50 protein-coding genes, 1 tRNA gene, 2 pseudogenes and 1 riboswitch (2 of these 54 running past the window's edge) are annotated in these 57000 nt (G+C 64.2%); of the genes and pseudogenes, 16 read left to right on the forward strand and 37 right to left on the reverse strand.

The genetic code is table 11. The annotated features are described in order from the left end of the window. The 4 genes in view from hmgA to E9536_RS31720 are tightly spaced (at most 28 nt apart) and all read right to left on the reverse strand, a layout consistent with a single transcriptional unit that may run on beyond the window. Positions 1–302: the 5' end (the start) of a homogentisate 1,2-dioxygenase gene (hmgA, locus tag E9536_RS31705; protein ID WP_059698909.1), read on the reverse strand. It extends 1033 nt beyond the left edge of the window; 302 of the gene's 1335 nt are visible here — the first part of the coding sequence; its start codon is at positions 300–302; the stop codon falls past the left edge of the window. Positions 303–317: 15 nt separating this feature from the next. After that, positions 318–1679, reverse strand: a complete 1362-nt coding sequence (locus E9536_RS31710) for an MFS transporter (protein WP_136472052.1) — start codon at positions 1677–1679, stop codon at positions 318–320. Further along, positions 1676–1906 carry a DUF2783 domain-containing protein gene (locus tag E9536_RS31715; RefSeq protein WP_021157152.1) on the reverse strand — a complete coding sequence of 77 codons (231 nt, stop codon included), beginning with the start codon at positions 1904–1906 and terminating at the stop codon, positions 1676–1678. Before E9536_RS31715 ends, E9536_RS31710 begins: the two co-directional genes overlap by 4 nt. A gap of 28 nt (positions 1907–1934) precedes the next feature. Beyond that, a complete protein-coding gene (locus E9536_RS31720) occupies positions 1935–3587 on the reverse strand; it encodes an FAD-dependent oxidoreductase (protein ID WP_136472054.1) in 1653 nt (550 codons plus the stop codon). A 373-nt stretch (positions 3588–3960) separates the two neighbouring features. On the opposite strand from E9536_RS31720, the gene E9536_RS31730 reads away from it, so the two are divergent. Beyond that, entirely contained in the window at positions 3961–4764 is an 804-nt protein-coding gene (locus tag E9536_RS31730; RefSeq protein ID WP_060084028.1) for an EAL domain-containing protein, read from the forward strand. 145 nt (positions 4765–4909) lie between these two features. On the opposite strand, the gene E9536_RS31735 is transcribed toward E9536_RS31730, so the two are convergent. Both E9536_RS31735 and E9536_RS31740 read right to left on the reverse strand, forming a co-directional pair. Continuing rightward, positions 4910–5320 carry a GFA family protein gene (locus tag E9536_RS31735; RefSeq protein WP_027788255.1) on the reverse strand — a complete coding sequence of 137 codons (411 nt, stop codon included), beginning with the start codon at positions 5318–5320 and terminating at the stop codon, positions 4910–4912. A gap of 155 nt (positions 5321–5475) precedes the next feature. Next, a complete protein-coding gene (locus E9536_RS31740; RefSeq protein WP_027788256.1) occupies positions 5476–6267 on the reverse strand; it encodes an IclR family transcriptional regulator in 792 nt (263 codons plus the stop codon). Between the two features lie 164 nt (positions 6268–6431). Here E9536_RS31740 and E9536_RS31745 point away from each other — a divergent pair, with 164 nt between their 5' ends. After that, entirely contained in the window at positions 6432–7619 is a 1188-nt protein-coding gene (locus tag E9536_RS31745; RefSeq protein ID WP_021157157.1) for an acyl-CoA dehydrogenase, read from the forward strand. Between the two features lie 159 nt (positions 7620–7778). On the opposite strand, the gene E9536_RS31750 is transcribed toward E9536_RS31745, so the two are convergent. Beyond that, positions 7779–8417 (reverse strand): peroxiredoxin, encoded by a 639-nt coding sequence (locus tag E9536_RS31750; RefSeq protein ID WP_021157158.1) that lies wholly within the window; start codon positions 8415–8417, stop codon positions 7779–7781. 318 nt (positions 8418–8735) lie between these two features. On the opposite strand from E9536_RS31750, the gene E9536_RS31755 reads away from it, so the two are divergent. From E9536_RS31755 to E9536_RS31765, 3 genes are all read left to right on the forward strand, one after another. Then, positions 8736–9038 (forward strand): YqjD family protein, encoded by a 303-nt coding sequence (locus E9536_RS31755; protein ID WP_006494044.1) that lies wholly within the window; start codon positions 8736–8738, stop codon positions 9036–9038. 123 nt (positions 9039–9161) lie between these two features. After that, positions 9162–9551, forward strand: a complete 390-nt coding sequence (locus E9536_RS31760; RefSeq protein ID WP_060084030.1) for a phage holin family protein — start codon at positions 9162–9164, stop codon at positions 9549–9551. A 43-nt stretch (positions 9552–9594) separates the two neighbouring features. Continuing rightward, positions 9595–10038, forward strand: a complete 444-nt coding sequence (locus E9536_RS31765) for a DUF3318 domain-containing protein (RefSeq protein WP_059698903.1) — start codon at positions 9595–9597, stop codon at positions 10036–10038. A gap of 54 nt (positions 10039–10092) precedes the next feature. Here the strand turns inward: E9536_RS31765 and E9536_RS31770 are convergent, their stop codons facing one another. The 7 genes from E9536_RS31770 to glyA form a co-directional block, all read right to left on the reverse strand. Then, positions 10093–10539: a type IV pilin protein gene (locus E9536_RS31770; RefSeq protein ID WP_136472056.1), complete on the reverse strand. Its 447-nt coding sequence runs from the start codon at positions 10537–10539 to the stop codon at positions 10093–10095. Further along, positions 10536–11060, reverse strand: a complete 525-nt coding sequence (locus E9536_RS31775; RefSeq protein ID WP_211097513.1) for a hypothetical protein — start codon at positions 11058–11060, stop codon at positions 10536–10538. The genes E9536_RS31770 and E9536_RS31775 overlap by 4 nt, the downstream gene beginning before the upstream one ends. A gap of 140 nt (positions 11061–11200) precedes the next feature. Continuing rightward, positions 11201–12034 carry a PilW family protein gene (locus E9536_RS31780; protein WP_136472058.1) on the reverse strand — a complete coding sequence of 278 codons (834 nt, stop codon included), beginning with the start codon at positions 12032–12034 and terminating at the stop codon, positions 11201–11203. Continuing rightward, on the reverse strand, positions 12024–12413 hold the full coding sequence (locus E9536_RS31785; protein WP_211097514.1) for a hypothetical protein: 390 nt from the start codon (positions 12411–12413) through the stop codon (positions 12024–12026). Before E9536_RS31785 ends, E9536_RS31780 begins: the two co-directional genes overlap by 11 nt. A gap of 20 nt (positions 12414–12433) precedes the next feature. Beyond that, positions 12434–12997 (reverse strand): GspH/FimT family pseudopilin, encoded by a 564-nt coding sequence (locus tag E9536_RS31790; protein ID WP_136472062.1) that lies wholly within the window; start codon positions 12995–12997, stop codon positions 12434–12436. 153 nt (positions 12998–13150) lie between these two features. Then, positions 13151–13630: a transcriptional regulator NrdR gene (gene nrdR / locus E9536_RS31795; protein ID WP_006476792.1), complete on the reverse strand. Its 480-nt coding sequence runs from the start codon at positions 13628–13630 to the stop codon at positions 13151–13153. A gap of 6 nt (positions 13631–13636) precedes the next feature. Then, complete coding sequence (gene glyA, locus E9536_RS31800; protein WP_027788263.1) at positions 13637–14884, reverse strand: serine hydroxymethyltransferase; 1248 nt, start codon at positions 14882–14884, stop codon at positions 13637–13639. A 137-nt stretch (positions 14885–15021) separates the two neighbouring features. Beyond that, a riboswitch (ZMP/ZTP riboswitch) is annotated at positions 15022–15122 on the reverse strand. A gap of 180 nt (positions 15123–15302) precedes the next feature. On the opposite strand from glyA, the gene E9536_RS31810 reads away from it, so the two are divergent. The 9 genes from E9536_RS31810 to E9536_RS31850 all read left to right on the forward strand — a co-directional run bounded on the left by E9536_RS31810 (position 15303) and on the right by E9536_RS31850 (position 21860). Beyond that, entirely contained in the window at positions 15303–16049 is a 747-nt protein-coding gene (locus E9536_RS31810; protein WP_027788264.1) for an SDR family NAD(P)-dependent oxidoreductase, read from the forward strand. A gap of 101 nt (positions 16050–16150) precedes the next feature. Beyond that, on the forward strand, positions 16151–16636 hold the full coding sequence (gene ybgC, locus E9536_RS31815; RefSeq protein ID WP_027788265.1) for a tol-pal system-associated acyl-CoA thioesterase: 486 nt from the start codon (positions 16151–16153) through the stop codon (positions 16634–16636). A 130-nt stretch (positions 16637–16766) separates the two neighbouring features. Next, positions 16767–17444 carry a protein TolQ gene (gene tolQ / locus E9536_RS31820; protein ID WP_021157170.1) on the forward strand — a complete coding sequence of 226 codons (678 nt, stop codon included), beginning with the start codon at positions 16767–16769 and terminating at the stop codon, positions 17442–17444. A gap of 10 nt (positions 17445–17454) precedes the next feature. Next, on the forward strand, positions 17455–17904 hold the full coding sequence (tolR, locus tag E9536_RS31825) for a protein TolR (protein WP_011351075.1): 450 nt from the start codon (positions 17455–17457) through the stop codon (positions 17902–17904). Beyond that, positions 17901–18971, forward strand: coding sequence for a cell envelope integrity protein TolA (gene tolA / locus E9536_RS31830; protein ID WP_134255594.1), 1071 nt, complete (start codon positions 17901–17903; stop codon positions 18969–18971). The genes tolR and tolA overlap by 4 nt, the downstream gene beginning before the upstream one ends. 109 nt (positions 18972–19080) lie before the next feature. Then, positions 19081–20376, forward strand: a complete 1296-nt coding sequence (gene tolB / locus E9536_RS31835) for a Tol-Pal system beta propeller repeat protein TolB (RefSeq protein ID WP_027788267.1) — start codon at positions 19081–19083, stop codon at positions 20374–20376. Positions 20377–20393: 17 nt separating this feature from the next. After that, positions 20394–20906, forward strand: a complete 513-nt coding sequence (gene pal, locus E9536_RS31840) for a peptidoglycan-associated lipoprotein Pal (protein ID WP_021157174.1) — start codon at positions 20394–20396, stop codon at positions 20904–20906. Between the two features lie 19 nt (positions 20907–20925). Next, positions 20926–21675 carry a tol-pal system protein YbgF gene (ybgF, locus tag E9536_RS31845; protein WP_021157175.1) on the forward strand — a complete coding sequence of 250 codons (750 nt, stop codon included), beginning with the start codon at positions 20926–20928 and terminating at the stop codon, positions 21673–21675. A 108-nt stretch (positions 21676–21783) separates the two neighbouring features. After that, positions 21784–21860, forward strand: a tRNA-Lys gene (locus E9536_RS31850). Positions 21861–22051: 191 nt separating this feature from the next. Here the strand turns inward: E9536_RS31850 and E9536_RS42695 are convergent. The 10 genes and pseudogenes from E9536_RS42695 to E9536_RS31890 all read right to left on the reverse strand — a co-directional run. Further along, positions 22052–22237, reverse strand: a pseudogene (locus tag E9536_RS42695) (DUF3592 domain-containing protein); the annotation flags it as partial. Beyond that, complete coding sequence (locus E9536_RS41660; protein WP_155687416.1) at positions 22213–22359, reverse strand: hypothetical protein; 147 nt, start codon at positions 22357–22359, stop codon at positions 22213–22215. The gene E9536_RS41660 and the pseudogene E9536_RS42695, both read right to left, overlap by 25 nt. A gap of 44 nt (positions 22360–22403) precedes the next feature. Then, positions 22404–23348, reverse strand: coding sequence for a fatty acid desaturase family protein (locus E9536_RS31855; RefSeq protein WP_168799603.1), 945 nt, complete (start codon positions 23346–23348; stop codon positions 22404–22406). Further along, complete coding sequence (locus tag E9536_RS31860) at positions 23348–23965, reverse strand: phosphatase PAP2 family protein (protein WP_136472066.1); 618 nt, start codon at positions 23963–23965, stop codon at positions 23348–23350. Before E9536_RS31860 ends, E9536_RS31855 begins: the two co-directional genes overlap by 1 nt. Continuing rightward, positions 23962–25119, reverse strand: a complete 1158-nt coding sequence (locus E9536_RS31865) for a glycosyltransferase family 1 protein (RefSeq protein WP_136472068.1) — start codon at positions 25117–25119, stop codon at positions 23962–23964. The genes E9536_RS31860 and E9536_RS31865 overlap by 4 nt, the downstream gene beginning before the upstream one ends. Further along, positions 25116–25865 carry a hypothetical protein gene (locus E9536_RS31870; protein WP_124919056.1) on the reverse strand — a complete coding sequence of 250 codons (750 nt, stop codon included), beginning with the start codon at positions 25863–25865 and terminating at the stop codon, positions 25116–25118. Before E9536_RS31870 ends, E9536_RS31865 begins: the two co-directional genes overlap by 4 nt. Further along, the gene (locus tag E9536_RS31875) at positions 25862–26878 is read right to left on the reverse strand and encodes a hypothetical protein (protein ID WP_136472070.1); all 1017 of its coding nucleotides are present in this window, start codon (positions 26876–26878) and stop codon (positions 25862–25864) included. Before E9536_RS31875 ends, E9536_RS31870 begins: the two co-directional genes overlap by 4 nt. A 64-nt stretch (positions 26879–26942) precedes the next feature. Further along, positions 26943–28007, reverse strand: coding sequence for a glycosyltransferase family 2 protein (locus E9536_RS31880; protein WP_136472072.1), 1065 nt, complete (start codon positions 28005–28007; stop codon positions 26943–26945). Between the two features lie 138 nt (positions 28008–28145). Next, entirely contained in the window at positions 28146–28589 is a 444-nt protein-coding gene (gene yiaA / locus E9536_RS31885) for an inner membrane protein YiaA (protein ID WP_027788274.1), read from the reverse strand. Between the two features lie 102 nt (positions 28590–28691). Continuing rightward, positions 28692–29639, reverse strand: coding sequence for an AraC family transcriptional regulator (locus E9536_RS31890; RefSeq protein ID WP_136472074.1), 948 nt, complete (start codon positions 29637–29639; stop codon positions 28692–28694). A gap of 130 nt (positions 29640–29769) precedes the next feature. Here E9536_RS31890 and E9536_RS31895 point away from each other — a divergent pair, with 130 nt between their 5' ends. Both E9536_RS31895 and E9536_RS31900 read left to right on the forward strand, forming a co-directional pair. Beyond that, the gene (locus tag E9536_RS31895; protein WP_059698881.1) at positions 29770–30099 is read left to right on the forward strand and encodes a carboxymuconolactone decarboxylase family protein; all 330 of its coding nucleotides are present in this window, start codon (positions 29770–29772) and stop codon (positions 30097–30099) included. A 206-nt stretch (positions 30100–30305) separates the two neighbouring features. Continuing rightward, entirely contained in the window at positions 30306–31139 is an 834-nt protein-coding gene (locus E9536_RS31900; protein ID WP_059698879.1) for a class II glutamine amidotransferase, read from the forward strand. A gap of 24 nt (positions 31140–31163) precedes the next feature. Here the strand turns inward: E9536_RS31900 and E9536_RS31905 are convergent, their stop codons facing one another. From E9536_RS31905 to E9536_RS31965, 13 genes and pseudogenes are all read right to left on the reverse strand, one after another. After that, positions 31164–31838, reverse strand: coding sequence for a GNAT family N-acetyltransferase (locus E9536_RS31905; protein ID WP_136472076.1), 675 nt, complete (start codon positions 31836–31838; stop codon positions 31164–31166). Further along, positions 31835–33163 carry an aminotransferase class I/II-fold pyridoxal phosphate-dependent enzyme gene (locus tag E9536_RS31910; protein WP_027788280.1) on the reverse strand — a complete coding sequence of 443 codons (1329 nt, stop codon included), beginning with the start codon at positions 33161–33163 and terminating at the stop codon, positions 31835–31837. Before E9536_RS31910 ends, E9536_RS31905 begins: the two co-directional genes overlap by 4 nt. Before the next feature lie 64 nt (positions 33164–33227). Beyond that, on the reverse strand, positions 33228–34145 hold the full coding sequence (locus tag E9536_RS31915) for a UDP-3-O-acyl N-acetylglycosamine deacetylase (RefSeq protein ID WP_136472078.1): 918 nt from the start codon (positions 34143–34145) through the stop codon (positions 33228–33230). Beyond that, on the reverse strand, positions 34142–41776 hold the full coding sequence (locus E9536_RS31920; RefSeq protein ID WP_136472080.1) for a type I polyketide synthase: 7635 nt from the start codon (positions 41774–41776) through the stop codon (positions 34142–34144). Before E9536_RS31920 ends, E9536_RS31915 begins: the two co-directional genes overlap by 4 nt. A gap of 3 nt (positions 41777–41779) precedes the next feature. Further along, positions 41780–43309 carry an LTA synthase family protein gene (locus E9536_RS31925; protein WP_136472082.1) on the reverse strand — a complete coding sequence of 510 codons (1530 nt, stop codon included), beginning with the start codon at positions 43307–43309 and terminating at the stop codon, positions 41780–41782. Next, complete coding sequence (locus E9536_RS31930) at positions 43306–44097, reverse strand: SDR family NAD(P)-dependent oxidoreductase (protein ID WP_134255603.1); 792 nt, start codon at positions 44095–44097, stop codon at positions 43306–43308. The genes E9536_RS31925 and E9536_RS31930 overlap by 4 nt, the downstream gene beginning before the upstream one ends. Next, positions 44090–45295: a capsular biosynthesis protein gene (locus tag E9536_RS31935; protein WP_134255604.1), complete on the reverse strand. Its 1206-nt coding sequence runs from the start codon at positions 45293–45295 to the stop codon at positions 44090–44092. Before E9536_RS31935 ends, E9536_RS31930 begins: the two co-directional genes overlap by 8 nt. 649 nt (positions 45296–45944) lie before the next feature. Continuing rightward, positions 45945–47594 (reverse strand): hypothetical protein, encoded by a 1650-nt coding sequence (locus tag E9536_RS31940; RefSeq protein ID WP_240690337.1) that lies wholly within the window; start codon positions 47592–47594, stop codon positions 45945–45947. A 1093-nt stretch (positions 47595–48687) separates the two neighbouring features. Beyond that, the gene (locus E9536_RS31945; protein ID WP_136472084.1) at positions 48688–50523 is read right to left on the reverse strand and encodes an HAD-IIIC family phosphatase; all 1836 of its coding nucleotides are present in this window, start codon (positions 50521–50523) and stop codon (positions 48688–48690) included. Positions 50524–50715: 192 nt separating this feature from the next. Continuing rightward, positions 50716–51610 (reverse strand): annotated as a pseudogene (locus E9536_RS31950) (hypothetical protein). A 753-nt stretch (positions 51611–52363) separates the two neighbouring features. Beyond that, positions 52364–53335 (reverse strand): phytanoyl-CoA dioxygenase family protein, encoded by a 972-nt coding sequence (locus tag E9536_RS31955; RefSeq protein ID WP_205710473.1) that lies wholly within the window; start codon positions 53333–53335, stop codon positions 52364–52366. A 125-nt stretch (positions 53336–53460) separates the two neighbouring features. Next, complete coding sequence (locus tag E9536_RS31960) at positions 53461–55752, reverse strand: glycosyltransferase family 2 protein (protein WP_134255607.1); 2292 nt, start codon at positions 55750–55752, stop codon at positions 53461–53463. A gap of 307 nt (positions 55753–56059) precedes the next feature. Further along, a protein-coding gene (locus tag E9536_RS31965) for a glycosyltransferase family 2 protein (RefSeq protein ID WP_134255608.1) crosses the window boundary here: on the reverse strand, positions 56060–57000 show its 3' end. 1321 nt of this gene lie beyond the right edge of the window; only the last 941 of its 2262 coding nucleotides appear in the window; its start codon lies beyond the right edge, outside the window; the stop codon is at positions 56060–56062.

Genomic DNA, 57000 nt, shown 5'->3' on the forward strand with positions numbered 1-57000 from the left:
GGCGTCGGCGGCACGTCGGCCGAGTCGCCGAATTCCGACACGAGCCGCTGCGGGCCCGCGTACGGCTCGAACGGCCGATGCACGGCCGCCGGGCGAATGCGGTACAGCCACGAGCGGCGGTTGTGGCCACGCGGCGCGGTAAACGCGGTGCCCGACAACTGCTCCGCATACAGCCCGTACGGCGCGCGCTGCGGCGAGTTGCGGCCGTGCGGCAGCGCGCCGGGCAGTGCCTCGGTCGCGAATTCGTTCGCGAAACCGCTCAGGTAGCCGGCGTTTGCCGGTTTCGACAGGTCAAGCGTCATCGTTTCCTTTCTCCCTCAATTCGTGGCGGCGGTCGGCGCCTGCACGCCGTTGCGCCGCGTTACGCCCGCAAGCCCGAGGACGAACAGCGCCGAGCACAGCACGGGCACCGCGGCCGCGTGGAACAGCGCGCCGTTCGACCAGTTGAGCGCAATCAGTTGCCCGCCGACGAGCGGCCCGAGTACCGAGCCGATCCGGCCGATGCCGAGGCTCCAGCCGATGCCCGTCGAGCGCAGCGACGTCGGGTAATACTGGCCCGCGAGCGCGTTCACGGCCGGCTGCCCGCCGACCACGCAGAACCCGCCCGCGAACACGACCGCCAGCAGCCACGGCAGCGCATGCGCGACCGAGCCGATCAGCCCGACCGACACCGCGGCGCACGCAAAGCAGGCGAACAGCACGCGTACGAAGCCGTAGCGTTCGATGAACCAGCCGAGCGACAGCGTGCCGATCACGCCGCCGGTCTGCAGCACCGTGCCGACGATCACGGCCGTACCCGGCGAATAACCGGCATCGCGCATCACCGTCGGCAGCCAGTTCGACAGGAAATACAGGTCGATCAGGTTCATGAAGCTGATCGCCCACAGCAGCAGCGTGACCGGCAGGCGGCCATGGCTGAACAGCTCGGCGACCGGCGCGCCGGTCGCGGCCCGCTCGCGCACGACGAGCCGCGTGTTCGCATCGATGCCGGCCTGCGGCGCGAAACCCGCGAGCCAGTCGCGCGCCTGCGCGACGCGCCCTTTCAGCACCAGGAACTGCAGCGATTCGGGCAGCCGCGCGACCATCGCGATCGTGAGCACGAGCGGCACCACGCCGCCGACGAAGAACACCGAGCGCCAGCCGAGCGCCGGAATCAGCGCGGCGCTGATGAAGCCGCCGAGCGCCGCGCCGAGCGTGAAGCCGCACGATACGATCATCATCCGCTTCACGCGATGCGCGGCCGGGCTGAACTCGCCGACCAGCGCCATCGCGTTCGGCATGATGCAACCGAGGCCGAGGCCCGTGACGAAGCGCAGCGCCATCAGCACCGGGATCGAACCCGCGAACGGCGTCGCGAGCATCGTCACCGCGAAGAACAGCGTCGAGCCGATCAGCACCGGGCGCCGCCCGATCCGGTCGGCCAGCACCGACAGCCCGAGCGCGCCGAGCAGCATCCCGAACAGGCTCGCGCTGAACACCGGCCCGAGCGCCTGTTTCGGCACGCCCCATTCGGCAATCACGCTCGGGGCGACGTAGCCCATCGCCTGCGCATCGAACCCGTCGATCACGAGGCACAGCCCACACAGCACGAGCAGCATCCAGTGAAAGCCGGGGCGATGGGTTTCGTCGATCACGTGCTCGACTTCGAGCACGCGTGCGTCGGCCGGCGCCGCGCTCATTGCGCGACCTCGGCGGCCGGATGCACGGGCGGCGTCACGCCCTGGCGCGCGAGCGCCATCGCTTCGCGCAGCACGTCGGCGTCGCCGATCTGGTTCGCGAGCAGCAGGATCAGCTTCGCGTTGACGAGCTGGCTGTCGGCGTCGGACAGGTCGCGATGCATGTCGATCAGCGCTTCGTAGAACGCGTCCGGGTCGGCCAGGCGCGGGCGGGTGTCGAGTGAGGGCATGACGGAGTCTCCGGTGTCTTTATCGTATTCAGCGTGCGCAGGTCGCGCGCGCCAGTGCGTCGGCAAGCGCCTGACGCTCGAGCGTGCGCATGCGGGCGCAGACATGCTGGTCGGGGCGCAGCAGGTAGAACGTGCCGGGCTTCGCGTCGTAGCGTTGCGCGGCGAAACCGTCGACGTCCTCCACGACGTCGACACCCGCGACCGGCTGCGCGTGTCCGGCCGGCACGACGAGCACGGGCCGCACCGGCAGCGCGAGGCCATCGAGCGCCTGCGCGAGCGCGCCCGCATCGCCCGGCAGCCCGAACAGCACACCGGTGAAGCCGCTGCCCAGATGCTGCAGCAGCCAGCCCGACGTGCCCTGCACACGCACCGGCGCATCGGCTGCCGCCGCGCCCGGGCGCATCGCGCCCGCGAATGCGTCGCCATTGCGGTCCGGCGTGTTCAGCGGCGAATCGGCCAGCACCGACGGCACCGACAGGCGGCCGCTGTTCACGAGCTTGCGCGCGAACTCGCAGTCGCGCGCGAGCTTCAGCGTCGCGTCGCGGAATACGCGCGACACCGGGCTTTTCGGCGTGATGAAGTCCGTCGAGCGCGTCGAGTTGCGGATGTTCTCGTCGGCCGCGAACTCGCGCTCGCTCGCATACGTATCGAGCAGGCTGTCGGCCGAACGGCCGTCGAGCACGAGTTTCAGCTTCCAGGCGAGGTTGTCGGCGTCCTGCACGCCGCTGTTCGCGCCGCGCGCGCCGAACGGCGACACGCCGTGCGCGGAGTCGCCCGCGAACAGCACGCGGCCGTGACGGAACGTATCCATCCGCTGGCAGCGGAACGTATAGACGCTCACCCATTCGAGCTCGAACTCGACGTCCGGCCCGAGCAGCGCGCGCACGCGCGGGATCACGCGCTCCGGCTGCTTCTCGGCGACCGGATCGGCATCCCAGCCGAGCTGGAAGTCGATGCGCCACACGTTGTCGGGCTGGCGATGCAGCAGCACCGACTGATTGGGGTGGAACGGCGGGTCGAACCAGAACCAGCGCTCGGTCGGAAACTCCGCCTTCATCTTCACGTCGGCGATCAGGAAGCGGTCCTTGAACGTGCGGCCGTGGCTTTCAAGGCCCATCATCGTGCGCATCGGGCTGCGCGAGCCGTCGGCCGCGATCACGTACTGCGCGCGCAGCGTCGCGGTGCCTTCCGGCGTCTCGATCGTCAGCACCGCGTGTTCGGCCGCCTGCTCGATGCCCGTCACCTTGTGCTTCCAGCGGATATCGATGTTCGGCAGCTCGAACGCGCGATCGGCCAGATAACCTTCGACGTAGTACTGCTGCAGATTGATGAACGCGGGGCGCGCGTGCCCTTCCTCGGGCAGCAGGTCGAATGCGTACAGCTGCTCGTCCTGCAGGAACACCTTGCCGACGTGCCAGCTGACGCCCTTGTCGACGAAGCGCTCGCCGCAGCCGAGCCGGTCGAAGATCTCGAGCGTGCGCTTCGCGAAGCAGATCGCGCGCGAGCCGGTGGACAGCGTGTCGTCGTCGTCGAGCAGCACGACGGGCACGCCATGCTGCGCGAGGTCGATCGCCGCCGCGAGACCCACCGGGCCCGCGCCGACGACGATCACCGGGTGAACGGTCGCGTCCTGCGCACGCGGACGGTATTCGAACTTCAGCGTCTGGTAATCGATGCTCATGGTCGCCGTCCGCCCCTCAACCCTGCCGGGCGGGCGCCGACTCGCCCGTCATCCCGCCCGTCGCCTGCCGGCGCGCCGCGCCGCCGTCCCGCATGCCACTCCTGTCAACCGCCACGTCTCGCTCCTTGCTTCCTGTTGATTCGCGAACGGCGCCGTTTCGCGGCGCCCGCCTGCCGCATTTCTTGATCGGCGACAAATTCTGGATTTACGAATAGTAAAACCAATTACGAATAGTGAAATCAACGTAAACCCTAGGCGAAGGCTCGGAGACGGGATAACCATATAAGTGAAACGCCGAGCCGACCTTGGCCGGCACTGCTAATATCAAGCTACGAGGCGGCCCGTTCGGCCGCCGTTTTTCCTTCTTACGCCGATGATTCCGCCCACCATTCCCGAGCTGGTCGCCCGTGCCGGGCAACTGCCGTATCTGCGGGATCACCTCGCGCTCGCCGATGGCGGCACCGCAAGCGCGAACCTGCCCGAGCGCACGCTCGGCAGCGCCTACGAACCGATCTACGACGTGACGATGCCGGGCGCGCCGCAATCGACGTCGTTCGCCGACGCCATCGAGCGCTATGGCGACGAGCTCGGCTTCCAGGCCGTGACGGTCGTCACGGGCGCGCCGCACGATCCGGTCGACTCAGCCGTCGACGACCAGACGCTCGTGGCGATCGACCGCCTGTCGCGCGCGCTGCACGCGATCAATTTCTTCGGCGCCCAGCGCCACGGGCTGTTGTTCCTGCGCGTGCACGAACGCCTGCTGAAAAGCGTGAAGTACGACCACGGCAAGCATTTCTCGTCGGTGCTGCAGCGCTTCGGGCTGCCGGCCGAGCGGATCGTGATCGAGCTGCCGGCGGTCGCGGTCGCGCACAAGACCTTCCTCGGCTACCTGACACGCAGCTACCAGCATCACGGCTTCAAGGTGGCGGACAAGCTGCCCGACCCGGGCCGCATCCTCGCGGTCGAATCGGACATGGCGCGCCCCGACTACATCAAGATGGATGCGGGCATCGCGTTGCGCGACGGGATGGTCAAGGCGCTCGTCGCGTATGCGCAGCGCGTCCGGATTCCGCTGATCTTCGACGGCGTCGTCGACGAAACGCAGTGCGAGCTGCTGCGCCAGCACGACGTGCGGTTCATGCAGGGGCCGGTGTTCGCGAAGGTCGTGACGGCCTGAACGGATGAGGTAGCCGGCGCACGCGGGGAGCGGCGCGCCGGATGCGCGGCGAGGGTGTGGCGCCGCTTGAAGAAGGATGAAGCGATCGGGTGGCCGGGCGCGACCCGCGGCTCGACGCCTGCCCGTCGGTGCAGACGGTTACCGCCTACGCGCTTCCGCCATCGTCGTACTTGGGCAGATCGTCGTCGATCTCGATGCCCGGGAAACGATCCCCATACCAGACGTGCCAGGCCGGCCGTAGCCGCGACGGCTCATCGAGCGTGGCGTAATTGATCTCGACCGTTTTCGGTGCGTCGATCAGCCGGTATTCGAGCTGCGCGCCGCAACGGCCGCAGAAGCGGCGCTCGCCCCACGCGCTCGACGCGTAGACGGTCGGTTCGCCCTGCAGGTATTCGAACGCGTCGATCGGCACCGATGCCGATGCGACGACCGCCGCACCGGTCGTGCGCTGGCAGAGCCGGCAGTGGCAGAAGCCGGCGTCGGTCGGGACTTGGGCAATACGGTAGCGGATCGCGCCGCACGCGCATCCGCCTTCCATGGATTCCGGGTGAGACATCGCAGACCTCGTCGTCGGGAAGCTGGCGATCGATGATGAGCGCGGTTCGAGCGCGGCACAAGAGACGGCGGCAGCCGCCGCCCGCCGTCACCATCCCCCTCACCTTCACCGGCGGCGACGCGGTTGCGGTGCGAGGGCAACGCGCACCGCGTTTCTCAGGCCGTCTGCCCGAGCCGTTGCGCGAGCGCCTTCAGCTTCGGCCCGACCTGCGTACGAAACACCTCCTCGTCCATCGACGATGCGGGGCCGCTGCAGCTCAGGATCAGCCAGCGCCCCTCGCGCGGCTCGCGAAACGGCACGGCCGCCGCATTGACGTCCATGTGCCACGCCCGGAACGAATAACAGCAACCGCCCGCCGAGAACTCGGCCACCGCGTGCTGCGCGGCGGCGACGAGCGCATCGGCGTCGGCCGCACCGCCGGCCGCGCGGTGCAGCTCCGCATAGAGCGCGCGGCGCACGTCCTCCGGCTGCACGGCCAGGTACGCGCGCCCCATCGAGCTCGTCAGCATCGACAGCCGCGAACCGGGTGCGAGCCCGAGCGTCAGCGCGGTCTCGCTGCGGATCGTCTCCAGATAGATCATGTCGAGCCCGTCGCGGCAGCCGAGCGACACGGCCGCGCCGATGTCGCGCGCGAGCGCCTGCATGTGCGGCCGCGCGAGGTCGAGCGTCCCCGAGCCGGACAGCAGCGCGTAGCCGAGCGACAGCACGCCGGCGTCGAGCGCATACTTTCCGAGCGTCTCGTCGTAGCGCAGGTAGCCGAGCACGGTCAGCGTATAGGCAAGCCGGTTCACGGTCGCCTTCGGCAGCCCGGTGCGCTCCGCGAAGTCGCGGTTGCCGAGCATCGTCTCGCCGGGCCGGAATGCGCGCAGCAGGTCGAGCCCGCGCGCGAGCGCGACGACGAACTTGCGCTCGTCAATCGTGGTTTCGTCGATGGTTGAAAGTGTCATCTGGTGCTACACTGGGTTCGATTTGCAAAACATTGTTCCGCACAGCGGAACATCAGTCAAGCGAACTTTTGGCATGGGGCCCGGCTGGAAGACCGGACCGACCGCTAAGCATGGGGCCAGAGTAAGCGCTGAAGCGCCAACTCTGCCCGACAGGAGATGAGACGATGAGTGCTGCAACTTTTCATTGGGACGATCCGCTGCTGCTCGACCAGCAACTGACCGAAGAAGAGCGGATGGTGCGCGACGCGGCGCAGGCGTATGCGCAGGACAAGCTCGCCCCGCGCGTCACCGAAGCGTTCCGCCACGAGCGCACCGACGCCGAAATCTTCCGCGAGATGGGCGAAGTCGGCCTGCTCGGCCCGACGATTCCCGAGGAATACGGCGGCCCCGGCCTCAATTACGTGAGCTACGGACTGATCGCGCGCGAAGTCGAACGCGTCGACTCGGGCTACCGGTCGATGATGTCCGTCCAGTCGTCGCTCGTGATGGTGCCGATTTACGAATTCGGCTCCGACGCACAGAAGCAGAAATACCTGCCGAAACTCGCGACCGGTGAATGGATCGGCTGTTTCGGGCTGACCGAGCCGAACCATGGCTCCGACCCGGGCAGCATGGTCACCCGCGCGAAGAAGGTGCCCGGCGGCTATTCGCTGTCCGGCGCGAAGATGTGGATCACGAACTCGCCGATCGCCGACGTGTTCGTCGTGTGGGCGAAGCTCGAGGAGAACGGCAAGGACGCGATTCGCGGCTTCATCCTCGAGAAGGGCTGGAAGGGCCTGTCGGCGCCCGCGATCCACGGCAAGGTCGGGCTGCGCGCATCGATCACCGGCGAGATCGTCCTCGACGAGGTGTTCGTGCCGGAAGAGAACCTGATGCCGAACGTGAGCGGCCTGCGCGGCCCGTTCACGTGCCTGAACTCGGCCCGCTACGGGATCGCGTGGGGCGCGCTGGGCGCCGCCGAATCGTGCTGGCACACCGCGCGCCAGTACGTGCTCGACCGCCAGCAGTTCGGCCGGCCGCTCGCCGCGAACCAGCTGATCCAGAAGAAGCTCGCGGACATGCAGACCGAAATCACGCTCGGCCTGCAAGGCGTGCTGCGCCTCGGCCGGATGAAGGACGAAGGCACGGCGGCCGTCGAGATCACGTCGATCATGAAGCGCAACTCGTGCGGCAAGGCGCTCGACATCGCCCGGCTCGCGCGCGACATGCTCGGCGGCAACGGCATCTCCGACGAATTCGGCGTCGCGCGCCACCTCGTGAACCTCGAAGTGGTCAACACGTACGAAGGCACGCACGACATCCACGCGCTGATCCTCGGCCGTGCACAGACGGGCATCCAGGCGTTCTTCTGATCGTCCGGCTGCGGCGCGCCCGGCAGCCATGCCATGCCATGCCGCGCCGCGCACGCATAAAAGACACGGCCCGCCCGGCATCACTGCCGGGCGGGCCGTTTTTCATCGGATCCGCGCTCCGGGCCGGCGGCCCGGTACGCGTTCACGTGCCGCAGATGCTTACTTGTTCGGCTGCGGCGTGAGGCGCAGATACGGACGCACTGCTTTGAAGCCCTTCGGGAAGCGCTTCTTCAGCTCTTCCGGATCCTGCAGCGACGGCACGATCACGACATCGTCGCCATCCTTCCAGTTGCCGGGCGTCGCGACCTTGTAGTTGTCGGTCAGTTGCAGCGAGTCGATCACGCGCAGCACTTCGTCGAAGTTGCGCCCCGTGCTGGCCGGATACGTGATGATGAGCCGCACCTTCTTGTTCGGGTCGATCACGAACAGCGAACGCACCGTCAGCGTTTCGTTCGCGTTCGGGTGGATCATGTCGTACAACTGCGAAACCTTGCGGTCCGCATCGGCGATGATCGGGAAGCCGACGACCGTCGACTGCGTTTCGTTGATGTCGTTGATCCAGCCCTTGTGCGATTCGACACCGTCGACCGACAGCGCGATCACCTTCACGTTGCGCTTCTCGAATTCGCCCTTCAGCTTCGAGGTCAGCCCGAGTTCGGTCGTGCATACCGGCGTGTAGTCGGCCGGATGGGAGAACAGGACACCCCAGCCGTCACCCAGCCACTCGTGAAACTTGATCGGGCCCAGGCTCGATTCCTGCTCGAAATCCGGTGCGATGTCGCCAAGACGCAGACTCATGATGTTCCCTCCTCGAACGATGCTGGTTGAAACCGCGCCCGGGTCGGCGCGGGAAAGTGTGTCAGCTTACGGGAAGCAATGGGGCATGCGAACGATTATTCCGTTTGATATTCATACTTTTTTGTCATTTTTGCCCGGTGTCGGTGCAGCTCGGGCAGCCCTGCGGGAAACTTTTCACCCCGTTTGCCGCTCTGTTGATCATTACAAGTCGTTTACCATGCGGTCTTGCGCTGCCGTCGTGTGTCTTCCCGGCTCGCCAGCAGGCAGGCGTTTCGCTACGATGTGAACCTGCAGCATGACAGCATGAAGGGAGTTGCAATGTCGGAAATCAACAAGGAGAAACTGATGTCGGATATCAAAACCGTTCTCTCGGACGCCGAAGACCTGCTCAAGCAAGCTGCGAGCAGCACGGGCGACCGTGCGGCCGAGCTGCGCGAGAAAGCCATGTCGCGCCTGAAGCAGGCCAAGGAAAAGGCAGCCGACGTCCAGGTCGTCGTGGTCGAGAAAGGCAAGAAGGCCGCACGCGCGACCGACGATTACGTGCACGAGCATCCGTGGACGTCGATCGGCGTCGCCGCCGGCGTTGGCGTGCTGATCGGCCTGCTGATCAACCGCAAGTAACGCGCCCTGCGTCGTTCCGTCCCGCGGGCCGCTTCACGCGGCCTGCGGGCGTCGAAGCCAGCCGGCGGTTTCCGCCGGCCGGCTTTGTCCTAGCTGCACACTGCACGCGCACGCACCTCACCCATGACGACAGACACCACCTCGCAGCCGTCCGGCCAAGGACCGCTGCGCCGCCTCGTCGGCTCCGCGATCGGGCTTTTGCAAACGCGCCTCGAACTGGTGGGCATCGAGCTTGCCGAGGAGAAGGAGCGCCTGATGGGCGTGCTGTTCCTCGGGCTCGCCGCGATGATGCTCGCGACGATGGCACTCATCAGCCTGACCGTACTCGTCGCGATCGCGTTCTGGGATACCTACCGCTGGCAGTCGCTCGCGGCGATCACCGCGCTCTATGCCGCAGGCGGGATCACGTGCGCACTGAAAGCCCGTTCGGGCCTGCGCGACGCGCCGACCGTATTCGAGGCGACGCTCGCCGAACTCGAGAAAGACCGCGAACTGTTCCGCGGCAAGCCGTGAACGCAGTCGCGCTCACCCCTCCCACCTACTTCGCCGACGCGCCATGAGCCAGAACGTCACGGGCAATTCCCCCCGCTCCCATTCGTCGCGATCGAACTGGAGCGCGTCGCAGCATCGCGCGCTCCGCAAGGAACTGCTGATCCTGCGATCCGAAGTCGAGCGGCTCGAACTCGCGGAAGCCGCCGGCGAAATGCGCCAGGCCGTCACGCGCTTCAGCTGGCTCAAGGTGTTCATCCCCGGCCTGTCCAGCAACAAGTTCAGTCAGTCCGCCAAGAACCTGAACGCGAGCCTCGGCCAGCTCGTCAACCAGTATCCGATGCTGAGTTCGCTCGCATCGCTCGTGCTCGCCAAACCCGTTCGCTCGCTGCTGCGCGCGAGCGCGGGGCCCGCGCTGAAGTGGGGCACCCTCGGTTTTGCTGCATGGGAGGTCTACCGGATCTGGAAGGCGTCCCGCAACGAGCGCGGGCTCGATGCGCACGACGACTGATCGTCGCCATCCTGCGCGCCCGGCCATCCGCCGTGGCGCGCCTTTCATTCGAACTCAACGCACACCCCAGCACGCGGCGACCTGTTCGTCGACGGCATCACTTCGGACATTGCCCTTCGTCCCGTCCGAGCGCAGCGTGAATGCGCCGCATGCATCGCCGTGCATCGGGCCGGTGTCGAGCGGGATGGCTTCCAGCTCATAGCTCACGGGCGAATCGTCGCTGTCCGGCCGCCGGAGCGCCAGACGATAGACCGCGCGCCCGTCCGGCGGCGCTTGCGCGAGCGCCGCGGGCAACGCCGAAGGCGGCACCCCCTCGAGTGTTTCGAGATATTGGGCCGCCCGGTACAGCGCGGCGACTGCCGATGCGCGATGAGCGCGCGCCACATGCTCGCGATACGACGGGATGCCCCATCCGGCCAGCACCGCGACGATCGCGAGCACGATCATCAGCTCGATCAGCGTGAATCCCGCCGAGCGTTGCATGGATGGGCGACCGCTCATCGAAGCACCGTCGCGACGTGACGCCAGCGCAAGGCGACGATGTATCCGTCGCGGATCGCGACCTGATGCTGCAGCCAGACGGCGCTCGATGCATGCGCACCGACACCGCGCGCGGTGACCACGTACGCACGGGCATCGGCCGGCCCGGCCCCACGCCACGCTTCGATCAGGCATCGTGGCGGTTGCACGACCGTCGGCCATCCTGCGAACGGCGCGAACGCTTCGGCCGCCGCCAGCGCCGGCGTGCGCCGCCACGCGTCGGGCTCCGCGTGCGACTCGCCTTCGCTTACGTAGGGCGCCGAGCCCCGGCGCAATCGCGCGGTGCACGCGGCAAGCGCGGCATCGGCCGCGTGAAATGCGACCAGCCGATCGGACAACGCGCGCGTGCGGCGCGATTCCGTCAGTGCAGCTTCGAACCACGTGCCGGTCAGCGCCGCAACCGCCGCGCCGACCGCGATCACCGCAGGCAATGCAAGGCCCGCTTCGCGACGCCGATCGCAGATGGTTGACCGCAAGCGCATGTGCAACACTCGCCGTCTCGACGCCAGGGCCTCCGCACCCGCAGCCCGCCGCGGGTCTTCGCCACTTGTCGCGACACGCTCGTGCGGGTTGCCTGCCGCGACGCATGCCGACCGCTGCGGCACGTGCCGCCCCGCTCCGTTCATCGCAGCACCTCGCGGTCATCCGTTGCATCGCGCGGCGTATCGTCGAATGCGCCCGCGACATTCCTCAATGCGACGATGCGATCGAGCGTCATGCGCGCGCGGCCGTCTTGTGCAACGACGGTGCGGCCATCGCAGTCGACGTGCCGCGCCGGCTCGCCCGACGGGTCACCGCGCGCCCGCACGCAGACATGCACGGCCACGACCTCGTGCCAGTCGTCGACGCGCATGGCATCGGCATCGACGAACTGCGTGCCGTCGCGACGAAGATAGCGCACCCGCAACTGATCGATTCCCGACACGACCGGCTGTGGCGTGCCCGGACGGCCGTTTCCTTCGCAATACAGTTCGGGCTCGCCCGTCGACGGACTAACGTGCACATCGAAGCGGTTCTCCACCGGCGCACGTTCGCCGGCCCCGCCGATACCCTGCCCGAGGCAATCCGGCACCTGGCCGCTAACGGTGGGCCACGTCGACACGGCGTCGCCGACATACCGGATCAGCAGCGCATCCGATGCAGCGCGCACGGGCTCGCACCGTACTTGCGCGCCACTTCCCCTCACACGCGCCATCGAACAGCCGAACACCGGCGGCAACGACGACACGCCCCCTGCATCGAGCGGCCGGAATCCTGCCATCTGGATCTGCTGGCCGATCAGCATCAGTGCGGTGCCGGCCGCATCGCGCATCCGGAACCCGTCGTCCGCACGCCGCTGGGCGATGCGCTGCGCGTGGAGCAGCGCAACGGCCGCCGCGAGCACGAGCAGACCGACCGTCATCGCAATCAATACTTCAAGCAGCGTATGCGCACGCATGCGGCGATCAGCGTTCATCGGCGTCAGTCTCCCGATACGGAATCCGGACGCAAGAAGGCGGCTGCGCCGGCCTGCCCGTCGCATCGCATCGCGGCCCGGTAGCCGAATGACCGCCGCGCCAGCCGACAACCGCGTAGCTGACGCCACCCGGCTCATCGCCACGCATCATCGCGCCGCCGGGCAGCGACGCCGCTGCCCGCGCCGCGAGGCCATCGTCAGCCTGCGCGGCTACGTGCAAGCGCTCGATACGCGCATCAGCCAGCCACAGCGCGCGTTCACGCCAGATCGTCGCGCGCTGCGCACGCGCCATCGCAAGCTGGCTGCCCGCCACGGCCAGCATTACGGCCGCGAGGAGCGCGACGGCCAGCATCGCTTCGAGCAGCGACGTGCCGCGCATTGCGTTGCGCATCATGACACTCACGCCGCGTCGCAGCGGCCGGCGACAACCCGCGCCCGGCCACCTGCCGCAATCCGCACGCAACGCGACGCACGTGTGGCGTCAGCCTCCGATATGTCGCGTCGTGGACTCAATTCGAACCGCCGGATACCACCGATTGCCTGACCGACCGGTGGCGCAAACGCGAGATCGTGGGCCGCACCCGCGACGGCCACTTCGGCATCGCGCGGATAGCGCCTCAGCACGCGTGACTGCCCGTCGACCTGCCCGCTGACGATCCAGTCGCACGACCATTCGGCCGGATCGCACCGCTCACCCGCACGCAAACAGGCGCCGCCGCTCCCGGCCCTGCACAGCGTGACACGCACGCCGAGGCGCATCGCCTCGGTACGTGCAAACGACAGCGCGCCGAGCAGCGCGCGCGAGCGTGCATCCACACGTTCACGCATGTGCCACTGATCGAACGCGGGCGCCGCATGGAGCGCGAGCCCGGCCGCCAGCGAGAGCGCGACCATCAGCTCGACGAGCGTGAACCCGCCCGAGCGGCGCAACACATTTTTCAGGGGTAAAGCGTGCAGTCCCATCGCAGCCGTCCTTCGCCAAGGTGATGCGACGACTGTAGCGACGCGTGCGGACGCGCGCCATTTGCCGAACGGCCGACTGGCGGCATGCGATCGCGACCGACACAATCGGCGCGAACTGATCCAACGGAGAAGACGATGAACGGACGCAGCGCGTCAGCGCTTACGCGGAGTCTTGGCGGGAGAGGCGCGACGGAACTCTTCGATCACGTCGGCAAATTCGGAAACGTCCTCGAACCGGCGATACACCGATGCGAAGCGGACATAAGCGATCGTATCGAGGCCGCGCAACTCGTTCATCACGAGTTCGCCGAGCTTCTCGCTACGCACTTCGCGCTCGCCTGTCGCGAGCAGTTGATACTCGATGCGGGCGACCGCCGCGTCGATCGCGTCGGCAGCAACCGGCCGCTTGCGCAGCGCGAGTTGCATGCTGGCGACGATCTTGCGACGGTCGAATTCCGTGCGGCTGCCGTCCTTCTTCACGACGAACGGCAGGGACAGCTCGACCCGCTCGTACGTCGTGAAGCGCTTGTCGCAAGCCGAGCAGCGACGGCGCCGCCGGATCGCGGCGCCATCTTCGGACACGCGCGAGTCCACGACCTGCGTGTCGTCATGCCGGCAGAACGGGCAGCGCATCGTCGATCAGCGATAGACCGGGAAACGCTTGGTCAGCTCGGCGACCTGCGCGCGCACGCGCTCGATCGTCGCTGCATCTTCCGGGTTTTCCAGCACGTCAGCGATCAGGTTGCCCACCTGTTCCGCTTCCGCCGGACCGAACCCGCGCGTCGTCATCGCCGGCGAGCCCAGGCGCACGCCGCTCGTCACGAACGGCTTTTCCGGATCGTTCGGGATCGCGTTCTTGTTGACCGTGATGTGCGCGGCGCCGAGCGCGGCTTCCGCTGCCTTGCCCGTGATGTTCTTCGCGCGCAAGTCGACCAGCATCACGTGGCTTTCCGTGCGGCCCGACACGATGCGAAGGCCGCGCTTCACCAGCGTTTCAGCCAGCACGCGTGCGTTCTCGACCACCTTCTCCTGGTACGCCTTGAATTCCGGCGACAGGGCTTCCTTGAACGCCACCGCCTTGCCCGCGATCACGTGCATCAGCGGGCCGCCCTGGATCCCCGGGAAGATCGCCGAATTGATCGGCTTCTCGTACTCCGCCTTCATCAGGATCACGCCGCCGCGCGGGCCGCGCAGGCTCTTGTGCGTCGTCGTCGTCACGAAGTCCGCGTGCGGCACCGGGTTCGGGTACACGCCTGCCGCGATCAGGCCGGCGTAGTGCGCCATGTCGACCATCAGGTACGCACCGACCGACTTCGCGATCTTCGCCAGACGCTCGAAATCGATCTTCAGCGAGAACGCCGACGCGCCCGCGACGATCAGCTTCGGCTTGTGTTCCTGCGCAAGCTTCTCGGCCGCTTCGTAGTCGATGTCTTCGTTCTCGTTCAGGCCGTAGCTCACCACGTTGAACCACTTGCCCGACATGTTCACCGGCGAACCGTGCGTCAGGTGGCCGCCGTGCGCGAGGCTCATGCCCATGATCGTGTCGCCCGGCTTGAGCATCGCGAAGAACACGCCCTGGTTCGCCTGCGAACCCGAGTTCGGCTGCACGTTCGCCGCTTCCGCGCCGAACAGCTGCTTCACGCGATCGATCGCCAGCTGCTCGACCACGTCCACGTATTCGCAGCCGCCGTAGTAGCGCTTGCCCGGATAGCCTTCCGCGTACTTGTTCGTGAGCTGCGAACCCTGCGCGGCCATCACCGCCGGGCTCGTGTAGTTTTCCGACGCGATCAGCTCGATGTGATCTTCCTGGCGGCGGTTTTCCTGCTCGATCGCAGCAAAGATTTCGGGATCGACGTTCGCGATGGTGCTTTGGGCTCTGTCAAACATACGGTTTCCGTTAAGTGTGTACAGGTTGACCGAAGTGGCCGAGTACGGTGCGCTGCTGGCGGGACCAGCTCGACGTGGCGGAGGAATCCGTATGACGCGAGGCAGGACAGCCACCGGCGATGCACGCGACGGCGCACAACGGCTGCCCAGGCGAACGGCAAAAACGGCGCCCCGCGCTTCACGGTGGGATGCTCCACCTTGAACCCGAAGGGTTCTATCGCCAGTCACGCAGGGGTGATGAGCGCGTTAGTGTATTGGATGCGTCATGAATAGGCAACCGCACGGCGGTGCGCCCGGAGCAATTGGGGCCAGACTCTACGCGCCCGTGCCGGAACGCTTTGCCGCCTTGCCGCGGTGCGGCATTCTCAGTAGGCTTGCGGGATATCACCCGCTATTTTGTCTTCGACCAGGAGCAGCAATGATCGTGTTCGTCACAGGCGCGTCCGCCGGCTTCGGCGCCGCCATCGCCCGTGCCTTTGTCAACGGAGGCCACCGCGTCGTCGCGACCGCGCGTCGCAAGGATCGTCTCGATGCGCTCGCCGCCGAACTCGGCGATTCCCTTCTGCCGCTCGAGCTCGACGTACGCGATCGCGCGGCCGTCGAGGCCGTGCCGGCCGCCCTTCCCGCCGAATTCGCGGCGATCGACGTGCTCGTCAACAACGCCGGCCTCGCGCTCGGCGTCGAGCCGGCCCAAAAGGCCAGCCTCGACGAATGGCACACGATGATCGACACGAACTGCACGGGCCTCGTCACGGTCACGCACGCGCTGCTGCCCGGCATGATCGAGCGCGGCCGCGGCCATATCTTCAATCTTGGCTCGGTCGCGGGTTCGTACCCTTATGCCGGCGGAAACGTCTACGGGGCGACCAAGGCTTTCGTCAGACAATTCAGCCTGAACCTGCGCGCCGACCTGCTCGGCACGCCGTTGCGCGTCACCGACGTCGAGCCCGGCCTGTGCGGCGGCACCGAATTCTCGAACGTTCGTTATCGCGGCGACAACGAAAAAGCGGCGAACGTCTACAACAACGTCCAGCCGCTCATGCCCGAGGACATCGCCGACACGATCTACTGGATCGCGACGCGCCCGGCGCATGTCAACGTCAACACGATCGAGCTGATGCCGATCGCGCAAGCACCCGGCGGCCCGACCGTCCACCGCGGCTGAAGCCCCGCTGGCCGGCCCCTTCGGGCCGGCCCGCAGTGTGCTACCGCATACTACATTCCGTTACGAATCGGTTACGAATCAGGCTCCTGCCTTCCGGTAGAATGCGCGCCATGACCCAGCCTACCCGCTCCCCGGAAGCGCCCTCCGGCTTCATCTGGCCGGTGCGCGTGTACTACGAGGATACCGACGCAGGCGGCATCGTCTTCTATGCCAACTACCTGAAGTTCTTCGAACGCGCTCGCACCGAGTGGCTGCGCGCCTGCGGCATCGACCAGCGTCGGCTCGCCGACGAGACCGGTGCGATCTTCGTCGTCCGCAGCACGTCGCTCGACTACCGCGCACCGGCGCGACTCGACGACACCCTGGCGATCACGAGCCGGCCCGGACGCATCGGCCGCGCATCGGTGGAGTTCACGCAGGAAGCCTGGTGTGGAGACACGCTGCTCGTGGCCGGGCACATCCGCCTCGGTTGCGTCGACCGTACCGGCATCCGGCCCGCGGCGATCCCGCCGGCCGTGCTCGACGCGCTAGAACGCGGGCCCGTCATCGACGACGGACAGACTGCACTGTCAACGAAGCTCGCATGAGCGCCGTTTAGACACAGCCTATGAACTTGCCTTTCTGATTCGATACTAAGCAAGGTTCGGCGCCAGGCATGGCCGGCGCGCCGCGCCGCACGCATACCGGGCGCCCCGAAGGGACGTTACTCAAACCTCTATGAACACTTCTCAAGACCTGTCGATCATTTCCCTCGTCCTCAATGCGAGCGTGCTGGCCCAGGCCGTGATGGGGCTGCTGCTGCTGCTGTCGCTGATGTCGTGGACCTTCATCTTCCGCAAGTGGTTCGCGATCCGCCGCGCACGCGCGCAGACCGAACGCTTCGAGAAGGACTTCTGGTCGGGCGGCGACCTGCAGGCGCTGTACCAGAGCGCAGCCAACAACCGCCACACGATCGGCGCGCTCGAGCGGATCTTCGAATCGGGCATGCGCGAGTTCCTGAAGGCGAAGGAAAAGCGCATCAGCGATCCGGGCCTCGTGCTCGACGGCGCACGCCGCGCGATGCGCGCGTCGTTCCAGCGTGAAATGGACGTGCTCGAAGCGAACCTCGCGTTCCTCGCGTCGGTCGGCTCGGTCAGCCCGTACATCGGCCTGTTCGGCACGGTCTGGGGGATCATGAATTCGTTCCGCGGCCTCGCGAACGTGCAGCAGGCCACGCTCGCGAACGTCGCGCCAGGCATCGCCGAGGCGCTCGTCGCCACCGCGATCGGCCTGTTCGCCGCGATTCCGGCCGTGGTCGCGTACAACCGCTACGCGCACGATATCGACCGCCTCGCGATCCGCTTCGAGACCTTCATCGAAGAGTTCTCGAACATCCTGCAGCGTCAGGCCCAGTAAGGAGCGCGCCATGGCAGGAAGCCCCATCCGATCCAGCATGCGCGGCGGCCGCTCGCGCCGCGCAATGGCCGACATCAACGTCGTGCCGTACATCGACGTGATGCTGGTGCTGCTCGTGATCTTCATGGTCACCGCACCGCTCGTCGCCCCGTCGATCATCAACCTGCCGACCGTCGGCAACGCCGCGCCGCAGGAGCAGACGCCGCCCGTCGTCGTCAACATCAAGGCCGATCGCACGATGAGCGTCAAGTACAAGGGCGACTCGGGCGCGACCCAGGAAGACACGATGACGAAGGCCGAGCTCGACAGCTTCATCGTGGCCCGGCAGGCCGATCATCCCGACCAGCCGGTCGTGATCGCGGCCGACAAGACCGTGCAGTACGATGCAGTCATGACCGTGATGTCCGATCTGAAGGCGCGCGGCGTCAAGCGCGTCGGCCTCCTCGTCAAATCGCAATGAACCGGCAGCAATCCACGCGCAGCTCCGCCTACCCGCCTCAGCCTCCCCGCGAGCGCGGTACCTGGCGCGCATTCGCGCTCGCCGCGCTGATGCACGTGCTGCTCGCGCTGTTCCTCTATCACGGCGTGCAGTGGCAGAACAGCACGCCGGCCGGCGCCGAAGCCGAGCTGTGGACCGAGGTACCCGACGTGCCCGCGCCGCGGCCCGTCGTCACGCCCGCGCCGCCCGTGAAGGTCGCGCCGCCCGCTCCCCCCGTGCGCGACGAGCAGGCCGACATCGCGCTGCAGCAGAAGAAGCGGCAGCAGGAAGCGGCCGCGCGTGAAGCGCTGCTCGAGCAGCAGCGCCGCGCACAGCAGTTGAAGGCGCAACAGGAAGAGGAAGCCCGGCGCGCGCAGCTTGCCGCGCAGCAGGCAGCCGCACTCGCCGCGCAAAAGGCCGCGGAACGCGACCGGCAGAAACAGGCCGACAAGCTCAAGCAACAGCAGCTCGCCGAGCAGCAGAAGCTCGAGCAGCAGAAGCTCGAACAGCAGAAACTCCAGCAGCAGAAGCAGGCGCAGCTCGAAGCGCAGCAGGCGGCGAAGGCGAAGGCCGACGCGGCCGCGAAGGCAAAGGCGGAAGCCCAGGCCAAGGCGAAGGCCGAAGCCACGGCACGCGCGAAGGCCAATGCGGCGGCGAACGCGAAACTCGACCGCGAGCGCAGCGCGCGCCTCGCGCAGATGCAGGGCCTGTCCGGCGCCGGTGAAGGCGGCGGCGAAGGCCTCGCGAAAAGCGGCACCGGCACGGGCTCCGGCGGCAATGCCGCGACGCCCGGCTATGCCGACAAGGTGCGCCGCCGCGTCAAGCCGAACATCGTTTGGGGCGGCGAGCGGGCAGGCCTGACCACCGTCGTCAAGATTCGGTGCACGCCGTCCGGTGACGTATTGAGCGCATCGGTCTCCCGCTCCAGCGGGAATTCGGGGTGGGATCAAGCCGTGGTCAATGCGATCCACGCATCGGTCCCGTTGCCGCCCGATTCTAACGGTCGTACCCCGTCGGACATTACGATTACCTTCAAGGCGGCGGAGTGAAACGAAATGCGCTTACACTCCGGGCGTCGCTGTCGGACGGGAACGAATCGGGTATTTTTACTGTCTCTGCCGTTGCGCAGCGATCCAAGCCATACGGGAAGCAAGAAGCATGAGTTTGATGACAAAGCTAGGTTTCAGGGCACTCGTGGCCTCGTGTCTGATTACGGCGGGCAGCGCCGCTAACGCCCAGGTCAACGTGCTGATCACCGGTGTCGGGTCGACCCAGTTCCCCATCGCCACCGCGAATTTCGCGAACGAGGCGAACCTGCCGCAGCAGGTCACGTCGATCGTCCGCGCCGACCTCGCCCGCAGCGGCAAATTCACCAACATCGACGCAGGCAGCACGCCCGTGCCGGAGACCGCATCGGTCGATCTCGGCGCATGGAAGGCGAAGGGCGCCAATGCGTTCGTCGCCGGCAGCGTGAACCGCGAAGCGAACGGCCAGTACAAGGTCAACTTCATCCTGTACGACACCGTGAAGCAGCAAAGCCTCGGCGGCCTGTCGCTGACGGCCACCGACACCACGCTGCGCACGGCCGGCCACAAGATCGCCGACTACATCTACCAGAAGCTGCTCGGCGTGCGCGGCGTGTTCGCCACGCGCCTGTCGTACGTGATCAAGACCGGTAACCGCTACCAGTTGCAGATCTCGGATTCGGACGGCCAGAACGCGCGCATCGCGCTGTCGAGCACTGAGCCGATCATCTCGCCGTCGTGGTCGCCGAGCGGCACGAAGGTCGCGTACGTGTCGTTCGAGCGCAAGAAGCCGATCGTCTACATCCACGACCTGCCGACCGGCCGCCGCTACATCGTCTCCGACCAGAAGGGCAACAACAGCGCACCGGCATGGTCGCCGGACAGCAACACGCTGGCCGTCGCGCTGTCGCTGACGGGCAATACGCAAATCTATTCGGTCAATTCGACGGGCGGCGGCCTGCGCCGCCTCACGCAGAGCAGCTCGATCGACACCGAGCCGTTCTACTCGCCGGACGGCCGCTGGATCTACTTCACGAGCGATCGCGGCGGTGCGCCGCAGATCTACCGGATGCCCGCACAGGGCGAAAGCGCCGGCGCCGCGCAGCGCGTGACCTTCACCGGCAGCTACAACACGAGTCCGCGTATCAGCCCGGACGGCAAGCTGCTCGCTTACATCTCCCGCACGGGCGGGGGCTTCAAGCTGTACGTTCAGGATCTGCAATCGGGCGCGGCGAACGCCATCACGAATACGAATCGCGACGAATCGCCGAGCTTCGCGGCAAACGGCCAGTACCTTCTGTACGCTACCCAGTCGGGTGGTCGCAATGTTCTGGCAGCAGTGCCCTCCGACGGCAGCGCGCCGCCGCAAATCCTGTCCGTCCAGGGCGGCTCCGTACGTGAGCCGTCGTGGGGGCCCTTCATGCAATGACCACAAGGAGAGTAACCATGATGTCGAATAAAGCTCGTCTGGCCCTGGCCGTGATGATGATCAGCGCGCTCGCAGCGTGCAAGTCGGGCGTGAAGCTCGACGACAAGGCCAACAACGCGGGTGCGGTCAGCACGCAGCCGAGCGCCGACAACGTCGCGCAAGTGAACGTTGATCCGCTGAACGACCCGAACAGCCCGCTCGCGAAGCGCAGCATCTACTTCGACTTCGACAGCTATTCGGTGAAGGACGACTACCAGTCGCTGATGCAGCAGCACGCCCAGTACCTGAAGAGCCACCCGCAGCGCCACGTGCTGATCCAGGGCAACACCGACGAACGCGGCACGAGCGAGTACAACCTCGCGCTGGGCCAGAAGCGTGCGGAAGCCGTCCGCCGTGCGATGGCACTGCTCGGCGTGAACGATTCGCAGATGGAAGCCGTGAGCCTCGGCAAGGAAAAGCCGCAGGCAACGGGTCACGACGAAGCATCGTGGGCGCAGAACCGTCGCGCCGACCTCGTCTACCAACAGTAAGTAACGGAAGAATCGCCGTATGACGCACCGTGTATCCCTGCTGCGCGTCGCCGCAGCATTCTGCGTCGCGGGCGCGGCGTGGTCGGTCGCGCCGGCGCACGCCGGCGTGTTCGACGACAACGAAGCGCGCCGCGCCGTGCTCGATCTGCGCACCAAGACCGACAACCTGGCCAGCCAGTTGTCGGCCGCCCAGCGTACGATCCTCGATCAATCCGGCCGTCTCGACCAGCTGAACCAGCAGGTCGCGACGCTGCGCGGCGAGAACGAGGATCTGACGAACCGGCTGACGACGCTCGAACGGCAGCAGAAGGAGTACTACCAGGATCTCGACACGCGGCTCAAGAAGTTCGAGCCGCAGCAGGCGACGATCGATGGTGTCGAAGGCACCGTGCAGCCGGGTGAAACGGATGCGCTCAATGCGGCGCAACAGCAGTTCCGCAACGGCAACTTCAAGGCGGCCGCGGCTTCGTTCCGCGCGTTCATCGCGAAGTATCCGCAAAGCCCCTACCAGCCGACCGCGCAGTACTGGTACGGCAATGCGCAATACGCACTGCGCGACTACCGCGGTTCGACTGCGACGTGGCAAGGGATCGTCAGCAAGTTCCCGCAGCACCCGCGCGCGGCCGATGCCCTCGTGGCGATCGGCACGAACCAGCTCGAGCAAGGCCAGAAGGCGGCCGCGAAGAAGACGTTCGAGCAGGTCGTTTCGCAGTACGCCGGGTCGAATGCTGCACAGACGGCGCAAGGCAAGCTTGAAACGATCAAATAATTATCGCGGCGGGTTGTTGACAGCCTGACACTCCGTCGCTATAATCTTTTGCTCTTTGGGTCGTTGCCCAAGTTGTTCAAGCAACGAACCAACAGGTTTCAAGAACGTGGGGTGGTAACTCAGTTGGTTAGAGTATCTGACTTTTAATCAGAGAGTCGAGGGTTCGAGTCCCTCCCACCCTACCAACTATCTTTGATAGTGCAAATAAAGCCTCCCAAGCGGAGGCTTTTTTGCGTCTGTCGCATCCGTGTCGATAGCGGGCATCCCCGCGATGCCTGCTATCGACACGGCGCTTCGGCAGAAGCGACTTTCCCTTCAAGCCGGCGCAAAGAAACGCCATCGTGAACGCGATCGAGATGATCGACTCGAGCCACATGTTCGTGAACGTGTCGACTGTTGCGCTGGCTTGCGGCCTGGCCGGGTCGTAGCGCACCGGCATCGTGTCGCTGAACTCCACCGTCACGAAGCTCCCCGGAAACGATACGCGTTCGCCGCGTTTCGTCACGAACTCGATCAACGGGTGATGCGCGCCGTGCGTCAACCGGACGACCGTCCCCTGCACGGCAACGGACGATCCGATAAACGCGAGCCCCGTTCGTCGATCGTTTCCGCACCCCACACCGCCAGGATCGTGCCGATCGCCAGCGCCACGCAATTGAACCTCGCAGGCTTGTCGACCATCATGTTCCCGGTATCGATCCACTCATGATTCCCGCCCCGTCCACGCGTCAACGCACGCTGACGTCGCGCAGCACCTCGCCATATCCCGCGTACAGATTGCCGTCAGGCAGCAACTGCCGCTGCACGAGTTGCCGATGCACGGCCGGCAGGTGATGGAACGGCATCCGCGTGAACAGGTGATGCTCGATGTGAAAATGAATCGCGTGCGGGCCGAACAGGAACGTCTGCCACGAACGCCGGGCGATCGTGCGCGCGTTGCGGCTCTGGTCGGCACCTGCCGGCAGCCCCGCGTGCTCGAAGATCGCGCGCACCTGCCCGGCGAGCGGCAGCAGCGTGACGGACGGCACGATCCACAACGTGACGTACAGCAGCGGATGTCCGGCCCACGCGAGCGCACCGAACAGCACACCGTTGGCTGCGAGCATCGACACGACCTCCCACGCGGCATACGCGCGCGACTTCCCGACCTTCGGCAACGCATGGGCGAACTCGCCGCGGGCGAGCTTCACGACACTCGTCACGTAGCCCATCCCGCACGCGTACGCGAACAGGCGGCCGATCAGGCGCCTGCGCGTCACCGGATAGTCGTGCACGCCGAACAGCAGCGCGACGGGATCGTCCGGCTGCATCGGCGCGCGATGGTGCTTCAGATGGCCTGCACGATACGTACGCAGCGACAGCCACAGCGGGCCGGCCGCGAACAGCTGGCCCAGCGCGTCGTTGACGCGCCGGTTCCGCGCCAGCAACCCGTGCGCGCCTTCGTGCATCATGACCGCGAGCGCCAGCTGGCTGCGCGCGATCACGACCGCGGCCAACGCGTACACGAGCGGACGCGCAAACGCGATCGCAACGGCGAACGCCGCGGCAATCATCAGCCAGTCGCCCGCCAGCGCCGCACCGACACGCGCCGCGCTCACGCGAAACAACGCGGGGTCGGGCACGAACCGCGCAAGCTCGGCATTCGGCCCGGCCGGGTGAACGCGGGTATCCATCAAGCGAGCCTCCTGCGCAGCGAACGCCGCTCGACCCACAGCGCACTGGCCATCGCGAGCGCCACGCCGCCCAGTACATCGGCGACCGTATGCTGCTTGAGCGTCAGCGTCGACGTGCAGATCAGCAGGCCGACCGTCACGGTCGCGAGCCGCCGCCGGTCCGCCAGCATCCGGCAGGCCAGACACGTCACCGCGACGTGCAGGCTCGGAAAGCCGTTGGCCGCGAGATCGAGCTGCCACATGCGCGCGAGGCGGTGGCGTACGAACGCGTTGCCGATCTCCGCGACGTCGGGTCTCGGCACGGCTTCCGGAAACAGCAGAAAACACACGACACCGAGCACGAACGCGATCAGCACCGCTTCCTTGAACGCGGCGAACGCGAGCGGCCGGGCATACCCGGCAAGCGCAATCACGAACGGAAAGAAGCCGACATAGACGAACCACGACCACGCGATGAACGGAATCCGCGCATCGATTGCCGTGGCGAACACATGGCGCGGCGTGACGCCGCGCTCCAGCAGGAAGAAGATCGCGAGACCGGCCGCCATGCCGAACGTCGCGGCCAGCATCTGCCGGATATCGGGCCGGCGATCGTCACGAAACGACAGCGAATTCATCGTGGCGCCGGCGCCTCGCATCGCGTATCGGAATCGGCCACCTGCGCACACGGACGCAGCGCCAGGAGGCGCGACGTCCATGCGTCCACGCGCGCACGCGCATGTTCGCGGCCGGCGATCGTTCCTGCCTGCGTACCGGGATCGCACATCAGCTCGGCCGCGGCCTGCCCGACTTCCCGCCGGAACGCGGCCGCATCGCCGCGCCATGTGACAACGCGGTGCACGAGCTGCAGCTGTGCAGCGCGCGCAGCGTTGCTCGCCTGCTCGGGCTGGTCGGACTGCACGAGCAGGATCGGGCGGCGATACACGCGTGCGATCGACAGCGCGGCCATGCCGGGTGCCGACACGATCAGCGGTGCGTGGGCGGCCCGCGTCACCCAGTCGGCATCGACGCCGGTCCAGCCGTCGCGCCCCGCATAGCCCTCGCCCACACGGTGTGTAGCGAGTCCCGCGTCCCGCATGCCGGCCGACAACGCATCGGCGAGCGCGATATCGCGGAAGTGCGGATTCAGATAGACGGCTGCGGCAGCCGGCTCCGAGGCCGGCCGTTCGGCGACGATCGGCACCGGAGTCGGCAGCCGGCAATGCGCGTGGGCCCGCCGGACTTCGTCGACGGCATCGTATGCAAAATCGTGTTCGATGCAGCACCGCGCCGAATCGATCTGCCAGTCGACGATCCGTGCGAAAGCGCGCGCCAGCACACGCGGCAGCCGCGCATCGAAATTCGCGGTCAACGCGCGGCGCAGGCTGCCGCCGTACACGTGAACGACGCGGCGCCGCCAACCCGGCATCGCGCCCATGAACAGCAGCGCCGGATGAAACGAGTCGTTGATCACGAGATCGGCATCGCGGCCGATCGCACGCAGCCGCGCGATGTCGCGCAGCATGCGCGTCGGCCGGAACACGTAATGCGCGACATTACGATCGGTCGCATCGCGCAGCATGTTCTGCCGCTCGTCGAACTGCACCGCGTAGTGACGGGACAGCACGGCTGCGTCGATGTCGAACGCGGCCAGGAACGCCTGCCCCGCATCGGACGTCGTCAGCACGTCGACCTGTGCGCCGGCCGCGCGCAACGCATGCACGAGCAGTTGTGCGCGCATCAGGTGGCCGCGCGCGTCGGCCGTCGCGAGATAGACGATCCGCGGCATCATGCGCGCGGACGAAGCGACTGGAGCCAGCCGGCCGCATACATCGCCAGCGCACCCGTCACGCCGAAACCGGCTTCGATCGCGCGGATCTCGTCCAGCAACGCGGCGAGCCGCGCAACCTCGGACGGCGCGACGAGACGGCGCAGCGTGTCCGCGCAGAGCCGGACGTGCCGCGTCTCGTCCGCGAGCACGCGCGAGAGCAGCGGATACAGCGGATGGGCAACGCCGATCGTCGCGCAGTGGCGCGCGAGCACGCGCATCGCCATCTGTTCCGCGCACAGCCCCGTCGCATAGGCCGGCACGAGCACGCCTTGCGCGAAATGCGGCGCATGGCGCTGCGCGAGCCGGCGCCACCGCATGATCTTGTGCCGGCTCAGCCAGTCCGGCTCGTGCGGGGCGGTCGACGGCGCGAGGCCGCGTGCGCGCAGCGCATCGGCGAACGCGGCCGCGTGGCGACGCTCGTCCGCGAGATGCTGCTCGATCCGCGGCGCGAGCCAGTCCGGCGGCTGGCCGGTCCAGTCCTCGTGCAACGCGCACTCGGTCGCTTCCTCGCCGATCAGGTACATGCGCAGCACCCAGCGCTCGCCATGCGTGCTGCGATGAAGCTGCCGGATCGCCGCCCGCTTGATGCGATCGACGAGGTATGCGCGCACCCGCGCCGCACCGCGCGGCGCGGGCGCATCGAGACAGTCGAAGCGCCCATCGGGCGACGCCGGCGACGACGCGGGCAGCTCGCCTGCTGCGGTCATGCCGGCACGCCCCGTGCGGACGCGGATTTCGTCGCGGATGCCGCGGCGGCAGCCGGATCGCGACGCCATCCGAGGATCAGGCCGATGAAGCTTTCCTGCATGAACGCATGCGCGGACGCGGTCGCCCCCGCGAATGCCTCCTCGCGGCCGTTCACGCGCAGATAACCGTTGCCGTCGCGCGCGCCGAATTCGATCCGGTCGCTCTTGCGGAAACCGCGCTCGCGCACGTCTTTCAGCAGCGCACTGCCGTCGAGACCGAACAAGAAAAGCTCGCGCTGCGCGACCCACACCGGAATGTGATTGCTCAGTGCGTCGAAACGGATCGACCACGTGCCCGATGCCAGTGCGCGATCGACGTCCGCATCGTGCGGCGCGCTCGACGTGAAGCTCGCGCGCGCGACCGACTTCGTCAGGCCGCCGACGCCGAGTGCGATCGTGATGTCGTCCGCGGACGGCTGCTTCGGATCGGTCGCGCTCACCTTCACGAGATGCCGCGCGAGCCGCGACGCCAGCGACGGATGCGCGAACAGCGCCAGCATTTCATCCGGCGTGAGCACGTCGTGCTCGCCATCGCCCTCCTTCACGCGCACGCGATACGGATCGATCCGGACATCGGTGAACGTGCCGTGCACGGGAGCATGAACGTACACGTCACGGTCCCATTTCGCGCCGTCGCGACGCAGCAGCAGGTGCACGCTCAACGGCACGCGCCGGCCGTCGCGGTCGACGCCCGTGCCCTGAAGCAGCACGTCGCCGAGCACATCCTTCGTGCGGCGCGTCGCATCGCTCGAGAAGACGATCGCGTGCGCATCGGTATCGATGCTCGCGTGAACGTCGGGCGCATCGAGCGCGACGCGATTGCAGTCGGCGGCGGCCGCGTTCGCGAACGGGCAACCGCTTTGCGACGCGAAGTGGTAGATCCCGCGCCCCACGTGATCGACCGGCGCGGCATGGGCGCCGGCGCTGGCGGCAAACAGGGCGACGCAGGCAACACGGGTGGCAAGAGAAGGCATGGTCGTGGTCGGAATGAAGGCAGGGTGCGGCGTGTCGTGGCCGCGCGCGATGCGCGGCGCCGGTTCAATGACGGTGATAGGACAGCGCGTCGAGATCGCGCCGGGCCGATGCGCGCCCGACGAGACCGAAACCGCGCGCGAGCGCACCGAGCGTATCGACGGCGGACGCCGCGATCGTGACGCCGACGGCCGCGAGATAACGAAGGGCGCCGAGCCGCGGCAACTGCTGGCGATCAAGCGCGCGCAGGCTGTAGCCGAGCCGCATCGCCATCACACAGAACGGGCCGAGCGGGCCGCTGCGTCCGAGCCACTGCCATCCGCGCGGCAGGTACGCGTTCACGAGATACGGCGTCAGCCCGACGCTGTCCTCGCCGCGCATCCAGCGCAGCTTCAGCGATTCGCGATGCGTGTCCGGCAGCCGATGCTCGGTATGCGCGGCCGGCGCGAATTCGACGGCCACGCCGGCCGCCTGCATCCGCAGCCCCATCACCTGGCAATGCGCGCGATAGACGCCGTCGAGCGGCTCGTAGCGAAATTGCGCGAACACGTCGCGCCGGAACGCGACGTTGTTCGCGTAGAAGTTGCGCGTCGCGCCGGCGCGCAGCGGGCTCGGGAAATACATGAAATCGATCGACGTCAGCGCGATGCCAAGCACGTTCGGCGCATAGCTGGTGCGCCCCGCCACCGCGACGGGTGCATCCCCGGCTTCGCGTGCAAACGGCGCGAGCAGGTGCTCGAGCCAGTCGTCGGCCGGGCGGCAATCGGCGTCGCCGAACACGACGATGTCGCAGCGATCCGCGTCGACGCGATCGAACCCGTCGTTCTTCGCATCGTAGTAGCCGGTGCTCGCACCGATCTCGACGAAGTCGATCGGGCAGCCGGCCAGCGCGACGATCTCCGCGCACGCATCGGCCGGCAGCCCGTCGTGCGTGATGATCCATTGCGCGAGTGCCGCGGGCGGCACGGTCTGCTTCGACAGCGCCGAAACGAGGCGCTTCAGGCTATCGACGGCCTGCGCGAGGCCGGCACCGCCGCGCAGGTTGTTCGTTTCCAGCACGAGCGCGGCCCTCGCCGCCACGGCGTGAGCCGCCGTGCGCGTGCGCGGCGAGGTTTCCGTGATGTCCGGCATCCTGAATGTCTCCATCGTCATGCGCGACGGCATGGATGAAACGAATGGGCGGCGAGCCCGCGCGCATTGGCGGATGCGGGTCGCCCGCGACCGTCGTCGCAAAACGGGCGGCCCGGAAGGCGCCCGCTTCGCGTGTGGTCACTCCTGGACGGACGGCGCCGATTCGGCGTCGGTATAGCGCGGCTTCGCGTTCTGCAGGTCGCGCGTGTTCTTCTGCACGGCCACCGAGCCGAACAGCGCGAGCACGAACGACATCGCGTAGAAGCCTTTCTCGCTCAGTTGCAGCGTCGCATTGAAGAGGCCGACGATCAGCAGCGCGATCGACAGCAGCAGCGCGATCCAGCTGAGGCCGTAGTAGATGCCGGTGACGGGAATGCCTTCCGCGCGGTCGCGCACGCTCTTCTGCAGCGAGATCGCCGCGTAGAGGCCGAACACCAGCACGGTGAAGTAGTAGCCCTTCTCGTTGAGCTGCATGCCGGCGTTCCAGAGACCGATCAGGAATGCCGCGAAACCGGCGAGCAGCGCGGCCCACGACGCGGCCACGAACGCGAACGACGGTTGCTGGATGGTGGTCTGGTTCATTGCTTTGCCCTCTCTTTCTTCTTGTTCGAAATCGTTTTCGTTGAACTGCGTTTCGCGCATGGTAGCAGCTTTGGCACGCGGCAAGACGGCTTGCTTGCAGTCTTACGATTCGCGCCGCGCGCGTCGCCAGCGCCCCGGCGTCGTGCCGAGCACCGCGCGAAACGCCTTGCCGAACGCGGCTTCCGACTGGTAACCGACCGCCTGCCCGATCTCCGCCTGCCCGCGCTGCGTGTCCTGCAGCAGCGCGCACGCATGCATCATCCGGATCTGCGCGACGAACGCGCCGACACTCATTCCGGCCCGCTCGCGGAAATGCCGGGCGTACGTCGCACGCGACATCGCGGATGTGTCGCCGAGCGACTCGACCGTCCACGGCTTCTCCGGCGCCTGCAGGACGGCCTGTACCGACGGGCCGAGCCGCGCATCGGCAGCGAGCACAAGCCAGCCGGACGGCACGCGCGCGCCACGACCGTATGCGCGCAACGCATACGCGAGCAGCGCCTGCCCGAGCGCGTTCACGATCGCGCCGGCGCCCGGCTGCCCATTCGACGCCTCGGTGCGCAGCACGCTCGTCAGCAGTTGCAGCGGTGCGAACCCCGATGCCTCGCGCAGCCCGACATGCAGCACGTGCGGCAGCGTACGCATCAGCAGTTCGCCCGCGCCGCGCGCATAGACGAACCGTCCGCAGAGCAGATCCACGCTTGCGCCGCCCGGTTCGGCCGGATCGAGATTCGTCTTGACCGGCAGCACCGCGCCGCCGCCGGCACCGTGTTCGCGCAGCGCCGCAACCGGCCTCGACCGGCCCGCACCAGCGTCGAGCAGCTCGTGCGCGCCGCCCGCGGGCAGCAGCACGAAATCGCCGTCGGCGAGCTGCAGCGTGCGCCCTTCCGCGGTACGCAGCCGGCACGTTCCCGCCAGCACCAGGTGAAACGCCGCCTCGCCCGACGGCAGCGGGTCGTGCGGCATCGCGAACGGCCCGCCGAGCAGGCAGCGCACGTCGAGCTCGACATGGCTGCGGCCCAGCGACAGCAGTTGACTCAGGGCATCCATGAGACGATTGCGCTAAAAATTGACACTCTAGCGTATCGAAACCCTCAGCGCGAACGATCAGAATAACCCTGCATCGCCCGAGATCGCGGCGGCCGCCGCCTTCCTCACCTCTTCTCGAAAAGGACGCATCATGCTGAACTGGAACGAATACCGGAAGGAACTCTCGACGCGCATCGGCGACATCGCCAAGCTGTCGCCGGACACGCTGGCCGGCTACCAGGCGCTGGCCGGCGCCGGCGCCAAGACAGGCCATCTCGACGCAAAAACGCGCGAGCTGATCGCGCTCGCGGTGGCGGTCACGACACGCTGCGACGGTTGTATCGCCGTGCACACCGCCGAAGCGACCAAGCATGGCGCGACGAAGGAGGAAGTGGCGGAAGCGCTCGGCGTCGCGATTGCGCTGAACGCGGGTGCGGCGCTCGTCTATTCGGCGCGCGTGATGGACGCGCTCGGCGACTGAACCTGACGGCCGCGGCGCTGCCGTCGCGTGACGGCGCCCGGCTGCATGTCTGCATGTCTGCCCGGTTGCGCACCGCGCATCCGGGCAAATGATGTATGACGATTGGCCAGCGTACCCGCCCGAATGGCGGGCCGGGCGCCCGCGGGCGAGGATGCGCCGCGAAGTCGGCTACCATGCGCGAACGATCCATCGTGAAGGAGCGCTTCATGTGCCGCTGGCTCGCCTATACGGGTAATCCGATCCATCTGGAAACCGTGCTGTTCCGCGCGAAGCATTCGCTGATCGACCAGAGCCTGCATTCGGAGCTGGGGGCGACGACCACCAACGGCGACGGCTTCGGCATCGGCTGGTACGGGCGCCCCGACGAACTCCCGTTCCGCTACCGCTCCGTGCATCCCGCTTGGAACGACCGCAACCTGCGCGAAGCCGCACGCGCGATCCGCTCGCGGATGTTCATCGCGCATATCCGCGCGGCTACGGACACGCCGGTACAGGAAACCAATTGCCACCCGTTCCGCCACGGCCGCTGGCTGTTCGCGCACAACGGGCTGATCCGCGACTTCCACAAGCTGCGCCGCGACCTGACGATGAAGGTCGATCCCGCGCTGTTCCCGACGCTCGAAGGCTCGACCGACTCCGAACTGATGTTCCGCCTCGCGCTGACCTACGGCCTCGAGCAGATGCCGCTGCCCGCGCTCGAGCGGATGGTCGGCATGGTCGAGGAAACGGCCGCGCGGCACCGCGTGGCCGAACCGCTCAACATGACGATCTGCGCGACCGACGGCGAGCGGATCATCGCGGTGCGTTATTCGAGCGAACGGCAGTCGCGTTCGCTGTTCCACAGCACGTCGTTCAAGCACCTTCATGAGCTGTATCCGCACAACCCGCGCATCGCCGAAGCCGGCGACGACGCGTTCATGGTCGTGTCCGAGCCGCTCGTCGACCTGCGCGGCGCGTGGGAGGAAGTGCCGGAGAGCATGGCGATCGTCGCGCAGGGTGCTGATGTGCAGCAGCGGCCGTTCAGTCCGCGGCGGAAATAGCGCGGCAGGCTGCCATACGCGCCGTCAGGCGCGGCGCGAAAACCGCATCCGAACCGAATCAAGTCCGGCGGGCAGCCGGCGCGAACGGTCGCGCGGCCGCGGCAGTGCGGTGAACCCGAGCCGTTCGTACAGCGCGCGGGCCCGCACGTTGCGGGACAGCACGTCGAGGACGACATCGCCGCTGCCGTCGGCCGGCAATGCCCCCGCGTCCAGCGCGTCGCGGAACAACGCACTGAAGATCCCCGTGCCGCGCTGTCGCTCGTCGGTTGCGCAATGCGCGACGAGAATCTGCGACCGCTTCGGCGCCGGAATTTCCGTTTCGAGAATCAGCCCGCGCAACAACTGCCCCATCGTGCGGCGCACGCCGAAGAAGCGCGCCAGTGCCCACACGACATGCACGTCGTCGAACATCGTCCGTTGCCCGTCGTGAATCGCCATCACGGCGAGCACGGTGCCGTCTTCAGCGACCGCGACGCGATGCCGGCGCCACGAGAAGCGCCCATGGCGCGACCGGAATGCCTGCTGCAGGAAAGCGATGCAGCGCGCATCACTTTCGCCGAGAAAAAACCCGAATTCCGCCACGCCGGACGCAAACACGAGCGGCCCGCACGACGCCGCGTCGTTCGCCTCGGCCGCACGAAACCGCACGCGCTCGCCGGCACGCGGAGCCGCTTGCGCGAACGCACCGGCCAGCGTCATCCGCTGCGCCCCGCGAGTCGCGACAACACGGCGACCGTCCGGCTGATCTGTTCCGGCTCGTGCGTCGAGCAGATGAAGAAGCGCAGGCGCGCAGCCTTTTCCTCGACGGCCGGATAGAAGATCGGCTGCACGTTGATCCCTTCGTCGAACATCGCATTGGCCCATTGCGCGGCCTTCAGCGAGCTCCCCGTGATCACCGGCACGACCGCGAACCCGGCACTCGTGCCGGTATTCAGCCCGGCGGCGCGCGCTTCGTTCAGGAACTGCCGCCCGCGCGCCTGCAGTCGCGCGACGCGCTCCGGCTCGGCCTGCAGGCGCTCGAGCGCGGCCAGCGACGCTTCGGCGAGCGTCGGCGCCAGCCCGACGCTGTACAGGAAGCCCGGCGCCAGATGGCGCAGCATGTCGACGAGCGGCTGGCAGCCGGCGATGAAGCCGCCGCAGCCGGCCAGCGTCTTGCTCATCGTGCCCATCCACATGTCGACCTGGTCGGGCGCGACGCCGCAATGCTCGCGGATGCCCTTGCCGGTCGCACCGAGCACGCCGAGCGAATGCGCCTCGTCGACCAGCAGGAATGCACCGTGGCGCGTTTTCACGTCGACGAAGCGCTGCAGGTCGGGGAAATCGCCGTCCATGCTGTACAGCCCTTCGATCGCGATCAGCACGTGCCGGTATTCGCGGCGTACGCGCGCGAGCAGTTCGTCGAGCGCCTGCCAGTCGTTGTGCGCGAAACTCAGCCGCTTCGCGCCGCTCAGCTGCGCGCCCTGCACGATGCTGTTGTGCGCGAGCGCATCGTGGACGATCAGGTCGCCCGGGCCGAACAGTGCGCCGATCACGGTCACGTTCGTCGCGTGGCCGCTCACGAACGCGACGCAGTCGTCGGTTTCGTAGAACGTGGCCAACGCACGTTCGAGATCGCGCTGCACCGGGCGTTCGCCCGCGACCATCCGGCTCGCCGATGCCGACGTGCCGTACCGGTCGATCGCGGCCTTCGCGCGCGCGGACACGTCCGGATCGCCAGCCAGGCCGAGGTAGTTGTAGTTCGCGAAGTTCAGGTATTCGCGCCCGCCGATCTGCGTCGTCGCACCGGCGACGCCGTCGTGCACGCGGAAAAACGGCGAGTCGACGCGCAGCTTCTCGCCCATCTCGCGCATGATCCGGACCTGCTGATACTGCGGCATCGATTCGAAGCGGCTGCGCGCCGATGCGGTCTGCGCTGCCTGCGTGCCGGGCACGCCCGGTGCCGCGGCAGCATCCGTCGCGCGCTCCAGCTGCCGTTTCAGCGCTTTCGCCGCCAGTTGCTGGCGAAGATGCTCTCCCAGTGCCATTGCTTCCTTCGCTTAATCTCGAAAAGACGCTATGTTACGCCGCGCGTCATGAAAAGACGTGGTGTCACGCGTCGGAAAACTCGGCCCACTGCCACGCGTCGGGTGCGGCCAGCAGCGCGTCGACCAGCCGGAAATTCATCTCGTGGCTCGGCCGCAACGCGCTCACGCGCGCCAGCAGCGGCGCGCCGGCCAGCGCGAGATCGCCGACCAGGTCGAGCACGCGGTGCCGGACGAATTCATCCGGCAAGCGCATCCCGCCCAGCACGCGGCTGCCGACGATGGATGCGGTACACGACGGCCGTGCGCCGCGCAGGATCGGCACGCCGCGCAGATAGCCGGCGACGATCGCCGGCACGGCCCATTTCACGCGCCCGTACGAGCGCGACGGCGCGATTTCGGTTTCGAATGCGGCCGGCGTCAGCGCACCGTCCCAATGCATGTCGCCGAAGCCGCGCAGGTCGTTGCGCACGCTCAGTTCGTAACGCGGCGCCGGCTCGACCCGCATTTCGCGCCGCTGGTCGCCTTCGCCGTCCGTGACGACGACGGGCCGCAGCACGCGGATGAAGCGTTTCGGCGCATCGAGCGCGACCCGGCCGCACGCGTGGATGGCGTCCACCCACGGCGTGGCGCTGCCGTCGAGAATCGGCACTTCCTCGGCGTCGATCTCGACGATCGCGTGATCGATCTCGCATGCGAGCAGCGACGCGAGCAGATGCTCGATCGTGCGAACGCCGACGCCGTCGGCATTGCGCAGCATCGTGCAGAGCGGCTGGGCGCGGCGCAGCGCGGGATCGACCGGCAGCGTCGCGAGCGTGCGCCCCTGCGCGACGCGACGGAACACGACTCCCGTCACGCCGTTTTCCGGCCGCGCGGGCAGGATCCGCACACCCACCCGGCGCCCCGTGTGTAGCCCGTGACCGTCGATCGCCAGCGGACCTGCCAGCGTGCCCTGGCGCGTCGCCCAGCCGGACGGCGCGCTCATCGCGCGACCTCCAGCGTCGGCGACACCTGGCCCGCCACGGGCGCCGGCCGCGTATCGAGCATCGCGCGCGCCTCGCCTTCGATCGCGTGTTTCGCGGCAAGCGCCGCGACGGCTTCCTGAGCGGCATCGGTCGCCGCCCCGGCGTCGGACGCATCGGCCGACGCGCCGATCGAATCGACGATGCGTCCGGCCAGCGTCGTGACCGACGCGCCCTCGGCAATCGCCATCACCGACAGCTTGACCTCGAACGCTTCCTCGACCGCCAGGCCGAGTTCCATCCCCATCAGCGAATCCATGCCCATGTCGAGCACCGACTTGTCGAGCGCGATGCGGTCCGGCGTCATGTGCAGGATCCGCGCGATCTGTGCCTGCAGCGTCCGGGCAACCAGCGCGATCGCTTCGTCGCGCGGCAACGCCAGCACTTCTTCCCGCAACTGCGTGCCGCCGTCGCGCGCATCGCCGCCCTTCGCATGCGATTGCAGCAGCGAATACCGGCGTGCCTTCGCGGCGGGCATCCCGCGCGCCACGGCATGCCAGTCGAGCCGGACCACGGCTTCGCCGGCCGCACCCGCGACCAGCGCGCGCTCGAGCGCGGCCATCGCCTCGTCGGACGTGATCGATGCACCGCCGATCCGCGACTGCAACGCCTCGCGCGTATCCGCGTGGCGCGCGAGGAAGCCGACGTCCTCGAGCGGGCCCCACGCCATGAACGTGCCGGGCAACCCGGCCGCGCGACGATGTTCGACGAGCGCCTCGAGGAAAGTGTTGGCCGCGACGTAGTTCGACTGCCCCGGGTTGCCGAGATAGGTCGTCGCCGACGAATAGACGACGAACAGGTCGAGCGGCAGCGCGCGTGTCGCGCGATGCAGGTTCCACGCGCCGGCCACCTTCGGGGCGAGCACCGCGGCCATGCGCGCATCGTCGAGATTGCGCACGAGGCCGTCATCGATCGACATCGCGGAATGCAGCACGCCCTTGAGCGGGCTGCCGCGCCGCGCGATCGCGGCAATCATCGCATCGACCGCCGCGGCATCGGTCACATCGCACGAGACGACTTCGACCGTGACGCCGAGCGTCGCGCGCCAGCGCTCGACCTCCTCGCGGGCCGCACCGGCAAGCTCGCCGGAACGGCTCGCCAGCGTCAGCCGGCGAGCGCCGCGCTCGACCATCCAGCGCGCGCTCGCAAAACCGAGCCCGCCCGTGCCGCCGACCACCAGATACGTGCCATGCGGATCGAGCGCGAGCGAGCCCGCGCGCGTGACGCCGCGCGTCGGGGCCGGCGTGCCGGACGGATAGGTCACGAGTACCTTGCCGATCTGGCGCGCCTGCTGCATGTAGCGGAATGCATCTTCGGCCCGTTCAGCGGGGAACGCGCGATACGGCAGCGGATGCAGCACACCTGCCGCGAACAGCGCCATCACTTCGCCGAACAGACGTTCGGTCAGCTCCGGCAACGCACCCATCAACTGGTCGGCATCGATGCCGAAATAGCTGATGTTGTTGCGGAACGGCCGCAGCCCGATATGGCTGTTTTCGTAGAAATCGCGCTTGCCGAGCTCGAGGAAACGACCGAACGGACGCAGCGTGTCGATGCTGCGCACCATGGCTTCGCCGGCGAGCGAATTCAGCACGATGTCGATGCCCTGCCCGCCAGTCAGCACGCGAATGTCGTCGGCGAACGCGAGGCTGCGCGAATCGAGCACGTGGTCGGCACCGAGCAGGCGCACGAACTCGCGCTTCTCGTCGCTGCCGGCCGTCGCGAACACTTCCGCGCCGAAGTGGCGCGCAAGCTGGATCGCGGCGATCCCGACGCCGCCCGCGCCGCCGTGCACGAGCACGCGCTCGCCGCGGCGCAGCCGCGCGAGTTCGACGAGTGCGTAATACGCGGTGAAGAACGTGGTCGGCACGGTCGCCGCTTCCTCGAACGTCAGACGCTCGGGTTTCAGCGCGATCGCTTGCGCGCGCGTCCTGACGCGCGTCGCGAACGAGGCCGGCGCGAAGCCGAGAATCGCATCGCCCGGCGCGAATGCCGTCACGGCGCCGCCCACGCGGACGACGCGGCCGGACAGTTCCATGCCGATCGTCGCGCCCGCGAAACCGGTCTCGACCGCCTCATCGGACAAGAGCCCCATCGCATACATCACGTCGCGGAAATTGAGGCCGGTCGCAACCGGCTCGATCTCCACCTCGTCCGCGCCCAGCTCACTTTCCGGCAACGTGAACCATTCGAGATTGCGCAACGAGCCCGGTGCATCGAACGCGAGCACGGCCGCACGCGCGATCGCGCCGTCGCTGCGGGCCGCGGCCTGCGCGGCCGTCAGCATGCGCGGCACCAGACGCCCATGTGCGCCCAGGACGACTTCTTCCTCGACTGCCGAGCCGGTCAGCTCGCGAATCAGTGCGTCGGAAATCCCGTCCACCGCGCGATCGACGTCGATCAGGCGGCACGCGAGTTCGGGATGCTCGTTCGCCAGCACCCGACCGAGGCCCCACAGCGTCGCCTGTTCCGGATGCGCATTCGCAGCCCCGGCGAACGGCGCGCCGCCGCGCGTGACGACGGTCAGGCGCGTGGCCACGTTCGGCTGCCCGCCGAGCGCGCGGACGAGCGCGGCCAGCGCGATCGCGCCGTGACGCTGCGCAGCCATCAGGCCGTCGCCCGTCGCCGATTCGGCCAGCGGCGTTTCCGGTGCGCAGAACACCACGTGCGCCGGCTGCCCGGCCGGCAACGACGCGATCGCGTCGGCCGCATGCGTGATGTCCACGATGTCGGCCGGATAACCCGCGCGCGCCAGCGCATCGGCCAGCTGCCCGCCGAAACCGCCGGCGGCACCCGGCGCGTGCATCACGAGCCATTGTTCGTTGCGTGCGAGCGTATCGAGATCGCTCGGGTCGTCGGTGCGTTGCGCAGCAGCAGCGCTCGCGGGGTTGCGCGCGATGACGAACGTCGGCGTACCGTCCAGATCGAGCGATTGCTCGACGTGCCGCACGACGTCGACGTAACCCGCGCGTGCGAGGGCTGCCTCGAGATCCGCCGGCGCCAGCGGCGCGGGGGCAGCGGCTTCCGTCGACGTTGCCTGCGAGGCGAACACGATGTCGGAGAAGCGGCCGTGGCGCGACTCGGCCAGCAGCAGCAGTCCGCCCGGCGCCAGCCACGACCGCATTGCATTCAGTGCATCGACCACATCATGACGGTCGCTCAGCGCGCGGTTCGCGACGATCAGGTCGTAAGGCCCGGCGTCATCGGCCGACAGCGACAGCCGCTCGCCCGACTGCAGTGCCACCGTGCGCACCGCCGCTTCCGCATCCGTGTCGAACCCGGCCAGCTGGCCGGCCGTCGCCGCGATCGTGTGGTCGCAGCGCGCGGCAGCGAGATGCATGCCGAGCGTCTGCAGCACGTCGCCGTCCGTCGCGCCCAGTTCGAGCACGCGTAGCCGGCGCGCCGGCTGCCATGCATCGACCGCCTGCTCGACGCTTGCGGTCAGCAACGCGTGCACGTGCTGCCACGTCGGCGACGCGGCAAGGAGCTGCTCGACCAGGCTGTGCCCGGTCGGCGACAGCAAGCGCGCGCCATCCTTCGCGCCGCCCAGCACGTCGGGCAACGCCGCGCCGCAATGCGCGAGCAGCGTCAGTTCGGCCACGTGCCCCGGCGATTCGGCCAGCAGCCCGCGCCACAGCTCGTCGAGCGGCGGCAACGCCGCGCACGCTGCGTCGTCGCGCACGAGCAGCGCGCCGTCGCGATGAGCGAGACCATCCTCGACCAGCATGTCGGCAAGACGCGCGGCCAGCGCCGCACGCCCGGCCGCCGGCTGCCACGTGCCGGCGAATGCGCCGAGCGCATCGAACGCGCGGAGCGCGTAGAGGCTCGCCAGCACGTCGAGCAGCGGCAGGATTTCGGTCAGATGCTGCGTCCGGCGGACGTCGTTACCGGTTGCGTCCAGCCGCGCGACGGCCTGCGCGAGCAGCGCGTCGGGGGCCGGCAAACCGGCTGCATCGACGTCGCCCGGCAGCGGCATGTCTTCAAGGCGATAGACGAAGCGTGCAGGCAGGTTCTGCCGACGGCCGACGAGATCGACGCGCCGGAACCGGCAACCGCCGAGCCGCGCGACGATCGCGCCCCGCGCGTCGAGGAATTCGAAATGCGCGACGATCGAATGCGGGCTGTGCCGGTCGATCTGCACGCGCACCCGCTCGACCGTGTCGCCGCGCAGATAGTCGACCCGGCCGATCTGCACCGGCACGTAAGCCGGATGCTCGCCTTCGCGTGCGTGCGCCGCCAGCAAGGCGAACAGCGGATGAAACCCGCTGTCCATCAGCGCCGGATGCAGCAGATACGCGGACAAGGCCCGCGCATCGCCGCATGCGGCCGGCGCGGCGACATCCGCCAGCGCCGCGCCGTCACTCGCGGCAACCCGCACGGTGCGAACCCAGCGGAACGCCGGCCCGTAGCCGAGGCCGATGGCCGCGGTGTTTGCGTACAGCGTGTCGCCGTCGGCCGCGGGCAGCGCGAGCAGACGATCGAGCGCGGCGGACGGCACGACGCTCGTATCGCCGAGCGCGTTGCCGCTTTCCAGCATCCGCCCGGTTACGTTCAGCGTCCACGCGCTGTCGGACATCCGGTCGCGCGTCTCGATCGTGAAGGTCGCGGTGCGCGGCTCGATCACGAGCCGGAACAGTTTCGCCTGCTGCGGCTGGAATACGACCGGCGTGCGGATCTCGACGTTTTCGAGTGCTGCATCCGGTGTATCGAAGAAGGTCCGTGCCGCGGCAAGGGCCATTTCCACGTAACCCGCGCCCGGGAACGCCACGCCGCCGTCGACGACGTGATCGGCCAGCATCGGCAGCTTCGCCGGATCGAGCTGGTTTTCCCACGCGAATGCGTGCTCATGCAGGCGATAGCCGAGCAGCGGATGCTCGCGGCGGCGATTGACGAGGCCGTAGCCTTCGACGGTCGGCGTCAGCCAGAAGCGGTCGCGCTGCCACGGATAGAACGGCAACGCGGCGCGCGATTCGCCCGGCGCGAAGCGGTCGGGATCGACGCTCGCGCCGTGCGCGATCGCCGCGAGAATCGCCTGCCGCAGCGTCGCCGCACTGCCGTGACCGCGCTTGAGCGTCGGTAGCGCCATGCCGGTTGCACCGGCGGCCGTGAGCGCCTGCTTCACGTACGTACGCAGGATCGAATGCGGCGAAACCTCGACGAACAGGCGCACGCCCTGCTCGATCAGATGCGCGATGCCGTCGCCGAAGCGCACCGGCTCACGGATATTGCGCCACCAGTAGCGTGCGTCGAGCTCGGTGCCGGCAAGCGCGCCGCCGGTCACGGTCGACACGTACGTGCCGTTGCCCAACTGCGGCCGCAGGCTCGCCAGTTCAGCCAGCACGACCGGTTCGATGCGATCCATGTGGCTGCTGTGGAACGCGTAGTCGAGATCCAGCATCTGGAAGAACTTGCCGCTGCCGCGCAGCGCCGCCTCCAGTGCCTGCAGACCCTGCAGCTCGCCCGCGAGCGTCACCGCATCGGGGCTGTTGATGCCGGCGATCTCGACACGGCGCGCAAGCCCGTGGCGCGCGATCAGTTCGCGCGCCGCTGCATCGCCGATGCCGACGGCCGCCATCCGGCCGCTGCCGCGCGTCATCGCCTGCGCGCGGCTGCGGATCTTGATCACGCGCACCGCGTCGGCGAGCGACAGCGCGCCCGTCACCCAAGCCGCCGCAATCTCGCCGACGCTATGGCCGATCGCCGCGTCGTAACGCATCCCGTGCGCGTCGATCACGCGGATCATGCCGACCTGGATCGCGAACAGCAGCGGCTGCGCGTTCTCCGTCGCGGCGAGCCATTCGGCGCCCTGGCCGGCCAGCCATTCCGCGCTCGGGCCACCGCGCATCACGTCGACCAGCGACGGGCTGCCGTCGGCGCACCACAGCGCGTCGACTTCGTCGAGCGCCGCGCGGAAGACGGCGTTCTCGGCATAAAGCTCGTTGCCCATCCCGACCCATTGGCAGCCGTTGCCCGAGAAGACGAGCGCGGTGCGTGGCGTGTCGGCCGGGGCCTGGCCGGTCGCCACGCAGGCGGGCAACCCTTCCGGTGCCGGCTGGGCCAGCGCCGCGAGTGCCGCACGGCCTTCGGCCGCGTCGGCCGGCGCGACGATCGCACGATGCTCGAGCCATTGGCGGCGACGTGCGGCCGCGGCGGCAAGCGCCTGCCAGTCGCCGCCGTTGTCGAGCATCGACAGATAGCGGCCCGCGAGCGCGCCGAGCGCATTCGCGCTGCGCGCGGTCAGGACGAGCGGAGACAACTGCGCGTGAGTCGGCTCGGGCGCGGCCGCCGACGTCTGGTTTGCAGCCGGCGCCTCGGTCAGCACGACGTGTGCGTTCGTCCCGCCGAAGCCGAACGAGTTGACGCCGACCGTCAGCGGCGCGTCGCCCGCGTCGAGCGGCATGAAGCGATCGACGACACGCAGACGCCCGCCGTCGAAATCGATGCCCGGGTTGGGCGTGACGAAATGCAGCGAACGCGGTACCGCGCGATGCTTCAGGCACAGCACGGCCTTCAGCAGCCCGGCCATGCCGGACGCCGTTTCGAGGTGGCCGATGTTGGTCTTCACCGAACCGATGAGCAACGGACGATCGGCCGGGCGCTCGCCCGACACGACGTCGATCAGCGCGCGTGCCTCGATCGGATCGCCGACCGCCGTGCCGGTGCCGTGCGCCTCGAGATACGCCAGGGACTGCGGATCGATGCCCGCGCGCGCGTAGACGCTGCGCAGCAGCGAGGCTTGCGCGGCCGCGCCCGGCACGCTGATACCGCCCGGCGAGTGGCCGACCGAGTTCACGCCGGAGCCGGCGATCACCGCATGGATCGTGTCGCCGTCGGCGAGCGCGCGATCGAGCGGCTTGAGCAGCACGAACGCGCCGCCTTCCGAACGGACATAACCATCGCCGGTCGCATCGAACGCGCGACAACGGCCGCGCGGCGACAACATCGACGCCTTGGAGAAACTGACGAAACCGAACGGGTGCAGCAGCAGGTTGACGCCGCCCGCGAGCGCCACGTCGGCTTCGCCGGACTGCAGCGCCTTGATGGCCTGGTGGAGCGCGACGAGCGACGACGAGCAGGCCGTATCGACGGACATGCTCGGGCCGCGCAGGTCGAACAGGTAGGACACGCGGTTCGACGCGATACTCAGGGTGTTGCCGGTCGCCGAATACGGATCGATCACGTTCAGATCGTCCATGTTGCGGTTGCCGTAATCCATGCTGGCGGCGCCGACGAAGACGCCGCAGTTGCTGCCGCGCATGTCGGCCGGGCGCACGCCCGCGTCCTCGAACGCTTCCCATGCGAGTTCGAGCAGCAAGCGCTGCTGGGGGTCCATCTGGGCCGCTTCGCGTGGGGAAATGCCGAAGAACGCGGCATCGAAGCCGGCGACATTGTCGACGACGCCGGCCGAGAACGTGTAGCTCTTGCCCGGTTCGCGCTTGGACGGGTGCTGGTAGAAATCGGTGCCGAAGCGATCGGCGGGGATTTCGGTCACTGCGTCGCGTTCGTCGCGCAGCAGTTGCCAGAAGTCGCCAAGATCGTTAGCGCCCCCGGGAAACCGACAAGCCACCCCAATTATTGCAATCTTACTGTTCATCTTTTATGTCGCTTTCTCGGATGCGCACGGTTGTTGCGTGCGGTTTCCGTCATCTTGTACCACATGCAGCAGTGCCGATCCGAGTTCCTCGGCCGCCAGATTTCGGCATTCGGGGGTATCTGCGCCGTAATTCCGCCAAATGAAGTAGTCGCTGTGTTGCGGATTAACGCCGAGCTTCTCGAAGACATGAGGCAAGGCGGGAACGTGGTCGCCGTAAAAACAAACGACTGTTTCACGATCGCTGGTGCGCAAATAATCGAGCAAGCGCCCGATCATTGCGTCTGCATTTTCAATGTGCCGTAAATATGCCGTCAAGTCGCGCCAAGAGGCGTCTTCGCCAAGAGTATGCCTCGAAGACGATTCACCAGGCAAAACCTGCTCGAGGTGCAGCGGGCCGTGGTTTTCCATCGTCATCGCGAAGATGAAACGCGGTTTCTCGCCCTCGCTTTCCAGCGCCGCGATCACTGCATCCAGCACAGCTGCATCGGAGATATACGGACCGGCACGCGACGCATCGACAAAGTATTCGATGTCGAGAAATGTGTTGAATCCGAGCAACGGAAAGACTCGATTGCGGCCAAAGAAGTCGCCGTAGTACGGATGAATCGCCAGCGTTTCGTAACCGCCACGACCAAACCAGCTTGCGATCGACGCGCACGCACGGCGCACGAACGCATACGGATAAAAGCGCGCATAGCCGAGGCGCTCGAACGGCAGGCCGGTCAGCATTGAAAATTCCGTGCGCATCGTATTTGCGCCCCATGCCGGCACCGAAAGCTCGCCGTAGCAAACTGCTTCGCGTCTTGCTCGATCAAATTGGGAAAGCATTGCAGGCGCAATTGCCGGTGAAATGCGTCGCACGTCGAACAGCGATTCGCTCTGGATCACGATGACGTCGGGGCGCTTCCCCGACTTACCGGCGACGAACGGCCCCGATTCGACCACGCGTCGGAAGGCTTCGAACGTCGCGGGCCGCATGCCGTTCAGCAAGTATGCGATGAAGACTGCGAAAAAACCGTGACGGCGCTGATCTTCCTTGGCATCGAGTGCCAATGGCAAGCGAGCGGCAAAGTATCGCGCCAGTAAGAATGTAAAGACGACAACGGCCGCCAACGCGAACGCCGGACGCGGCGTGATCGGCGCCTCGCCGAGATAGCCCGCGACGACGAGCACGATCCCTGCGCCAATCGCCACGACCTTGCCTGCGCTCAGGAACGGCAGATAGAGCCGCGGGTGCGAGAAAAGCTGGCTGAAGAGGCTGAGATCGGTAAAAACGAACGGTTCGCGCAGAGATTCGTACTTGGCGTTACTGACGACCGCGACGAGCCCGACCAGCGCGACCGCGACGGACGAAGAAAAGATCGGACGCGCGGTGACAAGCAACATCAGCGCCGCAAGGAACACGACGGAAAGCACGTGCAAGAACAGCGCATCCGCGCGACGCCGCAACGGAGCACGCGGAACTGCGATCAGATCCGGCAGAAACGACACACCAGCCGCAACGGCGAACGGAGCCCAGATTGCGCCCGTCAATTTGCGTCTTCCTTGCCGGGCAGATACGAAAGCTTGTCGAGAATCGCATCGGCCAGTGCGATGGGCAGCACGGTCAGGATACGCATGCCGAACGCAAGCAGACCAGGGAACGCGATTTCCGCACGCCCGGCATCGAGCTTCCTGCGAATATATGCGGCGGCCTGCTCGGCAGTCCACATGAACGGCTTGTCGCCGGGAAAAACGTCGCTCATCGACGTCTTGACGAAACCGGGGAGAATGACCGAGACACCAATACCGTCGCGCTTCAGTAGCGGACGGACAGAATCGGCGTAGGCCTTGATCGCCGATTTGCTCGCGCAGTACGCGGGCGAGATGGCCATGCCGCGAAGCGCGGCGAGCGAACTGATCGCGGCGATACGACCATGCTTGCGGGTGCGCATACGCTCGACAATCGGGAGAACCGTGTGCATCGCACCGTAGAAATTCGTATCGACGACGGTGGAGATACGGTCGAGGTCCTCCCAGTCGGACGCGGAAGACAGCGTGCTCGCGACACCCGCGTTGGCGATGAGCAGGTCGATCGGATACTGATCGTCGAAACGATGCAGCCACACACGAATCGGATCGACCTCCCTGACGTCGACAATACCGACGATCACCTTTGCGCCGCGCGCCCTGCATGCCGCCGCAGTCAATTCGAGCTGTGTCTCGTTCCGGCCAACGATGCCAAGTACGGTATCAGGCTGCGCGTATGCGAGCGCCAGAGCGCGGCCGATGCCCGCACTCGCACCGGTGACAACGACGTGCCGAACTGACGCGTTAGCCATCCGCACGCTCTAGCCTGGCAACCGCGCCGGCAATGGCCATCGTTATACCGGTCCGAGTGTAGAAATCGCCGTTGATCTGGGTGTGATGCATCACGTAGTCGAGGAAAGCGTGATAGAGGTCCATATCTGGCGGCACACCTCCAAGCCAAAAGTCATCGAGATCACCCTGCCAGGTTAGGCCGCTGAAATTGTAGATAGCCGAGCCAAGTGCAACCAGCGGCCGCTTGTGATGCAATGCAGACAAGCCGACTGTGCTGTTGATAACCACAACCCCGCGCGCTCGTTCCAGCAATGTCGGAAGATGGCCGGCATCAATGAAACGAATCCGATTCTCCATGCCTGCGGCACGCGCAATTTTAAGCGAAAAGTTCCGATACTCGATCAGCCCGGTATCCAGTGGGTGATTTTTGATCACCAACAACGCATCTTGCGGCGCGTATCGCGCGAAAGACTCCAAAACATGACTGATCGCTGCTCGAATCCCATCGAAGGACGAATGCACGACGATTTGCGCATCCGAATTCAATTGCAGCGGAAACAGGTAGTAAGTCCGTCCGCTGTCGAGCAACTCGCGCGTAACCGTCTCTGCTTCGCGTCGATGTTTGCGCTGCAGAAGCATCCGAACGGCCAGCCCCGAATATTCGAAGAAGCCGTTTTTCGGTCGGTGGCTACGATACTTCGGAAACCGGGGCCAGCATACCGTGTTCGCAAAACGATACGTGATGTCGTGGAAGGCACGCTCGTACAGGTTGTAGCCCGTGGCCTCCCACTGCTTGGCGGGGGGCGTTACGCTACGTTGCTGCAGATACCATGCGGGGTCGCGCGGCAACAACGAGCGCCCGTTGACACCGTGACGCTCCAGCGTGATCCAGTGCGGTCGAACATAGCCTTCCTCGAACACATGGACACGCAGACCGTGCGCCGTCGAGACTGCCAGCATCTCGCGATGGATGTCACGGCAGTCGCCAAACATGATGACATCGGTGATCCCCTCCCGCCGCACGATATCGTCATACCATTGAGGTAAACCCTCGATCCCACCGCTATAATTTAAAACAGTCCCAACTCCACCATACAGCAAGTCGCCGCCGCAAAAATTAACGCGGTGGACGGCAAATCCCCTGCTCCGTAGCGCACGCGAGAGTCGATAGAAAAAAAGCGAGGCAGTGCCTTGCAGCACGAGAAACGAGCGCGGCATCTAGGTTATTGAATGGAAATCCGAAGAAGCACGAAATGTTTGCGCAACGCCTTAGCAAGGTAAATGTAATGAGCGCAACCTTTCGAGCCAGGCTCTGTGGCTGAATGAGGCGACAATGACCGCCGGAGGTGTGGAGGATACCGCATTGCATTACAAACGAGAAATATCTGTCGTCGTCAAAAAAACGACATCTCTCGCCCGTCAAAAACGATTTCGTACATGCGTCACATTCTTGCGGATGAGCCCGCTCGACGTCGGGTCGGCATCTACGCCAATCGTACTGTCATACCCGCTTCACCGTTTCGCGCGTCCCGGAGGCGTGCACCTGCGGCCCTCACATTCCGACGAATCCAGCATGCCTTAAGATGTCGTCGGCCATGTTTCATCAATCCAGGCCCAAATTCGGCAGACCACGGCGCGCCGAAGTCCGCCCCGCCAGCACAACTCGTACACGCCGAAATACAATCCAACACGTCACAAGGTTATCCGTTGAAGCTGGGCGGACACAGCTTCACGCGCCCACCATTCGCCGCAGCCTCGTCGTCAAATCCGCGACTTCTCATCGGTTGCGAGCACCACTTCCAACGAAGCGCGCCTGTACATTCGCCTGACCCAGCCAACAACGTCATCGCGCATTTCTTTTAACGCCTCACTTTCCATGGAGTCCGCCGCGATCCGTTGCCTGCGCCGCAATCGATCGGCGGAAGAATCGTTTGACCCTCCCGATTCCCCTGATTATCGGCCGCCATGCCCTTGCCAACGGAAGCACGTCACGCAAAGCCATTGGCCCCCCCTCCAACCGCAACTCGTTAAAGAGACGGCTCTGTTGAGCACTCAGTTCCTCATGTCTACGCGACAGATCCCCATAACCTTCCTGCAAACTTCTTAGCGCTAGTAGGTTGGCAGCGTTTTCGGCAAGAGCGGTTTCTCGAGCTTCCGAGATTGCCGCCAGTTCCTGCCTATGGCACTCGCTTGCAATATGTGCTCGCTCGATCTCACGAGCCTGTTTGTATTCTTGATCCGCCGCAAGGTTATCAAGAGATAAACGAAGAGCATCTCGATCCTGCATCAAGCTATTCCGCTCTTGAATTAGAACCTCTCTCTCGCGAGCCAGCCTGTCTCGCTCGCAAATCAGGCTCTCGCGCTCTTGAGTCAATTCATCTCGCTCATGAATCAGTCCGCCCCGCTCGTGGATCACACCGTCTCGCTCTTGAACCAACCCATCTCGCGCTTGAATCAGATCATCTCTCTCGTGAACCAGCCCGTTTCGCTCGTGAATCAAGCCTTCTCGCTCATGAACCAATCCGTCTCGCTCGTGAATCAGGCCTTCTCGTTCTTGCACCAACCCATCTCGCTCGCGAATTAGACTCTCTCGTTCTTGAGCCAGCCCATTTCGTTCGTGAATCAACCCGTCCCGCTCGGAGTGAATGGCCAGACGACGGCTTGCTCTTTCCCGGTACACATTGAGCATGACTTCCGAGATGAGATCATCACTAAACCTCATCAATCCCATTAACTTATATGCAGCATAGTCATAAAATTCTTCGATAGGATGGAATTTCGCCTCACCGTATGGCGCATCAAAAGATGTAATCGAAAAACGACCATTTAAATCAAGAACATTCAACTTCCCCAACAGGCCATCAATCTTCGCCCAAAGCAGGTCGACCCACCAATTTATTTCGGGCGAATCAGAATCACCCAACCCCACCACCCCGTCATGAGTTATCTTGTTAGCGCACGCTCGCCTTTTCATAGCAACAAGCGGAACACCAATCTCTTCAGACAACTTAATCAATTCCATCAGATAGTGATAATAAATCTCCAAATAATGATGACTTCGCGGGGAAATTCTGGTCCATCCATTTTCTATAAATCCGTCCGGCCACTTCCAATTCGGCGCCAACATTGCCGACTCCATATCGGAAATAATACAACCGTCTTTTTCATAATAATCGTTGGTAAAATCACTGGTTGGATCAAAAAGCAAAAACGCATAACCACCCGCCCTCAATTTGCGCTGCGCCTGCTTTGTCAACTCAAAATTTATCCGATCTGACAATTGATTGTCATGCGATTCAAAGTAGGTGCGACCATCTACTTTCTTGGACATCAGACAAGGCACACTTACACGCCACAGATGCGTGACATCTGCCAATCGATTCATTCTCCCAGCGAGAATTTCGGTGACGCATCCCCCGATGCTCAATATTTTAGGCTTTTGCAGGATCGAGACTGGGGCCCGCTCGCCTTCGGTGATGTCCGCCCTGATTACTTGAAAAATTTCGCTAATGCTCATGATTTCTTGATTATCACCATCGCGCCGACTGGAGCAGCGGGCTGCTCGCTCGTCCCTGTTCAGCCGCTGCAGCGCCCAGATTGTCCGACGAGCCGGGCTTTCTACAGGCTTATGCCTTCCATACAGAAAACTTTACAATCCGCACATACTGACACAAGAAGTATATGTTTCTTGACGAATAGGAAATAACCCGGAGCAAAGGCCTGCCCGTTTGTTGCAAACTGACCACAATGCGACACACTCCCTCCACACCCCCTTGACATACCTCAACTGGCTCGAGGGCTAGTTGAGTGTGGCGAATTTCACGGTCGACCCTGCCTAACTCGTCAACTTATACACATCTCCGCCCTCGCTGCGTTGATCCCCCCCTTTATTACCTTCAATTACATAGCGCTGCGTGAGCGAACTCTTAGTGGATTGTGTTTGTTCTCTTTTTTGTGCGAACACCTTGCCCTTGAAAGCTGACTGCTGGGCAAAGGTAAAATTCGCGGCACTTGACCGTGGCTACGCACAACTGAACACGCGAGCGACGGCATCAGCGACGAATAACTGATCAGTCAAGACTAGTCGGGGTTGTATCGAGACGATAGTGACAAGGCCAGTAACGTGTGCCGGCAAGACACCAACGAACTGGCGTCCAATGGTGTGAGCGATTGGATTTGGACGTCGAGCTTACTGCCTTCCGATGACCCGTACGGGGCTACTAGACACCGCTGAGTCGAGCAAGCGCCATTGGACTTAGCTGGACACGAATGTGGGTATGCGAGCCGAGAGATGCCCGAGACCGGCGCGTCGACATGACAGACCGTTTCATCTCGTGATGCCTGCCGCGAGGTCTTCTCCAACCGCGTACTAGATCAGCGGCGCTCCAACCACCGACTGCATTTCCTTGAGTATGGCCCTAGCACAGGCAGAAGGTGGGGGCTGAGGCTTGCGACTGGGAATACTACCTCGTTGATGTAGTCCGCGAACTGACTTTAGGGGATGCGACCGGGGTTACCCCCGGCCGACGAAACACTGGATCTCTCATTCTGGTGAGAGGTGGTAACAAGAGAGAGTCAGAAGGAGCAGAACTCTCCCCGACCGGCAACAATTAGCAGCTCATATCAAGCTGCATGTGCGTCGGAAGAGCGAATTCGACATTCAGGTCGCAGTTCCACATGCCATTGTCCGTTGCCTGAAACCCTGCTCGCGCATACAAATCGCGAGATAGAACATTCTTCTCGGTTTCCTGTGAGATCCCTAGGGCAGAGTTCAGCCCTTCCTCTCGCATCGAGTTCATGATGACGCCGAGTGCAGCCATCTCAACGCCGAGGCCAATAACCCGGCAACTCATCACGAACTGCAGGACAACGTTTTCTTTAACGAGGGCCACACAAACAATACCATACTGGGTAAATCGATCGTCAACGTCAAATGCATAAATCTTCAAACCACTATTTATTTCAGAATTTACCTCCTCAACAGTCCAGCGCCTTCCAGTCGTATTGAATTGATTTGTTTTATTGATCAACTCAAGACATCGCTTGAAATATTTATCAGACGAATCCAGAACAACATTGCATCGAATCTTAATATTTAGAGACCGAAGAAATTCATCGTGATCCATTGACAATCGGTCGTTCTCACGCTGAATGACACTCTTTATCGATTCGGTTCGGGACGAAGATTCTCCGGAAATAAATGGTACCTGGGTTTCGGATGACCACAGCAAGATACGGCGAGTATAATAAGGATTAGATCCTATAACCCGTACATCGGGAAACATCGACTGAATAATATCGCGCTCGGCAGGATTATCATCGATATAGACGGCATTCTGCGCGAGTAGGTTCGTCTCCTGCAGAATCTGACGCATATTTTCGTGCTTTGGGAGCCAGTTTGCCTTGACCGATACGAAGTTACTGATCGGGAAGACATTTCCATAGTTCCGCTCCCACGCACCGACAGCATTCTCGTGCTCATTCTTACTGATAATCGCCAACAGAATACCGCGGCGCTTGAGCAACATAAGCGCTTCGACAAATCCGAGAGGCCAGCCAATCGTCATAAAATCACGAGAATTGTCTTCCTCTGCTGCGATCCCGCGCCACGCCGTGTCATCGAGATCAATAATCACGATTTTCACTGCATCAACTTGACGAACGATACGATACATCGACAGGATTTCATCACGCAAAGCGCGGTATCCGTCATCTGTCCTTACCGAGTAGTACTCGGTTACCGGACCTAGATCCTCCAAACGCTTTTGGCTATCTTGCCGATTTGATTCGTAATGTTCGTATTCAATGTTCTGAATGAAACCACCATGACTCAATGACCAGATCGAATCATCATTTAGATATTTTTTCCCGAATGTCGACGACACGCCATCCATGTCAATGACAAATGCGTTGTCCATCTCATCAACTCGGCGAGAAAGGCTCTCATTGATCTTCTCCATGAAGTAGCACGGGTTGCGCAAATCATACCGAGGCAACAATTTCCCAACCGGATTCTGTTGAGGCACAAGAAAGTTACCAATAAAGGTAAGAATTTTGTGACTCTTCAACCAGCGCGTGGCAACATCGAGAAGGTCAAGCGTCGTCTTCTCTGCGTTAGCAAACCTTTTTTCTTCGGCGTCAATGTCTGCGTACGAAAGAGGGAAATAGGTATAACCCGGGATTATCCTATCCATCGGCAGAAAGACAATTTGCAAATCGTAGGTTTCGATCGGCTGCGGCGGCTGAAAGAGTGGGTCCATCAAGGACTGTATATGAACAAAATCACAATGTATGCCGCTCTCCAGCAGAAAACCGCGGATGTGGTCAGCGGTACATTGCCCAATAACCAAAACTCGCTGAAGGGATCCGCTCGATCTCGATAGATCGGTTGGACAACGAAATGCCGTCCCATCATGCTTGAAATCGACGTTAGCAAATTGCTTCATATAAATATACTCTCTTCACTCGAGTGTCTATATAAACACAGATATGGCGATATGCACAAAGCGGCTTATTATCATATCATGCGATCTTCCTCTAACCCACCTCTGGCAATCCCTCGTTCATAACCAGAGCCTTGCAATTGGATATTCCGACACCTTCGACTGCACAACTGCGTTGGACGTACGCAGTCGGTTCTAAACAACTCCTTTGCTCGCTGACGGCGTTACACCCAGCTGGGTTTTCGCCCATGACGGCGGCCAGAATTGAGCGTGAAGAAACCGCAGCGCCCTCAGAATCATCCGCACGTTGCAGCGACCCGCACCGCACCTCGCTCAACGCATCGCCAAACCTGGTCCCTGAGCCAGTCGCGCCCGAGGTCGCCAGTCGCCGTCATATCGCCGATTGCTGACTCCATCGCGCTGCGCCGCTTGATCATCGCTCTCAATGTCGGTGTGATCTCGCGCCTCAAACACGAGTGGGAAATCGTCGCTCCGGGGAGCGTCAAGCCCCCGTACCCCCGATCCACCAACGGTTTCAATTCGCCCAAAACCTTCGCCCGCTCCAACGCCTCTTTCAGCGTGTGCCCGTCGTACGGATTTCTCAGCATCGAGCGCACACTCGCCACCAGCCCTCCTTTTGTGTGGTCGTGATCGACACCTGCAAGCCGAACTCGTCCGGCTTGCGCGCTCTTCCCTTGACCAGGGACTCGACTTCCGACGCGTACCGTGCATAGAGTTTGTGTTTACTCTTCGGCTTCTGCGACAGAACTCGTTTGGCGCGGCCATTTAATTCTTCCACGCCGGCGTCTCCCAAGCGCTTGCGCCGGCTCGTCAGCGTTCGGTGGCCGATCGGCGACTCGTTCCGCAGGTTCGTCTCGCCCGTGAACACCTGCCAGTACAGCAGTTCCGCGATGAGGCGCCGCGAGGTGGCTGGGCGCTCCCGCTTCGACATGAAGCTATCCTCCATCGCAGCGCTCGACCGGTCGTCGATCGGATCGGCTAGACACACCGGTAGGTGCTTCAGGGGGATCGGCTCTAGCAGCGGATACCGGTACAAATTTTCCTCGTTCATTGAAGCCTTCGGCCCCATCCACGCCTCTGCGGAAATTGCAGGATTGCCGCGCCAATATGCTTGATTCCGGCGATTGCAGCAACGTCCTTTTATGCGCAATGCCTTGTCCCGCAACGACCGTGAGAATTGTTCAGAATCAACTCTTCACGCTCGCCTTTGTGCGCAAACACCGTGCATTTCAACGCACCCGGCCAAATGGAAATCGAATTGTTCAATATCGACAATGGCGATGCACGCCGGTCAAGCGTACGAGGACATGGATGGAACGATGGGTAGGCTTGCCGCAGCCCGGAGAGAGAGGGGCGAAAAGGCGTCGGGGCTACATAAGATGTGCTTGCTTGCGTCCGACCTATGCAGCAATGCAAGAGCGAGTGCCGCTGTGTTCCCAGCGCGTGGATGTCGACACACGAGTCGAAAAATGTGCGAGGCAAGGGCCCCAGCATGAACCAAAGTGTGTCGGACGGGTAAGTACGCGCGGGCAATGCGCCGGTAGGAGCGACACATACCCGAGGACCACCTGTTCGCTTGCCCGACCGTGCGCTGCCCAGCATGGCAAAGCTGCGATCGGGCGCCAGCAATAGATCACCCTCGTTTGAAATCCAACATCCAAACCACCCGTGCTGGGAGTCTCAACAGCACAATGTATAGCACCTCATCAATGCAACGCAATCTGCCACCCTTGTGCGAGTCAAGAATGCGCGCCGTCGACAAAATTGGTGGCTTTCCCGGGTTATAAGTACCGTTTCCAACTACGCAATCTTACGAATGGGCTCAAGACGAGCGGACCCATTTGCGCAATCTTCCAGTCAAGGTTTGCGAATCGCGTGTACCTGAAGCCTGGGCGACGACCTCGTCACCCAGATAAGAATTTCGTTTTCGCGTGCCGTCGACGATGCTAACCAGATCGCGAAGCTGCAGTCGCCCCAGATATTCGTCGGAAAACGCAGGTGTATAGTAAACGCAATCGTCAAAGAAATAGTGCGTCACCTGCGACCAGCGAGATAACGCAGGATCGATTTGCGGACTCCCGCCGTGCAGCAGATTGGCACACCATATCAGCGCTTGCCCTTTCCTTGCCTTGAAAGTCCTGATTTCGGCGCCCTTGGCTTCCACCATCGCATCCCAGATTTCCTGATACGGCAATTGCGCCGATTCACTGGACGTCCCAAACCCGCGCCGACCGGCCATCGCGTTATCGATCATCGGCCAATTGTGCGATCCGGGAACCAGATGAAGTGGTCCTGCTTCCGATGAGATATCTTCCAACGCGACCCACACCCCGCACATGAAACGCTGGGGAATCGACGAGAAATGGACCGCATCGGTATGCAATTTTTGCTGCGTGCCGACCCTGAAATTAAGCGTCTGAAATGGAAAGGCAGTTCGGCCATACAAGCGGCCAAGCAAATCCAAAACTTTGCGGTTGGTAGCGATCGCTTTGACATCAGGGTCGTTAATCCATGCATCTTGGATACGCCCCACGCCATAATACACACCATCACTCCCGGAACCCGTGTCAGCGAACAGCGGTGCCAAATGATTCCGGATGCGTGTAATTCGTGAATCGAGTTCCGGATCCGGAAAATCGATCACCACATAGCCGTCACGGTTCAGCGCGACTGCGATCTCGCGCTCCTCACGCGTCAACTCTGCATGTGTGACTTCAATATCAAAAAGTGGCGACTCAATCAGTGGAGTACCCGGCAGCAAGCGTTTTTTTTCATCCATGACAATTTCTTCCATTCCTTTATCCGATCACCCCGAGGCAATTCAGAGAGATCACAGCGCTGTGCAATCCAAAATAAGCACATCATCCACGAAGCCGCTTCAAAATAGAAAGCGCATAGAATTAAAATTATTCGTATCGATCATTCACGCCATGGAGCATACATTCTCGGGAAGTCAGCAATAGCAAAATCCTCTCTATCGAGCGTCAGGTTTTGATTGTAATACGGATCATTCAATTGATCGGTATTCCACCGGACAAGCATGAAGCTCTTTTCTCTGTTGAACCTGGCACGCTTCTCGGCCGACATCTGATCGTCCCCCCTGCTGTAGGACTCGAAGTGATGCAGGACTGCGTATGGTGTCCACACGATTCTGTAACCCGCTTCTCGTACGCGGAGGCACAAATCCACGTCATTAAATGCAACCGGAAGATTTTCTTCATCAAAACCACCGACCGCACGAAATACATCTCGACGCATAACCAGGCATGCTCCCGTAACTGCCGAGAAATTTTGTACAAGAGATGCTCTTCCTGCATATCCCGTGTGCGTCGATGGATATAATCGGTGCGCATGGCTCGCGAAGCCGCCGATCCCTATCACCACGCCTGCATGCTGGACGAACCCGTCGGCATATAGAAGCTTTGCCCCCACGGCGCCAATATCCGGGCGTAACGCGTGCGAAACCATCTCCCTCAGCCAATCCGGCTCGATTGCCTCCACATCGTCGTTGAGAAAGCACAACACATCACCAGACGCACGTTCTTCTGCAAAATTATTGATTGATGAATAATTAAAAGGAAAATCATACCTCAATACAGAAACATTGCTTCTCAGCGACAACGATTTCAGAAAACCGACTGTCTCCCGATCTTTGCTTTGGTTGTCTACAACAATGATTTCCAGATTTTCATAGTCAGTTCCATCGATTATGCTAACGATGCATTTTTTCAGAAGTGGGCCACCATCCCGCGTCGGTATGATGACAGAGACCTTGGGGGTGGGATTGGGTATCGGATATCGCACCCGATAAGTTCCAGCCAATTCGCCCCGCGAAACATTCACACCAGGCTGATCTTTGAAAAATTCAGAAAGCGCCCTTTCCTTTGCGTTACACGCGTCATTTTCTACATCCGGGTCGATCGAGCCGCACACACCGAGTCGACGTAAATGATAGAGCACACGCGGAATATGACGAATCTGAGACGGCGTGCTTTTTTTCACACACCTGAGCGTTAGATCACGATCATGCCCCCCCTCATACTCGACCCGGAATCCACCTACCTCGCGCAGGAGCGACGTTCTATAGGCAACCGACCGAGATATCATGTCGTGTGAAAAGAACAAATCTGGATTCCAGGAACTCTTGAAAAAAGCGTTACCTCGAACGTCAAACTCATCGATTTCATCGTTGTCGGAGTAGATGATATTCAGATCATCAACCTCGTTGACTTGCAAAGCTATGAGATATAATGAATGCGGCGAGAGAACGTCATTCTGACCGAGAGTCGCAGAAAATTCTCCAGCCGCCAACTCCAGAGCACCCATCGCAATAGCCGATACATATCCACCCGAATTCATAAAGATGACCTTTATCCGACCATCTTTTTCAGAAACAGATCTCAAATATGAAGCCACTTCTGATGCAACGGCTTCATCTGCAGCAATACACAGCTCCCAGTTTTCATAAATCTGCGCCAAGACCGACTGGACGGTCGATTCCAGATATCGCACGGACGTCCCGTACACTGGAACCAGAATGGAAATCAACGGTCGCCGCGCAAACGAATCCATGTGTCGCCGAATTGAATCAATATCGGATGGATGCAGTGTATCGAATTTTTCCACGTATGACCTGTAATCCAGCGAAACGGAATGAAAGCGCAGTTTTGCGCAATCGGCATACGCCCCCTTCAAGTCAGTCAACAGGCGCCCCAAGGTTATATTGTATTTTTTAGCGCGATCGGTATTCTTAAATTTTATAATGTCCCCAACGGTCCATTCGACCATTCTGGCAACTCTTTCCACGCACGATATTTCTGTTATCCGCAGAAATTCCAGCCTGACCGCTCCCTCACCCCGCATCGGCGACAAACGCAAACGGCGTGTATTGCGCGGAATTCTGACGATCTGCTTGATATTTCCCGAGCGGGCCGCGGGAATGACAAAGGATTCCGCATCTGAAAAGCCCGATCCTGTATCGACGTAGAGCCGAGCCACTAGGTTCGCACCACGTCGAATCATCATGGACTCGACATAGACCCAGCCGAGTGGAATGGACTTACCCTCGTCCTCCGACTCAAGGTCAAAAACAGGATCGTCTCCCACTGACGTCCAGTCGGCCGACGCCTCCCCCGACAAAACCAAGTCCCTGGCCGGAATGACCTTGAATCGAACGGTTCGACGAACTATCGACAGGAGAAAATCTTTCATATAAATCGAAAATGGATGAATCCGGATCGACGGCATGACAAGCCGACACGAGAAACCGGCCCACCCTACAGAGGAATATTTTACGAGGGCGCAAGACGACCCGCCCAAACAGGCTGCGGGTAAAGACTCGGGGCCGCCACCACGAACAGCGGAGCCACGGTACACCTGGAGGCACCAATCGCTAGCGTACACGCCCTGTCATGCAATCGTTCCCTGTCCGCGCTTGCACGAGCGGCCGACGATCAGTCGAATCAGTTCAGGTCAAGCATTGGACCGGTCGCTTGCCAGTGATCTGCACTCGATGCCCTCAAGATGTCGACGCTCCGGGCGCACGAAGCGCAAGTCGCTTGAGAGACGCGACACGCGGTGGCCACGCGAGCTGACAATCGAATCGATCAAGGGACAGGTTCGGGTTATAAGCCGGATCATTCGCGATCAGGTCATGCCAGTGGTCACGCATGTAGTCGATCTCTCGAGTGGCCCGGGCGATCTTCTCCTCGGTATCGTCGCGGCCGCGCGTGGCGGATTCGTGGTGATACAACACGGCGTGTGGCGTCCAGACCACGATATAGCCCGCTTGCCGGACGCGAAGGCAGAAATCAACATCGTTGAATGCGACGGCGAGATCACGTTCATTCAGTCCACCCAGTCGCCGATACAGGGATCGTCTGACGACGAGGCACGCACCGGTTACGGCTGACAAGGACTGCGTTGTTACCGCGCGCGCCAAGTAGCCCGGCTCGTCGCGCCCCAGCCCGCGATGCAAGTGATCTGCACAGCCGCTGAGCCCGACGATGACACCCGCATGCTGAACGGTTCCGTTCGAAAACAGCAATTTGACACCGACGACGCCGACCTCCGGACGCAACGCATGCCCCATCACTTCGTCGAGCCAATCACCGTCGATGATTTCCACGTCGTTGTTGACAAGTGCAACAAACTCGCCCCGCGCCACTTCGACCGCGACGTTGTTGAGCGCGGAGTAATTGAACGGACGATCGTCCCGAAGGATGCATACGCCGTGATCGACCGCAAGCCGCTTCATGTAGTCCAGCGTTTCCGGATCATCGGATCCATTGTCGACAATGATGATTTCGAAGGCGCGATAGCGCGTCTTTTCGATAATCGAATCGACGCAACGACTGAGCAGCGCAAACCCGTTGCGCGTAGGAATGACGAGCGAGACCAGCGGGGCCCGTTCCGGCAACGGATACCGTATGTGACGGCCATGCTCAGTGGTCGAGACCG

Source organism: Burkholderia sp. LS-044 (assembly GCF_004803625.1).
Taxonomy (GTDB): Bacteria; Pseudomonadota; Gammaproteobacteria; order Burkholderiales; family Burkholderiaceae; genus Burkholderia; species Burkholderia cepacia.

What these genes read in the sequence shown, in the direction of transcription:
- E9536_RS31710 (WP_136472052.1), bottom strand. Translation starts at nt 1,679, where the DNA reads ATGAGCGCGGCGCCGGCCGACGCACGCGTGCTCGAAGTCGAGCACGTG.
- E9536_RS31715 (WP_021157152.1), bottom strand. Translation starts at nt 1,906, where the DNA reads ATGCCCTCACTCGACACCCGCCCGCGCCTGGCCGACCCGGACGCGTTC.
- E9536_RS31720 (WP_136472054.1), bottom strand. Translation starts at nt 3,587, where the DNA reads ATGAGCATCGATTACCAGACGCTGAAGTTCGAATACCGTCCGCGTGCG.
- E9536_RS31730 (WP_060084028.1), top strand. Translation starts at nt 3,961, where the DNA reads ATGATTCCGCCCACCATTCCCGAGCTGGTCGCCCGTGCCGGGCAACTG.
- E9536_RS31735 (WP_027788255.1), bottom strand. Translation starts at nt 5,320, where the DNA reads ATGTCTCACCCGGAATCCATGGAAGGCGGATGCGCGTGCGGCGCGATC.
- E9536_RS31740 (WP_027788256.1), bottom strand. Translation starts at nt 6,267, where the DNA reads ATGACACTTTCAACCATCGACGAAACCACGATTGACGAGCGCAAGTTC.
- E9536_RS31745 (WP_021157157.1), top strand. Translation starts at nt 6,432, where the DNA reads ATGAGTGCTGCAACTTTTCATTGGGACGATCCGCTGCTGCTCGACCAG.
- E9536_RS31750 (WP_021157158.1), bottom strand. Translation starts at nt 8,417, where the DNA reads ATGAGTCTGCGTCTTGGCGACATCGCACCGGATTTCGAGCAGGAATCG.
- E9536_RS31755 (WP_006494044.1), top strand. Translation starts at nt 8,736, where the DNA reads ATGTCGGAAATCAACAAGGAGAAACTGATGTCGGATATCAAAACCGTT.
- E9536_RS31760 (WP_060084030.1), top strand. Translation starts at nt 9,162, where the DNA reads ATGACGACAGACACCACCTCGCAGCCGTCCGGCCAAGGACCGCTGCGC.
- E9536_RS31765 (WP_059698903.1), top strand. Translation starts at nt 9,595, where the DNA reads ATGAGCCAGAACGTCACGGGCAATTCCCCCCGCTCCCATTCGTCGCGA.
- E9536_RS31770 (WP_136472056.1), bottom strand. Translation starts at nt 10,539, where the DNA reads ATGAGCGGTCGCCCATCCATGCAACGCTCGGCGGGATTCACGCTGATC.
- E9536_RS31775 (WP_211097513.1), bottom strand. Translation starts at nt 11,060, where the DNA reads ATGCGCTTGCGGTCAACCATCTGCGATCGGCGTCGCGAAGCGGGCCTT.
- E9536_RS31780 (WP_136472058.1), bottom strand. Translation starts at nt 12,034, where the DNA reads ATGAACGCTGATCGCCGCATGCGTGCGCATACGCTGCTTGAAGTATTG.
- E9536_RS31785 (WP_211097514.1), bottom strand. Translation starts at nt 12,413, where the DNA reads ATGCGCGGCACGTCGCTGCTCGAAGCGATGCTGGCCGTCGCGCTCCTC.
- E9536_RS31790 (WP_136472062.1), bottom strand. Translation starts at nt 12,997, where the DNA reads ATGGGACTGCACGCTTTACCCCTGAAAAATGTGTTGCGCCGCTCGGGC.
- nrdR (WP_006476792.1), bottom strand. Translation starts at nt 13,630, where the DNA reads ATGCGCTGCCCGTTCTGCCGGCATGACGACACGCAGGTCGTGGACTCG.
- glyA (WP_027788263.1), bottom strand. Translation starts at nt 14,884, where the DNA reads ATGTTTGACAGAGCCCAAAGCACCATCGCGAACGTCGATCCCGAAATC.
- E9536_RS31810 (WP_027788264.1), top strand. Translation starts at nt 15,303, where the DNA reads ATGATCGTGTTCGTCACAGGCGCGTCCGCCGGCTTCGGCGCCGCCATC.
- ybgC (WP_027788265.1), top strand. Translation starts at nt 16,151, where the DNA reads ATGCGCGCCATGACCCAGCCTACCCGCTCCCCGGAAGCGCCCTCCGGC.
- tolQ (WP_021157170.1), top strand. Translation starts at nt 16,767, where the DNA reads ATGAACACTTCTCAAGACCTGTCGATCATTTCCCTCGTCCTCAATGCG.
- tolR (WP_011351075.1), top strand. Translation starts at nt 17,455, where the DNA reads ATGGCAGGAAGCCCCATCCGATCCAGCATGCGCGGCGGCCGCTCGCGC.
- tolA (WP_134255594.1), top strand. Translation starts at nt 17,901, where the DNA reads ATGAACCGGCAGCAATCCACGCGCAGCTCCGCCTACCCGCCTCAGCCT.
- tolB (WP_027788267.1), top strand. Translation starts at nt 19,081, where the DNA reads ATGAGTTTGATGACAAAGCTAGGTTTCAGGGCACTCGTGGCCTCGTGT.
- pal (WP_021157174.1), top strand. Translation starts at nt 20,394, where the DNA reads ATGATGTCGAATAAAGCTCGTCTGGCCCTGGCCGTGATGATGATCAGC.
- ybgF (WP_021157175.1), top strand. Translation starts at nt 20,926, where the DNA reads ATGACGCACCGTGTATCCCTGCTGCGCGTCGCCGCAGCATTCTGCGTC.
- E9536_RS41660 (WP_155687416.1), bottom strand. Translation starts at nt 22,359, where the DNA reads ATGATGGTCGACAAGCCTGCGAGGTTCAATTGCGTGGCGCTGGCGATC.
- E9536_RS31855 (WP_168799603.1), bottom strand. Translation starts at nt 23,348, where the DNA reads ATGGATACCCGCGTTCACCCGGCCGGGCCGAATGCCGAGCTTGCGCGG.
- E9536_RS31860 (WP_136472066.1), bottom strand. Translation starts at nt 23,965, where the DNA reads ATGAATTCGCTGTCGTTTCGTGACGATCGCCGGCCCGATATCCGGCAG.
- E9536_RS31865 (WP_136472068.1), bottom strand. Translation starts at nt 25,119, where the DNA reads ATGATGCCGCGGATCGTCTATCTCGCGACGGCCGACGCGCGCGGCCAC.
- E9536_RS31870 (WP_124919056.1), bottom strand. Translation starts at nt 25,865, where the DNA reads ATGACCGCAGCAGGCGAGCTGCCCGCGTCGTCGCCGGCGTCGCCCGAT.
- E9536_RS31875 (WP_136472070.1), bottom strand. Translation starts at nt 26,878, where the DNA reads ATGCCTTCTCTTGCCACCCGTGTTGCCTGCGTCGCCCTGTTTGCCGCC.
- E9536_RS31880 (WP_136472072.1), bottom strand. Translation starts at nt 28,007, where the DNA reads ATGCCGGACATCACGGAAACCTCGCCGCGCACGCGCACGGCGGCTCAC.
- yiaA (WP_027788274.1), bottom strand. Translation starts at nt 28,589, where the DNA reads ATGAACCAGACCACCATCCAGCAACCGTCGTTCGCGTTCGTGGCCGCG.
- E9536_RS31890 (WP_136472074.1), bottom strand. Translation starts at nt 29,639, where the DNA reads ATGGATGCCCTGAGTCAACTGCTGTCGCTGGGCCGCAGCCATGTCGAG.
- E9536_RS31895 (WP_059698881.1), top strand. Translation starts at nt 29,770, where the DNA reads ATGCTGAACTGGAACGAATACCGGAAGGAACTCTCGACGCGCATCGGC.
- E9536_RS31900 (WP_059698879.1), top strand. Translation starts at nt 30,306, where the DNA reads ATGTGCCGCTGGCTCGCCTATACGGGTAATCCGATCCATCTGGAAACC.
- E9536_RS31905 (WP_136472076.1), bottom strand. Translation starts at nt 31,838, where the DNA reads ATGACGCTGGCCGGTGCGTTCGCGCAAGCGGCTCCGCGTGCCGGCGAG.
- E9536_RS31910 (WP_027788280.1), bottom strand. Translation starts at nt 33,163, where the DNA reads ATGGCACTGGGAGAGCATCTTCGCCAGCAACTGGCGGCGAAAGCGCTG.
- E9536_RS31915 (WP_136472078.1), bottom strand. Translation starts at nt 34,145, where the DNA reads ATGAGCGCGCCGTCCGGCTGGGCGACGCGCCAGGGCACGCTGGCAGGT.
- E9536_RS31920 (WP_136472080.1), bottom strand. Translation starts at nt 41,776, where the DNA reads ATGAACAGTAAGATTGCAATAATTGGGGTGGCTTGTCGGTTTCCCGGG.
- E9536_RS31930 (WP_134255603.1), bottom strand. Translation starts at nt 44,097, where the DNA reads ATGGCTAACGCGTCAGTTCGGCACGTCGTTGTCACCGGTGCGAGTGCG.
- E9536_RS31935 (WP_134255604.1), bottom strand. Translation starts at nt 45,295, where the DNA reads ATGCCGCGCTCGTTTCTCGTGCTGCAAGGCACTGCCTCGCTTTTTTTC.
- E9536_RS31940 (WP_240690337.1), bottom strand. Translation starts at nt 47,594, where the DNA reads ATGAGCATTAGCGAAATTTTTCAAGTAATCAGGGCGGACATCACCGAA.
- E9536_RS31945 (WP_136472084.1), bottom strand. Translation starts at nt 50,523, where the DNA reads ATGAAGCAATTTGCTAACGTCGATTTCAAGCATGATGGGACGGCATTT.
- E9536_RS31955 (WP_205710473.1), bottom strand. Translation starts at nt 53,335, where the DNA reads ATGGAAGAAATTGTCATGGATGAAAAAAAACGCTTGCTGCCGGGTACT.
- E9536_RS31960 (WP_134255607.1), bottom strand. Translation starts at nt 55,752, where the DNA reads ATGAAAGATTTTCTCCTGTCGATAGTTCGTCGAACCGTTCGATTCAAG.